The sequence below is a fragment of the Bradyrhizobium sp. Ses1 genome, from assembly GCF_059512365.1.
Genome location: NZ_JCAMOQ010000055.1, coordinates 1 through 55,258, shown reverse-complemented (window position 1 = coordinate 55,258; position 55,258 = coordinate 1). Strand labels below are relative to the sequence as shown.

The 55,258-nt window shown below is 60.8% G+C and carries 55 protein-coding genes, 1 tRNA gene and 5 pseudogenes (1 of these 61 cut by a window edge); 26 read left to right on the top strand and 35 right to left on the bottom strand.

Annotated elements, in window-relative coordinates:
- Both AC5ZG5_RS38350 and AC5ZG5_RS38345 read right to left on the bottom strand, forming a co-directional pair.
- On the bottom strand, positions 1-540 hold the 5' portion of the coding sequence (locus AC5ZG5_RS38350) for a GntR family transcriptional regulator (protein WP_456645973.1). The gene continues 135 nt to the left of window position 1, outside the view; the window shows 540 of its 675 coding nt (coding positions 1-540); it begins with the start codon at positions 538-540; its stop codon lies off the left edge, out of view.
- A 92-nt stretch (positions 541-632) separates the two neighbouring features.
- Positions 633-1,499, bottom strand: coding sequence for a sigma-70 family RNA polymerase sigma factor (locus AC5ZG5_RS38345; RefSeq protein ID WP_456645974.1), 867 nt, complete (start codon positions 1,497-1,499; stop codon positions 633-635).
- A 110-nt stretch (positions 1,500-1,609) separates the two neighbouring features.
- Here AC5ZG5_RS38345 and AC5ZG5_RS38340 point away from each other — a divergent pair, with 110 nt between their 5' ends.
- On the top strand, positions 1,610-2,065 hold the full coding sequence (locus AC5ZG5_RS38340) for a carboxymuconolactone decarboxylase family protein (protein WP_456645975.1): 456 nt from the start codon (positions 1,610-1,612) through the stop codon (positions 2,063-2,065).
- Between the two features lie 299 nt (positions 2,066-2,364).
- Complete coding sequence (locus tag AC5ZG5_RS38335) at positions 2,365-4,098, top strand: adenylate/guanylate cyclase domain-containing protein (protein WP_130227570.1); 1,734 nt, start codon at positions 2,365-2,367, stop codon at positions 4,096-4,098.
- Between the two features lie 119 nt (positions 4,099-4,217).
- Here the strand turns inward: AC5ZG5_RS38335 and AC5ZG5_RS38330 are convergent, their stop codons facing one another.
- Positions 4,218-5,027, bottom strand: a complete 810-nt coding sequence (locus tag AC5ZG5_RS38330) for an alpha/beta fold hydrolase (protein WP_130227569.1) — start codon at positions 5,025-5,027, stop codon at positions 4,218-4,220.
- A 112-nt stretch (positions 5,028-5,139) separates the two neighbouring features.
- Here AC5ZG5_RS38330 and AC5ZG5_RS38325 point away from each other — a divergent pair, with 112 nt between their 5' ends.
- Positions 5,140-5,682, top strand: a complete 543-nt coding sequence (locus AC5ZG5_RS38325) for a methylated-DNA--[protein]-cysteine S-methyltransferase (RefSeq protein WP_456645976.1) — start codon at positions 5,140-5,142, stop codon at positions 5,680-5,682.
- Between the two features lie 178 nt (positions 5,683-5,860).
- On the opposite strand, the gene AC5ZG5_RS38320 is transcribed toward AC5ZG5_RS38325, so the two are convergent.
- The 4 genes from AC5ZG5_RS38320 to AC5ZG5_RS38305 all read right to left on the bottom strand — a co-directional run bounded on the left by AC5ZG5_RS38320 (position 5,861) and on the right by AC5ZG5_RS38305 (position 9,407).
- A complete protein-coding gene (locus AC5ZG5_RS38320) occupies positions 5,861-6,730 on the bottom strand; it encodes an MBL fold metallo-hydrolase (RefSeq protein ID WP_456645977.1) in 870 nt (289 codons plus the stop codon).
- Between the two features lie 13 nt (positions 6,731-6,743).
- Positions 6,744-7,361, bottom strand: coding sequence for a glutathione S-transferase family protein (locus AC5ZG5_RS38315; RefSeq protein WP_028163059.1), 618 nt, complete (start codon positions 7,359-7,361; stop codon positions 6,744-6,746).
- Between the two features lie 140 nt (positions 7,362-7,501).
- Positions 7,502-8,344, bottom strand: coding sequence for a fumarylacetoacetate hydrolase family protein (locus AC5ZG5_RS38310; protein ID WP_208824038.1), 843 nt, complete (start codon positions 8,342-8,344; stop codon positions 7,502-7,504).
- Positions 8,345-8,552: 208 nt separating this feature from the next.
- Entirely contained in the window at positions 8,553-9,407 is an 855-nt protein-coding gene (locus tag AC5ZG5_RS38305; protein WP_456645978.1) for an MBL fold metallo-hydrolase, read from the bottom strand.
- 116 nt (positions 9,408-9,523) lie between these two features.
- Between AC5ZG5_RS38305 and AC5ZG5_RS38300 the strand changes: the two genes are divergently transcribed.
- Positions 9,524-9,979: a DUF3775 domain-containing protein gene (locus AC5ZG5_RS38300; RefSeq protein WP_456645979.1), complete on the top strand. Its 456-nt coding sequence runs from the start codon at positions 9,524-9,526 to the stop codon at positions 9,977-9,979.
- Here AC5ZG5_RS38300 and AC5ZG5_RS38295 read toward each other — a convergent pair.
- Together AC5ZG5_RS38295 and AC5ZG5_RS38290 are read right to left on the bottom strand one after the other, a co-directional pair.
- Entirely contained in the window at positions 9,957-10,946 is a 990-nt protein-coding gene (locus AC5ZG5_RS38295) for an NADPH:quinone reductase (RefSeq protein ID WP_456645980.1), read from the bottom strand. The genes AC5ZG5_RS38300 and AC5ZG5_RS38295 overlap by 23 nt on opposite strands.
- Before the next feature lie 13 nt (positions 10,947-10,959).
- Positions 10,960-11,742, bottom strand: a complete 783-nt coding sequence (locus AC5ZG5_RS38290) for an SDR family oxidoreductase (protein WP_456645981.1) — start codon at positions 11,740-11,742, stop codon at positions 10,960-10,962.
- Positions 11,743-11,892: 150 nt separating this feature from the next.
- Here AC5ZG5_RS38290 and AC5ZG5_RS38285 point away from each other — a divergent pair, with 150 nt between their 5' ends.
- Together AC5ZG5_RS38285 and AC5ZG5_RS38280 are read left to right on the top strand one after the other, a co-directional pair.
- Positions 11,893-12,654, top strand: a complete 762-nt coding sequence (locus AC5ZG5_RS38285) for an SDR family NAD(P)-dependent oxidoreductase (protein WP_456645982.1) — start codon at positions 11,893-11,895, stop codon at positions 12,652-12,654.
- A gap of 399 nt (positions 12,655-13,053) precedes the next feature.
- A tRNA-Met gene (locus AC5ZG5_RS38280) sits at positions 13,054-13,130 on the top strand.
- Here the strand turns inward: AC5ZG5_RS38280 and AC5ZG5_RS38275 are convergent.
- Both AC5ZG5_RS38275 and AC5ZG5_RS38270 read right to left on the bottom strand, forming a co-directional pair.
- The gene (locus AC5ZG5_RS38275) at positions 13,087-13,749 is read right to left on the bottom strand and encodes a recombinase family protein (RefSeq protein WP_456646019.1); all 663 of its coding nucleotides are present in this window, start codon (positions 13,747-13,749) and stop codon (positions 13,087-13,089) included. The genes AC5ZG5_RS38280 and AC5ZG5_RS38275 overlap by 44 nt on opposite strands.
- A gap of 78 nt (positions 13,750-13,827) precedes the next feature.
- A complete protein-coding gene (locus AC5ZG5_RS38270; protein ID WP_130227581.1) occupies positions 13,828-14,568 on the bottom strand; it encodes an SDR family NAD(P)-dependent oxidoreductase in 741 nt (246 codons plus the stop codon).
- A 984-nt stretch (positions 14,569-15,552) separates the two neighbouring features.
- Between AC5ZG5_RS38270 and AC5ZG5_RS38265 the strand changes: the two genes are divergently transcribed.
- Entirely contained in the window at positions 15,553-16,284 is a 732-nt protein-coding gene (locus tag AC5ZG5_RS38265; RefSeq protein ID WP_456645983.1) for an ABC transporter substrate-binding protein, read from the top strand.
- On the top strand, positions 16,262-16,744 hold the full coding sequence (locus tag AC5ZG5_RS38260; protein WP_456645984.1) for a type 1 periplasmic-binding domain-containing protein: 483 nt from the start codon (positions 16,262-16,264) through the stop codon (positions 16,742-16,744). The genes AC5ZG5_RS38265 and AC5ZG5_RS38260 overlap by 23 nt, the downstream gene beginning before the upstream one ends.
- 28 nt (positions 16,745-16,772) lie before the next feature.
- Here AC5ZG5_RS38260 and AC5ZG5_RS38255 read toward each other — a convergent pair whose 3' ends face one another.
- Complete coding sequence (locus AC5ZG5_RS38255; RefSeq protein ID WP_456645985.1) at positions 16,773-17,681, bottom strand: LysR family transcriptional regulator; 909 nt, start codon at positions 17,679-17,681, stop codon at positions 16,773-16,775.
- Positions 17,682-17,829: 148 nt separating this feature from the next.
- Between AC5ZG5_RS38255 and AC5ZG5_RS38250 the strand changes: the two genes are divergently transcribed.
- The 6 genes from AC5ZG5_RS38250 (at position 17,830) to AC5ZG5_RS38225 (ending at position 21,127) form a co-directional block, all read left to right on the top strand.
- Positions 17,830-18,483 carry a hydrolase gene (locus AC5ZG5_RS38250; protein ID WP_456645986.1) on the top strand — a complete coding sequence of 218 codons (654 nt, stop codon included), beginning with the start codon at positions 17,830-17,832 and terminating at the stop codon, positions 18,481-18,483.
- 53 nt (positions 18,484-18,536) lie between these two features.
- Positions 18,537-18,755, top strand: a complete 219-nt coding sequence (locus AC5ZG5_RS38245) for a hypothetical protein (RefSeq protein WP_456645987.1) — start codon at positions 18,537-18,539, stop codon at positions 18,753-18,755.
- A gap of 129 nt (positions 18,756-18,884) precedes the next feature.
- A complete protein-coding gene (locus AC5ZG5_RS38240) occupies positions 18,885-19,751 on the top strand; it encodes an SDR family NAD(P)-dependent oxidoreductase (protein ID WP_456645988.1) in 867 nt (288 codons plus the stop codon).
- Between the two features lie 37 nt (positions 19,752-19,788).
- Positions 19,789-20,631, top strand: a complete 843-nt coding sequence (locus AC5ZG5_RS38235; protein ID WP_456645989.1) for an alpha/beta fold hydrolase — start codon at positions 19,789-19,791, stop codon at positions 20,629-20,631.
- A complete protein-coding gene (locus AC5ZG5_RS38230) occupies positions 20,628-20,933 on the top strand; it encodes a GNAT family N-acetyltransferase (protein WP_456645990.1) in 306 nt (101 codons plus the stop codon). Before AC5ZG5_RS38235 ends, AC5ZG5_RS38230 begins: the two co-directional genes overlap by 4 nt.
- Before the next feature lie 5 nt (positions 20,934-20,938).
- Positions 20,939-21,127: a hypothetical protein gene (locus AC5ZG5_RS38225; RefSeq protein ID WP_456645991.1), complete on the top strand. Its 189-nt coding sequence runs from the start codon at positions 20,939-20,941 to the stop codon at positions 21,125-21,127.
- Positions 21,128-21,336: 209 nt separating this feature from the next.
- Here the strand turns inward: AC5ZG5_RS38225 and AC5ZG5_RS38220 are convergent, their stop codons facing one another.
- From AC5ZG5_RS38220 to AC5ZG5_RS38195, 6 genes and pseudogenes are all read right to left on the bottom strand, one after another.
- Positions 21,337-23,127 carry a monovalent cation:proton antiporter-2 (CPA2) family protein gene (locus AC5ZG5_RS38220; RefSeq protein WP_456645992.1) on the bottom strand — a complete coding sequence of 597 codons (1,791 nt, stop codon included), beginning with the start codon at positions 23,125-23,127 and terminating at the stop codon, positions 21,337-21,339.
- A gap of 8 nt (positions 23,128-23,135) precedes the next feature.
- Positions 23,136-24,047, bottom strand: a complete 912-nt coding sequence (locus AC5ZG5_RS38215; RefSeq protein ID WP_456645993.1) for a pirin family protein — start codon at positions 24,045-24,047, stop codon at positions 23,136-23,138.
- Positions 24,044-24,376: a GNAT family N-acetyltransferase gene (locus tag AC5ZG5_RS38210; protein ID WP_456645994.1), complete on the bottom strand. Its 333-nt coding sequence runs from the start codon at positions 24,374-24,376 to the stop codon at positions 24,044-24,046. Before AC5ZG5_RS38210 ends, AC5ZG5_RS38215 begins: the two co-directional genes overlap by 4 nt.
- 43 nt (positions 24,377-24,419) lie before the next feature.
- Positions 24,420-25,481: an LLM class flavin-dependent oxidoreductase gene (locus tag AC5ZG5_RS38205; protein ID WP_456645995.1), complete on the bottom strand. Its 1,062-nt coding sequence runs from the start codon at positions 25,479-25,481 to the stop codon at positions 24,420-24,422.
- A gap of 67 nt (positions 25,482-25,548) precedes the next feature.
- Complete coding sequence (locus AC5ZG5_RS38200) at positions 25,549-26,907, bottom strand: alginate export family protein (RefSeq protein ID WP_456645996.1); 1,359 nt, start codon at positions 26,905-26,907, stop codon at positions 25,549-25,551.
- Positions 26,908-27,174: 267 nt separating this feature from the next.
- Positions 27,175-27,539: pseudogene (locus AC5ZG5_RS38195) on the bottom strand (isochorismatase family protein); the annotation flags it as partial.
- 226 nt (positions 27,540-27,765) lie between these two features.
- On the opposite strand from AC5ZG5_RS38195, the gene AC5ZG5_RS38190 reads away from it, so the two are divergent.
- The 4 genes and pseudogenes from AC5ZG5_RS38190 to AC5ZG5_RS38175 all read left to right on the top strand — a co-directional run bounded on the left by AC5ZG5_RS38190 (position 27,766) and on the right by AC5ZG5_RS38175 (position 33,042).
- Complete coding sequence (locus AC5ZG5_RS38190; RefSeq protein ID WP_456671263.1) at positions 27,766-28,071, top strand: helix-turn-helix domain-containing protein; 306 nt, start codon at positions 27,766-27,768, stop codon at positions 28,069-28,071.
- Positions 28,072-28,424: 353 nt separating this feature from the next.
- A complete protein-coding gene (locus AC5ZG5_RS38185) occupies positions 28,425-30,230 on the top strand; it encodes an amidohydrolase (RefSeq protein ID WP_130225437.1) in 1,806 nt (601 codons plus the stop codon).
- A gap of 412 nt (positions 30,231-30,642) precedes the next feature.
- Positions 30,643-31,123: pseudogene (locus AC5ZG5_RS38180) on the top strand (hypothetical protein).
- A gap of 911 nt (positions 31,124-32,034) precedes the next feature.
- On the top strand, positions 32,035-33,042 hold the full coding sequence (locus tag AC5ZG5_RS38175) for an alpha/beta hydrolase (protein ID WP_496138719.1): 1,008 nt from the start codon (positions 32,035-32,037) through the stop codon (positions 33,040-33,042).
- Between the two features lie 257 nt (positions 33,043-33,299).
- Here AC5ZG5_RS38175 and AC5ZG5_RS38170 read toward each other — a convergent pair whose 3' ends face one another.
- Positions 33,300-34,244, bottom strand: a complete 945-nt coding sequence (locus AC5ZG5_RS38170) for a quinone oxidoreductase family protein (RefSeq protein ID WP_456645998.1) — start codon at positions 34,242-34,244, stop codon at positions 33,300-33,302.
- Positions 34,245-34,606: 362 nt separating this feature from the next.
- Between AC5ZG5_RS38170 and AC5ZG5_RS38165 the strand changes: the two genes are divergently transcribed.
- The 4 genes from AC5ZG5_RS38165 to AC5ZG5_RS38150 all read left to right on the top strand — a co-directional run bounded on the left by AC5ZG5_RS38165 (position 34,607) and on the right by AC5ZG5_RS38150 (position 39,918).
- The gene (locus tag AC5ZG5_RS38165) at positions 34,607-34,765 is read left to right on the top strand and encodes a hypothetical protein (RefSeq protein ID WP_456645999.1); all 159 of its coding nucleotides are present in this window, start codon (positions 34,607-34,609) and stop codon (positions 34,763-34,765) included.
- 721 nt (positions 34,766-35,486) lie between these two features.
- Entirely contained in the window at positions 35,487-36,698 is a 1,212-nt protein-coding gene (locus AC5ZG5_RS38160) for an ABC transporter substrate-binding protein (RefSeq protein ID WP_456646021.1), read from the top strand.
- A 25-nt stretch (positions 36,699-36,723) separates the two neighbouring features.
- Positions 36,724-38,697, top strand: coding sequence for an AMP-binding protein (locus tag AC5ZG5_RS38155; RefSeq protein WP_456646000.1), 1,974 nt, complete (start codon positions 36,724-36,726; stop codon positions 38,695-38,697).
- A gap of 210 nt (positions 38,698-38,907) precedes the next feature.
- Entirely contained in the window at positions 38,908-39,918 is a 1,011-nt protein-coding gene (locus AC5ZG5_RS38150; protein WP_456646001.1) for an NADP-dependent oxidoreductase, read from the top strand.
- 261 nt (positions 39,919-40,179) lie between these two features.
- Here the strand turns inward: AC5ZG5_RS38150 and AC5ZG5_RS38145 are convergent.
- The 5 genes and pseudogenes from AC5ZG5_RS38145 to AC5ZG5_RS38125 form a co-directional block, all read right to left on the bottom strand.
- Positions 40,180-40,317 (bottom strand): annotated as a pseudogene (locus tag AC5ZG5_RS38145) (enoyl-CoA hydratase/isomerase family protein); the annotation flags it as partial.
- Positions 40,318-40,394: 77 nt separating this feature from the next.
- The gene (locus tag AC5ZG5_RS38140) at positions 40,395-41,558 is read right to left on the bottom strand and encodes an acyl-CoA dehydrogenase family protein (RefSeq protein WP_456646002.1); all 1,164 of its coding nucleotides are present in this window, start codon (positions 41,556-41,558) and stop codon (positions 40,395-40,397) included.
- 21 nt (positions 41,559-41,579) lie between these two features.
- On the bottom strand, positions 41,580-42,644 hold the full coding sequence (locus AC5ZG5_RS38135; RefSeq protein WP_456646003.1) for an acyl-CoA dehydrogenase family protein: 1,065 nt from the start codon (positions 42,642-42,644) through the stop codon (positions 41,580-41,582).
- A gap of 204 nt (positions 42,645-42,848) precedes the next feature.
- Positions 42,849-43,712: an IclR family transcriptional regulator gene (locus AC5ZG5_RS38130; RefSeq protein WP_456646004.1), complete on the bottom strand. Its 864-nt coding sequence runs from the start codon at positions 43,710-43,712 to the stop codon at positions 42,849-42,851.
- Positions 43,713-43,757: 45 nt separating this feature from the next.
- A complete protein-coding gene (locus tag AC5ZG5_RS38125) occupies positions 43,758-44,135 on the bottom strand; it encodes a beta/alpha barrel domain-containing protein (protein ID WP_130225430.1) in 378 nt (125 codons plus the stop codon).
- A gap of 225 nt (positions 44,136-44,360) precedes the next feature.
- On the opposite strand from AC5ZG5_RS38125, the gene AC5ZG5_RS38120 reads away from it, so the two are divergent.
- The 3 genes and pseudogenes from AC5ZG5_RS38120 to AC5ZG5_RS38110 all read left to right on the top strand — a co-directional run bounded on the left by AC5ZG5_RS38120 (position 44,361) and on the right by AC5ZG5_RS38110 (position 46,075).
- Positions 44,361-45,194: an enoyl-CoA hydratase/isomerase family protein gene (locus AC5ZG5_RS38120; RefSeq protein ID WP_456646005.1), complete on the top strand. Its 834-nt coding sequence runs from the start codon at positions 44,361-44,363 to the stop codon at positions 45,192-45,194.
- A gap of 40 nt (positions 45,195-45,234) precedes the next feature.
- A pseudogene (locus AC5ZG5_RS38115) lies at positions 45,235-45,661 on the top strand (glutamine--tRNA ligase); the annotation flags it as partial.
- 27 nt (positions 45,662-45,688) lie between these two features.
- Complete coding sequence (locus AC5ZG5_RS38110) at positions 45,689-46,075, top strand: YybH family protein (RefSeq protein WP_456646006.1); 387 nt, start codon at positions 45,689-45,691, stop codon at positions 46,073-46,075.
- Here AC5ZG5_RS38110 and AC5ZG5_RS38105 read toward each other — a convergent pair.
- The 11 genes from AC5ZG5_RS38105 to groES all read right to left on the bottom strand — a co-directional run bounded on the left by AC5ZG5_RS38105 (position 45,983) and on the right by groES (position 53,789).
- Positions 45,983-46,591, bottom strand: a complete 609-nt coding sequence (locus tag AC5ZG5_RS38105; RefSeq protein ID WP_456646007.1) for an AIPR family protein — start codon at positions 46,589-46,591, stop codon at positions 45,983-45,985. The genes AC5ZG5_RS38110 and AC5ZG5_RS38105 overlap by 93 nt on opposite strands.
- A 503-nt stretch (positions 46,592-47,094) precedes the next feature.
- Positions 47,095-47,370, bottom strand: coding sequence for a hypothetical protein (locus AC5ZG5_RS38100; protein ID WP_456646008.1), 276 nt, complete (start codon positions 47,368-47,370; stop codon positions 47,095-47,097).
- A gap of 3 nt (positions 47,371-47,373) precedes the next feature.
- Positions 47,374-47,565 carry a hypothetical protein gene (locus tag AC5ZG5_RS38095; RefSeq protein WP_456646009.1) on the bottom strand — a complete coding sequence of 64 codons (192 nt, stop codon included), beginning with the start codon at positions 47,563-47,565 and terminating at the stop codon, positions 47,374-47,376.
- Between the two features lie 413 nt (positions 47,566-47,978).
- Entirely contained in the window at positions 47,979-49,118 is a 1,140-nt protein-coding gene (locus tag AC5ZG5_RS38090; protein WP_456646010.1) for a glycosyltransferase family 4 protein, read from the bottom strand.
- Positions 49,119-49,220: 102 nt separating this feature from the next.
- Positions 49,221-49,721: a hypothetical protein gene (locus tag AC5ZG5_RS38085; RefSeq protein ID WP_456646011.1), complete on the bottom strand. Its 501-nt coding sequence runs from the start codon at positions 49,719-49,721 to the stop codon at positions 49,221-49,223.
- A 73-nt stretch (positions 49,722-49,794) separates the two neighbouring features.
- Positions 49,795-50,298 carry an Hsp20/alpha crystallin family protein gene (locus AC5ZG5_RS38080; RefSeq protein ID WP_456646012.1) on the bottom strand — a complete coding sequence of 168 codons (504 nt, stop codon included), beginning with the start codon at positions 50,296-50,298 and terminating at the stop codon, positions 49,795-49,797.
- 80 nt (positions 50,299-50,378) lie between these two features.
- Entirely contained in the window at positions 50,379-50,822 is a 444-nt protein-coding gene (locus AC5ZG5_RS38075) for an Hsp20 family protein (RefSeq protein ID WP_456646013.1), read from the bottom strand.
- 141 nt (positions 50,823-50,963) lie between these two features.
- Positions 50,964-51,212, bottom strand: a complete 249-nt coding sequence (locus AC5ZG5_RS38070) for a hypothetical protein (protein WP_456646014.1) — start codon at positions 51,210-51,212, stop codon at positions 50,964-50,966.
- Between the two features lie 59 nt (positions 51,213-51,271).
- Entirely contained in the window at positions 51,272-51,601 is a 330-nt protein-coding gene (locus AC5ZG5_RS38065; protein WP_456646015.1) for a hypothetical protein, read from the bottom strand.
- 205 nt (positions 51,602-51,806) lie between these two features.
- Positions 51,807-53,429: a chaperonin GroEL gene (groL, locus tag AC5ZG5_RS38060; RefSeq protein ID WP_456646016.1), complete on the bottom strand. Its 1,623-nt coding sequence runs from the start codon at positions 53,427-53,429 to the stop codon at positions 51,807-51,809.
- A gap of 45 nt (positions 53,430-53,474) precedes the next feature.
- Complete coding sequence (groES, locus tag AC5ZG5_RS38055; protein WP_456646017.1) at positions 53,475-53,789, bottom strand: co-chaperone GroES; 315 nt, start codon at positions 53,787-53,789, stop codon at positions 53,475-53,477.
- Between the two features lie 229 nt (positions 53,790-54,018).
- On the opposite strand from groES, the pseudogene AC5ZG5_RS38050 reads away from it, so the two are divergent.
- Positions 54,019-55,117: pseudogene (locus tag AC5ZG5_RS38050) on the top strand (trypsin-like peptidase domain-containing protein).
- Positions 55,118-55,258: the final 141 nt, after the last annotated feature.

The following is a 55,258-nucleotide window of genomic DNA, read 5'->3' as shown; positions in this document are numbered from 1 at the left end:
CCAGGCGCTTTCGCGATAATCGAGCTCGGCGAGCACGGTCGCCATCGAGCGGCGCATATGCGCCCATTGCGGCGCGATCATCTCCTCGATCGCGGGATTGCCTGACAGCAGATAGATCGCGCTGTGGAAGTCGACATCGCGCGCGATCAGTTCGGCGAGGGGCGTCTTCGCATCGATCGCGCGTCCGGCCGTCAGCGCCGCGTTCAGCCGCTCGCGGCCGGAAGCATCGGTCCTGCTGCGCCCGGCGGCAAGCTGTGCCGCCAGCGCGTCGATCGCGCCGCGGACTTCGTAGAGCTGGCGGATGCGCTGCGGATCAAGCTGGGTCACCTCGAAGCCGCGGCGGCCGCTTTCGGCGACCAATCCCTGGCGGTGCAGCAGATGCAGCGCGTGCGACACCGGCTGGCGCGACACGCCAAGCTTCTCGGCAAGCTCGTTCTGGGTGATCCGCTGCCCCGGCGGCAGCGTACGGTCGATGATCGCCTCCAGGATCCGCGCATAGACCTGGTCGATCAGATTGGGTAGCGGCTCGAGCGGGAGCATGCCGGGGTTTCCTTCGGAATACGGAATTCCGTATTCGAAAAGCTAGCCCCGGCTTCAGGTGCCGTCAAGGCGGAACCAGGCTGCCCTTTGCCCTAGTCGCATGGAAGCATCTCGATGTCGAACGTCGCGATCCGCTCCGCGTCGGCAATAGCCTCGAATGCCGCGATCCTGTTGCCGGCAATGGTGAACTGCAGCACGATCCGCAGTTGCTCGTCGAGAATGACCGCCAGCGCCGGGGTGCCATCGACCAGCGCCGGCTTTGCGGCCTGCGCCCGTCCCTTGAAGGTTTCGGCAACCGCCGGGGCGCCGCGGATTTCCGCCAGCGATCCCAATCGCTGCGCCGCCGCATCGGCGCGGAACACGACATCGGGATCGAGCACTGCGAGCAGGCCCTCGAAATCGCCGTCGCGCGAGGCCGCGAGGAATGCCTCGACGATGCGGCGCTGCCGCAGCGCATCGCTATCGGCCGCCTCGCGGGAGCCCTGCACGCGGCGCCGGGCACGGCTTGCAAGCTGGCGCGCCGCTGCCGGCGTGCGACCGACGATCGGTGCGATCTCCTCGAAGGGAACGGCGAACATGTCGTGCAGCACGAAAGCCAACCGTTCGGCCGGTGCGAGCGCATCCAGCACCACCAGCAGCGCCGCGCCGACGGAATCGGCCATCTCGGCCTCACGCTCATGCGTATCGTGCGCGGCCGGCTCGGGCACGTGCGGGCCCATCGGGTCCTCGCGGCGCGCCTTGCGCGCGCGCAGCATGTCGAGGCAGACGCGGGCGATCACCGTGGTCAGCCAGCCTCCCAGATTTTCGACCGTGGAGGCGTCGGTGCGGCTGAGCCGCAGCCAGGTTTCCTGCACCGCGTCGTCGATCTCGCCCGTTGAGCCCAGCATGCGGTAGGCCACGGCACGCAGATGGGCCCGATTGGTCTCGAATTGCGCGGCCAGAAAATTTTTCTCGTCCATCGGTCACACTCTCCATCTCGCGTCCGTCATGGCCATGACGAAGCAAATCCGGCCGGTGTGACAGCAAATCGGCCGGACCGCGTCAAAGCCAACGATATGGAGAACCAACGATGCAAGCCCGCATGAACCACCCGGTGATGGTCATTCCCGAGGCCATGAAGACAATGCAGGCGCTCAGCAACCTGCCGCACGGCAATCTGTCCGAGAAACTGATCGAACTCGTGCAGTTGCGCGCCAGCCAGATCAACGGCTGCAGCGTCTGCGTCGACATGCATCCGAAACTCGCGAAGAGGGCAGGGGAAACCGACGAGCGCCTGTTCTGCGTCGCCGCCTGGCGCGACGCCCCCTATTTCACCGACGCCGAGCGCTCCGCGCTTGCGCTGACGGAATCGCTGACCCGGCTGAGCGACCGCGAGGAGGGGGTGCCGGATGCGATCTGGCGTGAGGCCGACAAACATTTCAACGAAAAGGAGTTGGCGTCCCTGATCCTTGCGATCGCCGTCATCAACGTCTGGAATCGCCTCAACGTTGCCGTCCGCCAGCCGGTCGGTTCGTGGAAGGTGTGATAGAAAAACGCTTGCCGCCCCCTACCTTTGGGGGGCGGTCGCGACACTGTAGCCGGTGAGGAGGCTCCTCACCCGCCGCCTTGCCTTTTCCTGAATTCATTATTGAGCACTTAAGGTCCGCGCAGATAAAGCCCGCCGGTCCCCGCGGCGCTGAAAACGACACGCAATCCTGCCTCTGGAACTGTGCTAAGTTCCCGGCCGCTGATCAGTTGGCCAAGTCTCGATCGGCCCCGCTTCCCATTCTCGTGTCGTCCTGTTCCTCCTTCGAAGATCCGCGTGTCACACCAGAGCGCCCTTTGATGCTGCAACCGACAATCAGAAACCGAATCCTTGGCATCGCCATGGGCCTCATCGTGCTGATGGCCATCATCTCGGTGTTGTCGACGGTGATGGCAAGGAGGATCGCCCACCAGCTCGATGAGCTGACGACGAAATATGTTGAGGCTTACGGTCATCTGGCGCGGATGAACGTCCGTTCGCTGGAGCAGGCATTGGCGCTCCGCAGGATGGTGATCGCAGGCATGCGATCGCCACCGGACCAGGCTGCCGTGGCCGAGCAGCAGAAAGTTTACGAGGCCAAGGGTCTGCAAGTCGATCAGGAAGCGAAGACCGCGCGTGGCCTCATCAACGCGATCATCGCGGATCTTTCCACCGAATCCGACAACGCGAGGCTGGGCCGGATCGACGATCGAATTGAGACGCTGAATAACGACCTCCGCCGCTATCTGGGTGAGGAGCACAAACGGCTGCTGCCGCTGCTCGAAGCCGGCAATCTTGCCGAAGTCAATGCCAGTCTTGCTCGCACCGAAGCCCTGCGCAATGAACTCAACCAGAGAGTGGACGAGGTCCGCGGGGAGATGCTGGCGCAGGTGCGCGCGGACGCCGCGGCGACGATGAGAGATCAGCAAAGCTCGATCTTGATCTCGGTCATTCTGACAGCACTCGCCGCGATACTGGGCCTGCTGTTTTCGTTCTTCGTAAGCACCGGCATCACGCGGCCGGTCAGGCGCTTGCTGGAGGGCACCCGCGCCGTCGAAGCCGGCCGGCTCGATGGCTCGATCGACGTCACCACGCGAGACGAGATCGGCCAACTGACAACGGCGTTCAACAAGATGGTGGAGCAATTGCGCCACAAGGAGCGGATGCGTGAGACCTTCGGAAGATACATCGATCCGCGAGTCGTGGAAGGGCTGATTGAGAGACAATCATTGACCGCGACCGACGGTCAGCGCCGTATCATGACCGTGCTGTTCTGCGACATGAAGGGCTTTACCAGCCTCAGCGAAGGAATGACACCGCAGGGATTGGTCAAGGTGATGAATCACTACCTCTCGACCATGTCCGGCCCGATCCGCAGCCATCACGGCATCATCGACAAATATATCGGTGATGCGATCATGGCCTATTGGGGCCCGCCATTCAACGAGGATGCCGAACAGGCGCGGCTTGCCTGCCTTGCCGCCGTCGACATGGCCGATCGCGGTACGGCATTGCGGACGGAATTGCCCGAGCTGCTCGGCGTGCGGTCGGTACCGAGTGAATGCGACGTTCGCATCGGCGTTGCGACCGGCGAGGTGCTGGTGGGAAGCATCGGCTCGGAATTCATGATGAGCTACACCGTCATGGGCGATGCGGTAAACCTTGCCTCGCGCCTGGAGGGCGTGAACAAGATATACGGCAGCCATGCCCTGGTTTCCGAAGCGACGGTGAAAGCGGCCGCCGATGCGATCGAGTTTCGCGAGGTCGATCGGCTGGTCGTCGTTGGCCAGACGCGGCCGGTCACGGTGTTCGAGATCATCGGGCGCAAGGGCGAGCTCAGCCCGGCACAATCGGCATTGTTGAAGCGATACTCCGAGGGACTGGCCGCTTATCGCGCCCAACGTTGGGACGAGGCGCTTACGGCCTTCAAGGAGGCACTTGAAGCGGTTCCCGCCGACGGACCATCCATGACCTTTGTCAACCGCATCGAAGGCTTCAAGACAAATCCGCCCGCCGATGCCTGGGATGGCTCATGGTATCTCGATCACAAGTGATGCGGCTCTCTCCACCCGTCATTGCGAGCGCAGCGAAGCAATCCATGCCTCAGTGACCCGAGAAATGGATTGCTTCGCTGCGCTCGCAATGACGTGGCTTTGGCTGACGTGACGGACCGTTACTCAGCCAGAAAATCCAGCACGATCTCGCAGTAGCGCTGCGGGGCCTGCTCGAACATCGGATGCGTCGTGCCCGGGATGATCTCGGTGCGCGAATCCTTCACATGGGCCGCCAGCGTGTGCAGCACTTTCGGCAGTGCGCCTCTGGTGTTGGCGCCGCCGATGAACAGTGTCGGTGTCCTGATCGCTTCGGCGTCCGCCTTCGAGAACGGCGGCCGCTTGTCGCGCGTCTGGCCGATCAGCGTCGTTGCGTTGTCGCGCAACGGCTCTTTCACTGCCGCCGGCAGCCGCTTCCAGGCGCCGGGGCCTTCCAGCGCGTCGATGAAGATCTGCAGCCCGCCATCGATGTCGCCCTTGGCGATGATTTCGGCGGAGGCGGCGATCCGCGCCGCCAGCGGGGAGGGGCCCGGCTTGAAGTCGGGATCGAGCGTCTCATCCAGCTCGCCGCCGGGCTCGGCCAGGATCAATTTGCGCAGCAGATCAGGCCGCCGCTGCGCGACGCGGAAGGAGACGTGTCCGCCGCGCGAGTGGCCCATCAGGCCGACCGGTTTCGGTTCGATCTGCTCGATGAAGGCGATGACGTCTTCGACGTGCTGGGCGATCGAATAGGTGTCGCCGACGCCATTCCAGCGGTCGGGGAAGAAGTGCCGGAGGCTGACCGCGATCACGCGGTGCTTGCGCGACAGAAGTCCCAGCGTCGCCGACCAGATGCGGAAATCGCAGAGCGAGCCGTGCACGCACACCAATGGCGGCCCTTCGCCCACCTCGAGATAGGCCATGTCGTATCCGTTGACGCGAAGGGTTTGCATGGGGATGCTCGCAAGTTCCCGCAGGATTCGGGTGGATAGCAACATTCTCCAAGCCTAGATTCCATTGCAAGGACAAAGCTCGAAATCTCGAGCCTGAGATATGGAGCAAGCCATGACCGGCCAGCATTTTGCGATCTTTGACACCGTGATCGGCGCCTGCGGCGTAATGTGGGGCGAACACGGTATCACCGGCGTGCAATTGCCGATGGAGACCGAGGAAAACACCCGCAAACGCATCCGGCAGCGGGGCGGCGAGGTGACGGAAGCCGCACCGCCAGTGGAAGTGAGACGCGCGATCGAAGCCATGATCGAACTGCTCGAGGGCAAACCGAACGATCTTGCCGAGGTCGTGCTCGACCTCGACGACGTGCCGGAGTTCAACCGCGGCGTCTACGATATCGCGCGCAGGATCCCGCCGGGCAAGACCATGACCTATGGCGAGATCGCCAAGCAGCTTGGCGGCGTCGAGCTGTCGCGCGACGTCGGCCAGGCGCTCGGCCGCAACCCGTGCCCGATCGTCGTGCCCTGCCACCGCGTGCTCGCGGCCGGCAACAAGCCCGGCGGCTTCTCGGCGAATGGTGGCGTGGTGACGAAGCTGAAGATGCTCGAGATCGAGGGCGCGATCGTCAACCACACGCCCAGCTTGTTCGATTGAGCTCTGATGGTGCCGCGGCCTCGAACACCTCTCCCATAGGGAGAGGTCGGATCGCGTCAGCGATCCGGGTGAGGGGTTCAGGTCCCTCGATAGGGCGTAACCCCTCACCCGGCGCTACGCGCCGACCTCTCCCTATGGGAGAGGTGAAGAGAATGCGGCCGAGCCGGAGTTCTCTTGCCTACACCGTCTCGCACGTGAACCCGTCGCCGCTCCGCTTGATCTTGCCGACCGAGGGCGAGGGGAAATGCGCGGTGCAGCAGAGCGTATCGGTATCGCAATAGCGCTCCAGGAAACTGCGCCGCGTCCGCGCCGCCTGCGCCTGGTCGACATCGAATTTCGCCGACAGTTCCGGATAATGCGTCTGCAGCGGCGAGTGCATGAGATCGCCGGAGAACACGGCGTCGTCCTTGCCGCGCCCAAGAGTGAAGGCGACATGGCCCGGTGTGTGCCCGGGCGTCGGCAAAATGCGTGCGTGGTCGCCGATGGCGAAATCATTCGTCACGATCGCCTCGCGCTTTGACTCCACGATCGGCAGCACGCTATCGACGAAGGGTGGCACCTCGCTCTTTTCGTTCTGCGCGGTCCAGTAGTCGAACTCGCCCTTGGCAAAGACGTAGCGCGCCTTTGGAAACGTGGGCACCCAGCGGCCGTTTTCCAGTCGCGTGTTCCAGCCGACATGGTCGACATGCAGATGCGTGCACATCACATAGTCGATGTCTTCGACCGAGCACCCGGCCGCGGCGAGGCCGCGCATATAGGTGTCGTCGGTCTTCATGTTCCATTTCGGCCGCTGCGGGCGCGGCTTGTCGTTGCCGATACAGCTATCGATCAGGATGGTATGATGCGGCGTCTTCACGACATAGGACTGGAAGCACAAGAGCAGCACGTCGCTATCGTCGAGCGCCTTGGCCTCGCGCATCCAGGCCCGGTTCTCGGCCAGCATGTCCGGCGTCAGGCCGGGCAGCATGTCCAGCGCCGGCAGGAATGCCGTCTCCTGCTCGATGATGCGGTGGATGGTGAGGTCGCCGATCGAGAAGATGAGGCTCATGGCAGACTCCGCTTCAGGCTGGCGGCGGCACCGAGATCTTGACTGATGGCCGTTCCAGCATCTTCTGGTTGAACGTATCAAGCTTCGGATAGGCCTTGCGCCAGCCGCAGTCGGAGAAGCGGAGGTCGGCATAGCCGAGCACGCAAACCAGTCCGATCTGCGCGACGTTGAACGGCCCGGAAAGCACATCCTCCCGCTGCTCGAACCGCGCCATGCCGGCCCAGGCCCGGTTCCAGTGATCGTCGTACCAGGCCTGCCACTGCAAGCCCTGCGGCCGCACCATCTTCTCGTACCGGCACAACAGCATGGAATCGAGCATGCCCTGCAGCAGCGAGTGGTCGGTTTTCGCCTTCCAACGCGCCGGTCCGGAGGCCGGAATCAATTTGCCGCCGCCGGCGAGATCGTCGAGATATTCGACGATGACGTAGGAATCGAGGATGACGTCGCCGTCATCGAGGATCAGGACCGGCAGTTTCTTCAGCGGGTTGATGTCGCGCGTGTAGGCATCGTTTGCGGTGCCTGGCGCGACCGTGGCGGGCACCAGTTCGATCTTGTCGATCAGCCCGGTCTCGATCGCAGCAATGCGCACTTTGCGGGCAAATGGCGAGGCGGGCGAGAAGGTAAGCTTCATCTGGGTGAATTCCCTCGGGAGTTCTGTTTCGCCGTCATGCCCGGGCTTGTCCCGAGCATCCACGTCCTCGAAGCGACAAGCGTGGATGGCCGGGACAAGCCCGGCCATGACGAGCTAGCGCCCACCGGTGAAGCGCCGCGTTACGCCGCGACAATCTCCTGGCGCTGCTCGCCCAGGCTCTCGATGCCCAGCGTCACGACGTCGCCGACGTTGAGGTACTGCGGCGGCTTCATGCCGGTGCCGACGCCGGGCGGCGTGCCGGTCGTGACGATGTCGCCGGGCAACAGCGTCATGAACTGCGAGACGTAGGAGATGCACTTGGCCATCGAGAAGATCATGGTCGAGGTCGAACCGGTCTGGCGGCGTTGGCCGTTGACGTCGAGCCACATCGAGAGGCTCTGCACGTTCGGAACCTCGTCCTTGGTGACGAGCCAGGGGCCGAGCGGGCCGAAGGTGTCGTGCGACTTGCCCTTTGTCCACTGTCCCAGACGCTCGATCTGGAAATTGCGCTCCGACACGTCATTGCAGACGCAATAGCCGGCGACATGGTTGAGCGCGTCGGCCTCGGAGACATATTTGGCGCGGGTGCCGATGATGGCGGCGATCTCCACTTCCCAATCCAGCTTGGTCGAGCCGCGCGGCTTCTCCACGGCGTCGTTCGGGCCGGAGAGGGCGGTGTTGGCTTTCAGGAAGAAGATCGGCTCGGACGGAATGGGATTGCCGGTTTCCTTGGCATGGTCGGTGTAGTTCAGCCCGATGGCGACGAATTTCGAGATTCCGGTAACCGGCGCGCCGAAGCGCGGGTTACCGGGAACTGAAGGCAGCTTGGACGGATCGAGCGCGGCCAGCTTGGCCAGGGATTCCGGCGAATAAGCCTCGCCGGTGAGGTCCTTCAGATGCGCCGACAGGTCGCGCAACTGGCCGGATTTGTCGATCAGGCCGGGCTTTTCCTCACCCTTCGCGCCGTAACGAACAAGCTTCATTTTTGATCACTCCCTACAGGGGTTTTTGGAATTCACGGACTTAGGACGCTTCATGGAGCAGCGCGGGGCGAAATTCAACTGCCGAAAGCGCGGGGCGGGTAGGTCGGGTGGGCAAAGGCGCACTTACCATCAAACGCCTCGCTCGCAATGGTGAGCACGCTTCCGCCTTCGCTCTTCGAGCTACCGCGGACAAGCCGCTTTGCCGACCCTACGAATTGTCCGGCGCGATGAACTTGAAGGCCTCCCCCTCGCGCTCGATGTGACCGGCGCTGAAATGGCCGCCGATCACCAGCGTCGGCGTATCGGCAAAGCGGGAGAACAATTCGCGGCGCGTCGCCGCCGATTGCTTGTGGTCCGAATCCGCCGTCGAGGACCAGTCCGGATGGGCCATCTGGCAGGGATGGTGGGCGACGTCGCCGGTGAGCAGCGCTTCCTCGCCGTCGGAGCGGATGTGGATGCTCATATGGCCCGGGCTGTGGCCAGGCGTCGGGATCAGCGTGATCTCCTCCGTCAGGCGGTGGTCGGAGGGCACGAGGTCGGCCCTGTCGGCATCCGCGATCGGCTTCACGGAATCGGTGAATACCGCGATTTGGTCAGGCGATTTGCCGTGGTCGCGCCAATGCTCGAATTCGGTCCGGCCGAACACGTAGCGGGCCTTGGGAAAGGTCGGCACCCATTGGCCGTCAACGAGCTTGGTGTTCCAGCCGACATGGTCGACATGCAGGTGCGTGCACAGCACGGTGTCGATGCTATCAGGGGGAAAGCCCGCCGCGGTCAGCGTCTCCAGGAAGGGATGCTTGCGGTTGTTCCAGCTCGGCACGTTGCGACCCTGCTTGTCATTGCCGAGCCCGGTGTCGACGATGATCCGCCGTGTCGGCGTCTCCACCAGCAGCGAATGGATCGACATTTTCAGCCGGCCTTCGTCGGTGGCGAAATGCGGAATGAGCCAGGGCAGCTTCTGGACTTCCTCGTTGGTCGCGAGCGGCAGGATGAAACGGGTATGCCCGACCGTCTCCAATTCGACGACCTTGGTGATCTTGACCCTGCCTACTTTCCACTCCATCGGCGGCTTCCTTATTGAAACGCTTGTTATCGCGAAGATGCTGGTTTCCGCTTGCCCGCGCAATGGATCATCTCGGATGATCCGGCGTTATCGGATCGCGAGAACAGGAGCGCGCAATGGCCGAACTGTCGATATCGACCGATAAAGTCGGTTTTTTGATCGAGAAAGCGCGGGAATTCGATGTCAAGGAAGCGGCATCCGACCCGGATTCCGGCTCGAACGCCACTGACGACGAGATGATCGATGTGCTGGAAGATGATGGCCAGGATCCGGTCGAGCGGGAAATCAGGGGCTTCATCCGCGCTCTTTCCGAAGACGAGCAGATCGACCTCGTCGCCCTGATGCGGCTTGGGCGCGGCGATCGTCCGATCGAGGAATGGGACGATCTACGGCGAGAGGCCGCCGATCAATATAACGGACGCACCGCGCGCTATCTGCTCGGCGAACCCATGCTGGGCGATCTGCTGGCCGAGGGGCTCGAGCAGTTCGATCGTCCTTGGGCCGACGAGCGCACTTCGGCGGACTCATCCAGCGAGAGTGAGCGGTCGGTCAACGAGCGCAATCAACGATAACGGTGCCGAGCTTGTCGCCCTTCTCAACCGCCAGATGAGCCTGCGCCGTTTCCGACAACGCAAACTGGCCGGCGATGTTGTGCAGGCGCGGTCCGGCCGCGAGCCATTTCGTGATGTCGGCCTGCGCCGCGGCGAGCAAGGGCAGTGGTAACGCAAACAGCACCAGCGCGCGCAAGGCGATGCATTTCTCCATCAATTCGCGCATCGGCGCGACGGGGTTGCGATTGCCGTTGGTGGCGTAGACGGCGATCGTGGAATTGACCGCCATCAGCTTCAGCGTAGCAGCGAGATTGCCGCCGAAATCGACATCGACCACGCGATCGACGCCGCGTTGATGGGTGAATGCCATCGCCTTCGCAACGACATCCTCCTCCTTGTAGTTGATCACGAGATCGGCGCCCGCGCGCCACGCCTGCTCGGCCTTGTGCGGTGAGCTGACGGTTGCGATCACCTCGGCGCCGCCCCATTTCGCCAATTGCACGGCGTAGTGGCCGACTGCGCCGGCGCCGCCGGTAACCAGCACGGTTTTGCCCACGATCGGCCCGTCCGCGAACAGGCAGCACCACGCGGTCATGCCGGGGATGCCGAGGGTGGCGCCTTCCGCGAAGGTGAGGTTGTCCGGCAGCGGCGTCACGAGGTGCTCGGCGAGCGTGATATATTCCGCGGCGGTGCCAAAGGCGCGACCGTTGCGCTGGCCGTTGAACAGCCAGACCCGGTCACCGACATTGAACCGCTTCACGCCGTCGCCGACCTGATCGATGATCCCCGCACCATCGCTGTTCGGGATCACGCGCGGATATTCCATCGCTCGATAATTGCCGCCGCGGCGGCCGACATCGGCGGGATTGACGCCGGAAGCTTCCAGGCGGATGCGCACTTCGCCCGCACCCGCCGCCGGCGTCGGTACTTCGCCGAAAGTCAGGACCTCCGCCGCCGGGCCCGTCCGCTCGTACCAGACCGCTCTCACAGCGTGCCCATCCTCACAGCGTGCCCGGGAAGGCGCCGCCGTCGAGCAGGATGTTCTGGCCGGTGATGAAGCCGGCCTTGGCGCCGCACAGGAACGCACAGGCGTAGCCGAACTCTTCGGGATCACCGAAGCGACCGGCGGGATTGAGTTTGGCGCGCTCGGTCAGCACTTGCTGGGGCGTGATGCCGCGCTTCTCGGCTTCCGGTTTCGCAGTGCCGAGCAGGCGATCGGTCTCGAACGGCCCCGGCAGCAGCGCATTGATGGTGACGTTGTTGATGACGGTCTTGCGCGAGAGGCCCGCGACGAAGCCGGTGAGGCCGGCGCGCGCACCGTTGGAAAGTCCCAAAATCTCGATCGGCGCCTTCACCGCGGCGGAGGTGATGTTGACGATGCGCCCGAATTTCCGTGCCATCATGCCGTCGACGGTGGCCTTGATCAGCTCGATCGGGGTCAGCATGTTGGCGTCGATCGCCTTGATCCAGTCGTCGCGGGTCCAGTCTCGGAAATCGCCGGGCGGCGGACCGCCGGCATTGTTGATCAGGATGTCCGGCTCCGGGCAGGCCTTCAGTACGGCCTCGCGGCCCGCGGGCGTCGTGATGTCACCGACGATCTCGGTGATGGTGACGTCGGGATGCGCTTTGCGGATCTCGTCGGCGGTCTTCTTCAGCGCGTCCGCGCCGCGCGCCGTCAAGGTGACATGGACCCCCTCATTGGCAAGCGCGATGGCGCAGGCGCGGCCCAGACCCTTGCTTGAGGCGCAAACGATGGCACGGCGGCCTTTGATCCCAAGATCCACTGTTTCACTCCCGTGATGTCAGGCGGTTTCTAAAATGTTCGATGCTGGCCACTTTAGCCAACGCCGCGCGGCCTGGTAAGTCCTGCGGCGTTGCATGGGCCGAAATCGTAGGTATCAATGCGCGCATATCAGGTTCTAGGAAACGTACCCATGTCCGATCTGTTCGATGTGAGCCAGGAAACCATCTTGATCACCGGCGCGAGCCAGGGGCTGGGGCGGCAATTCGCCCGCGTCCTTTCCGCGCATGGCGCCGCCGTCGTCCTGGCGGCGCGGCAGACCGGCAAGCTGAAGAGCCTGGAGGAGGAGATCAGGGGCAAGGGCGGCCGCGCGAGCGCGGTGCAGATGGACGTCACCGACATCGCCAGCATCGGCAAAGCGCTGGACGCAGCGGAAGCCGCCTTCGGCCCGGTCAGCGTGCTCATCAACAATGCCGGCATCGCCATCGAGAAATTGTCGACCGAGCAGACCGAGGCGGATTGGGACGCCGTGATCAACGCCAATCTCAAGGGCGCCTATTTCCTGGCGACCGAACTGGCGCGGCGCATGATCGCGCGCAAGCAGGAGGGCAACATCGTCAACATCGCTTCCGTGCTCGGCCTTAGCGTGATGAAATTCCTCTCGCCCTACACGGTCTCGAAGGCCGGCATCATCCAGGCCACCAAGGTGATGGCGCTGGAACTCGCCGGCAACAACATCCGCGTCAACGCGCTGGCGCCCGGCTATATCGACACCGAGATGAACCACGATTTCTGGGCGACGCCCGCCGGCGAGAAGCTGACAAAGCGGATTCCGCAGCGCCGGGTCGGGGCCGAATCCGACCTCGACGGCGCGATCCTGCTGCTGGCCTCAAAAGCCTCACGCTACATGACCGGCACTGTGGTGACGGTCGACGGCGGGTTCTTGCTGAACTGAGCCATCATCCGTAGCCCGGGTGAAGCGCAGCGTAACCCGGGAATCTTCGCGGGCCGGGTTTCGCTGCGCTCCACCTGGCCGCCCCCTGTTTCTCTTGGTCCAAGGCTCTGTCCAAGGCTCTGTCCAAGGCCCCACTTTTGCGACCTTTCCGGCAAGGGAGGTTCCAAACGTCCGATTCGCGCACGAATCCCGTCAATCTGGCCGTCACAAAACCTCAAAAAACCTGTGCCTAAGGGCTTTCCAAAGCGGATCAGCATTGATACATACGCCTCGCGCCCGGTCGCCCTCGGCCCCGGGTCGCCTTCTCAGGAAGTTTTCGAACGGATCGAGCGGCGCCCTTCCAAGCGTTGTCCGCCTCACGTTCGGCCTCTCTCCATGCAAGGCGGAAATCCGGTTTAACGCGGGGTGGAGCAGCCCGGTAGCTCGTCAGGCTCATAACCTGAAGGTCATAGGTTCAAATCCTATCCCCGCAACCAACTCAAATTGCGAAACCCCAGCCCCCGTGGCTGGGGTCTTCGTTTTGAGCGCAATTGCCAGGATTACCGCCAGATCGCCTCGGACCTCGATCTTCAGTTCCTTGCCCCCGGGCGTGAGGACGATCTCCTTCACGAGAGGACGCAGGACCTCCCCGGCTTTGAGCCGGGTTGCCTCCGTATCAGCCTGCAGCGCCTCATGCAGCGCCCTGACTTGTTCTCGATAGAAAGTTGCCATCTCGGAGTGTAGCAGCGGTGGCGGCTCATCCGCGTCGGACAATACCTGTTCGAGCTCGGCCTTACGGCTCTCAAGCTGAACCATCTTTGAATTGATCCTATCGGCAGCACTACCTTTGAGGATCAAGTCCAGCAGGGTATCGAGTTCGCGATCTATCCGTTTGATCTCGGACCGAGCAGCCTCGATCGATGCCGAGCCCTCCATCCGTGCCTGACGCTTGCCAGTTTCGGGGTCTTTGACGAATCGTTGTCGATTCCAAACGATCCGGCCGACGTACATTTCGTTGATCAAAATGCCATTGCCGCGCTTGGTGTTACCGTTGATAGTGCTGAAACCCCAATCGCCACCGCCGGGCGCCGCAACGCCATCCTTATTTAGCTCCATAGCGATGCGTTTCGCTGACTTGCCTACGACATAGTCGCGAAGATCCGGCGCACTACCGCTGCCGAAGGTCAATTTTGCTCAGGCGATCGCGCCCCCGTCCGCGGTCAGGATGGCGCCCGTGATCACGCTTGCCGCAGGACTGGCAAGAAAGACCACAGCGTTCGCGACTTCGCGCGGCTCGGCGAACCGCCCCAAAGACGTCAGGGCTCGCTGGAAGTCGGCAGCCGCGCCGTCCGCCGGGTTTGAATCGGTATCGGTCGAGCCGGGTTGCACGAGGTTCACGGTGATCCCGTTTGGCCCTAGTTCGCGCGAAAGCCCGCGGGTGAAGGAGGTAAGGGCCGCCTTGGACATCGCATAGACCGTCACGCCCGGGAACGGGACTCGCTCCCCAAGGCCCGAACCGATCGAGATAATGCGTCCGCCTTTGGCGAGATGCGGAATTGCTGCCTTCGCAAACAGCACTGGCGCTCGCACATTGACATCCATCACGGCCTGGTATTCGCTCACACTAAGGTCGGCAATCGTTCCGTTGTGACCGATGGCGGCGCTGTTGACGAGAATATCGAGCCCTCCCAATGCTGAGACGGCTTCACTCACGGAGCGCGCGATAGCTTCCGGGTCGGCGCTATCGGCCTGGATCGCGATTGCGCGGCGCCGCATGCTCTTGATGGACTTAGCCACCGCTTCAGCTTTCTCGGCCGAATGCTGATAGGTAAACGCGACGTCAGCGCCGGTCTCCGCCAGCGTCAGCGCGATTGCGGCCCCGATGCCTCGCGAGCCGCCAGTGACCAATGCACGTTTCCCGCTCAGATCGATCATGTTTGCCCTGTCTATCATCGCTGTTTCAAGCACTCAGGTCGTTCGTATAACGAAAGGCGTTCGACAGCCTTATCCGCGAACTTAGTATTCGAGGTCTCCCTCTATCAGTGTCGATAAATGCGAAGCTGTGTTGCCAGGGTAGGAACGCCGAAGAAAGCGAATGTTTCGCCGGTGCAAGATCTGGGAATTGTACGGCGTCGGCAGAGGGCCCCGGGTAAAGCTCGCCTGAATGGCCCGCCTCCAATAGCGAGGAGGGCCATTTCCATGTGGGATCGTTCATTCGCTGGTTGCAACCCGAGCTCAGCTGGAAAACCGATGTCAAGTCGACTGAGGAGAGCGTCAGGAAGCTTTTGCTCGGGCCCTTGCGCGCGCGGCCCGGCGGCGGTGCAGACGTTGCATTCGGCCGGCTCTTCTGGCAGCCAGCGGCGGCGCTGAGGCGGGCGCCGCGTAATCTTGTCCGTGTAGACAGCTAGACGCATAGGCGTCGGCGCATAAATGGGCTCTAGCTTCGTCCGAAGTCTCAGGTGATGTCTCTCACCCTGTGGGAGATGAGCGAATTTGGAATCGCACAGTCGCTTTGCCGGACGATTTCGAATGACCGCTCTTGGCGAAAGCAAACTTGTTGGGGTTCCACTTTCCGCGACACAGCTAGTCACTTTGCGACGCTACAGGAGTACCTGCCGCAATGTTACGTCCGTAGTCGTAGCAAAGTGGAGTATTGTGTGCGCCAGAGCCTCGTCATCAATAGTAGCGTCTCGGCCGAAGCGTCTGTACCACGGGTTCTCGTCGAAGACGCCGTACAGCGCTTGTAGAGGGCGAACCCCGACGCCGGCGTCACTTACCGCGACCTCGGCGACGGCCGATCCCGCATCTCACGCGCGCCGCCGTTTCGGGTGTTCGAGCCGTCGCCAAGACTTGGCGCATTTCGAGGGTGGAGTCATCCGGTCCCTCCATGTTTTCTTTGATCAGCCGGGTGCTTAACGAATGACGTCTGACTCGTCGCCGATCAGGATCGGCTACTGCCTATCGCTCACCGGACCGCTGTCGGGGAACAGTAAGTCCGCGCAGCTCGCGCATGATATCTGGCGTGATGATGTAAATAGTGGTGGCGGCCTTCTTGGACGCCCGGTGGAGTTAGTCCGCTACGATGATGAAGGGGACGCGTCTCGCGTGGCGTCGCTATACGCGCGCCTGATGGACGAGGATGGGGTGGATCTCGTCATTGGGGGGTACGGAACAAACACCAACCTTGCCGCCATGTCCGAGATCATCTCACGCCAGCGTTACTTCGTTGGGCTTATGGCGCTCGGCGCTAACAACGAACTGAACTACGAAAACTACTTCGCTATGATTCCGAGGGGGCCGGACCCCAATGTCGCGCTCACAGAGGGCTTCTTCGAAACCGCCGCTCGGCAAACCCCGCGGCCGACGACTGTGGCACTGCTCTCGGCTGACGCTGTATTTTCCCGGAACCCGATTCTTGGTGCCAAAGCCAATGCGGCGAAATACGGGTTTGAGGTCGTTCACGAGGCAACCTATCCGCTCGCAGCCAGCAATTTCGCGCCGCTTCTCGACGACGTGGCACAAAGCGGACCTGATCTTCTGTTCCTGTGCTCCTACCTCCAGGATACGATCGATCTCGTTTCAAGCCCTCGAAAGGCACCCCTTCCGGCCAAAAATGGTCGGCGCAAGCATGATCGGCCCGCAGAATGCTGATGTTAAGAGCAAGCTCGGGCCGCTGCTCAACGGGATAGTGAACTATGAATATTGGGTCCCGGCACCCTCCTTGGCCTTTGAGGGCGTTAGTGCGCTGTTGGAGACCTACAGGTCGCGCGCCGCAGGATCAGGTGTGGATCCACTCGGGCACTATATGGCCCCATTGGCCTACTCGCAGATGCAGGTCGTGGGCCTGGCTATTGAGGGCACGGGAAGTCTGGACGACGCCGCGCTCTCTGAGTTCACGCGACGTGCGGTGTTCTCGACAGTTATGGGCAACATCACCTTCGGGGCGCGCGGCGAGTGGACGCATCCTCGCGTGTTGCAGGTGCAGTTCCAGGGCGTCGTTGGCAATAGTGTCGACCAGTTCAGAGACGGCTCACGGCAAGTCGTCGTGGCTCCGCAGGAGATGGCGTCGGGAGTGTTGATCTATCCGTTCGCGAACGCTCGAGGGACCTAGATCGCGCATATCACTTACCCACCTCGGCTCAGTGCTCCACTCGGACAGGTGCAGTGCCGACAACGTCCGGAGCTTTTCCGAAACACTCGATCAGCATTTCGGTGAGGATTCTTATCTTGCGAGCGGGATGCTGGCCTGGTGGCCGGACGACAAATACACCCGCCGGACGTATCGGGTGCCGGGTCATGACCGGAACAAGCGTGCCAGAGGCCAGATGCTCATGGATCAGGCCCTCGGGGAGATAAGCGATGCCGAGTCCTGCTATGGCGGCAGTGACCAGCGCTGTGCCGTTGTCGGCCTTGAAGCGCCCCTGCGGTCGTACCGTGACGGTTTGTTCACCATCCATGAACTGCCAGGTTTCAGTGCCCTGCATGACAGCCTGATGCGTGAGGAGTTCATCCGGTGTCTCAGGCGATCCGTGCGCTTTGATATACTCCGGACTCGCAACTAACTTCCCATAGATCGGTCCGACGCGCCTTGCGATCAGGTTAGAGTCCGGAAGGTGGCCAAGCCGTACCGCACAATCATAGCCCTCTGCGATGAGATCTACGAAGCGATCAGTGTAGCAGGTGTGGATGCCAAGCTGAGGGTAACGTCGCGCCATTTCGGCGAACACCGGAGCAAGATGTGTCGGGCCAAAGGTAAGTGGTGCAGCAATCCGCAAGCGGCCGCGAAGATCACCTGCGGGTAGGATCGTTTCCTTGGCAACATCGATCTCGGCGCAGACTCTGGCGGCGTGATCTCGGAATGTGGAACCCGCCTCTGTGAGTACGGCGCCGCGAGTGGTTCGTGCGAGCAGCTGGACGCCGAGCTCTGCTTCAAGCCGAGCGAGCTGCCGACTAACGATCGACTTGGAGACCCCGAGCCGACGCGCAGCATGTGATACTCCGCCGGCGTCAGCGACCTCTACGAATGTTCGCAGTTCTTCGATGTCCAATTCTAGCGTTCCTGCTTTTGCGACACAGTGTGGCAAGGGCGAGCGCTACCGTATCGCAAATGGGAATGGCACTGTCCACGCAGACGTCGTCGCAGTCGGCGGATGTCTCCCACAAATCAGCCTCATCTAACGGTAGTAGAGGATATTCATGACCTTTCGCAACGGCCTTGCGTCGCTTCTTCGTCCCGAGGACTCGGTACTCGTTCTGATCGACCATCAGCCCTACCAGCTCGCCAACCTGAACAGCCACGACCCTCAGGCGGTCGTGAACAACACGACGGCGCTTGCGAAAGCCGCAAAGGTCTTCGGTGTTCCCACGATCCTGACCAGTGTGATCGCCGGTCGGGGCGGCGTCATCTTCCCGCAGGTCACCGATGTGTTCCCGGGCCAGGAGGTGATCGACCGGACGTTCATCAACACCTGGGAAGATAAGAAGGTGGTGGATGCGGTCAAGGCGACGGGTCGCAAGCAGCTGATTATCGCCGGCTTGTGGACCGAGATCTGCGTCGCAATGCCTGCGATCCAGGCCGCCGGTGAAGGCTGGGACGTCACGGTGATTACCGACGCGTCGGGCGGCACCTCGGTGGAGGCTCACGAGGTTGCCATCCAGCGCATGATCGCAGCCGGCATCAACATGATGACCTGGCTGGCGCTCGCTGCTGAATGGCAGCGCGACTGGGCACGTGCGAAGACTGCTGCCGGGCTGACGGAGGTCATCATCCAGCACGTCGGTGGCAGTGGCATCGCCTATCTGTGGGAGCAGCAGCTGCTCAACACTCCGGTCCCGCGCGCCGCGGGCTGATTTGAACTGGGTGACGAGAAGCAAGCGCGATGCGTAGCAAAAGAGTTGAATGCTTGTCGATCCTCGTCACCCGCCTTGGACGGGCCGCTAAGAGAAAGCGCGCGGGCCATCGACTGCGCCCGCGCCGTGAAGGCGGCTGGTCGACGCCGACACGGCGGCAGTTCGAAGAAATGGCCGGTCCGGAGGGTGCGTTCCTGATTGGTGATCCGGGGACGGTCGCAGCCAAGATGCTCCACGCCAGCGAGGCGCTCGGCGCGTCACATTCCAGATGAGCACCGCTTCGCTCGAAACCGCTGCGATGAAGCGCTCGATCGAGCTCCTAGGCTCCGAAATCGCGCCGATTGTTCGGGCGGCTGGCGCAAATCCGTGAGGAGTGTTCCGTCTCTGGAAGGAAACACGTGATGATATCCACCTCTCCACGATCCGGCCGTTCCGTTGTAATCACCAGTGCCGGCACCGGCCTTGGCCGCGACATTGCGCTCGGACTCGCCGCCAAGGGCTACATCGTCTTCGGCACGGCGATGTCCGCCGCGGAGGTTCAGGATCTCAGGGACGCTTCCGGCGGACGTGTCAGCCTGACCGTCTGCGACGTCACAAAGGCGATGGGCGTGGAGGCTTGGGCCTCCGGTGTGACTGAAGCACTTGGCGCGGCCGGGCTCAACCTCCTGATCAACAATGCCGACATCCTCACTCACGGTCCGATCGAGATCCTTCTGCCCGACGCCATCCGGCAGGAATTCGAAGTCAACGTGTTCGGCGCCCTGTTAGTGATCAACGCGTTCTTGCCGGCCTTACGGAATGCGCGCGGACGGATCGTGCAGGTCAGCACATGGATGGCGAGCCTGCCATTGCCGTTCAGCGGACCGTCGGGTGCGTCGCATGCGGCGATGGAGGTGTTCTCGGCTGTCTACCGCGCCGAACTGAAACCTTTCGGCATCGAGGTCGTGGTCGTGTCCACCGGCAACATGAAGACCGGTGGTCCAGCGAAGACGGCGGCCCTGGCGCGGATCACAAACGGAATGACGTCAGGTCAACGCAAACTCTACGGCAAGTCGTTCGGCACCTTCGCGGACTGGTTAGACAGCATGCAGGCGACCGGAATCGAGTCGGCTGTAGCCGCAGCGCGCGTGATCGATATCGCCGAGCAACATCCTGCGCCGAGCCGCGCGGTGGTCGGTGCCGACGCCGAGCAGATGCTGAGAGCGGCCCACGAAAAGCCCGACGCCGAGCTGGATGCACTCCGCCTGAATATTATCGGCCTGAGCTGATTTCCATCTTAATCACAAGAAAGGAAAACGATCAAAAATGGCGATGCTGGCAATGCGGGATGGCACCCAGATCTTCTACAAGGACTGGGGTCCGAGAAAGGCCCAGCCCATCATGTTCCATCACGGCTGGCCATTGAGCGCAGACGATTGGGACATTCAGATGCTGTTCTTCCTCAGCAAGGGCTATCGCGTCATTGCGCATGACCGACGCGGGCACGGTCGCTCCGACCAGACCGATACGGGGAATGAGATGGACACCTACGCGGCCGACGTCGCGGCGTTGGTCTCGGAGCTCGACCTGAAAGACGCGATCCACGTCGGACACTCGACCGGCGGCGGGGAGGTGATCCGCTATGTCGCCCGCAGCGAGCCTGGCCGCGTGTCGAAGGCGGTGTTGATCGGTTCGGTGCCGCCGATCATGCTCGCAACACCGCGATATCCTGGCGGCCTGCCGATGGAGGTGTTCGACGGATTTCGCGAGGCGCTCGCTCGCAACCGTGCGCAATTTTTCCTCGATGTTCCTGCCGGGCCATTCTACGGCTTCAACCGTGAGGGCGCCGACGTAAGCGAAGGGCTGATCCGCAACTGGTGGCGGCAGGGGATGATGGGCGGCGCCAAGGCCCACTACGACTGCATCGCCGCCTTCTCGGAGACGGACTTCACCGAGGACCTTCAGGCCGTCTCCCTGCCGGTCCTGCTGATGCATGGCGAGGACGACCAGGTAGTGCCGATCGACGCTTCGGCGCGCAAGGCGATCGACCTGCTGACGAACGGCACGCTGAAGACCTATCCAGGCCTGTCACACGGCCTGTTCGCCACGCATCCCGATCTCATCAACGCCGATCTGCTGGCGTTCATCGCGGACCGGGCCGGGGCATGAGCGCAGTTAGGGACAACCCCGCCGAACATCGTTTCGAACTAGCGATCGATGGCAGCCGCGAGATCGCGGCTGCCTACTATCGCAACGAAAGCGATCGGTTCATCCTCACCCACACTGAAGTTCCGCAGCGATTCTCCGGGCAAGGGATTGCTTCGCGGCTCGCACGCGGCGTCTTCAATGCGATCCGCGCGAGCGAACGCAAGGCAGTCCTGCACTGCCCCTTCATGGCCGCCTATTATGCACGCCGTCCCGAATATTCCGACATCGTCGACGGCACGGGCCGATCAGCAGAGACAACATGATAGAGATGGTCATCGAGCAGCGGCGCCGGAATCTCGGCGGCAGCTTCGACGTCGGCCGCGTGCTGCCGCTCGCGAGGCGGCGCATGGTCGGTCCTTTCATCTTCTTTGACCATATCGGGCCGATCGATCTTGCGCCTGGCATTGATCGTAGTCGAGTGCGCGTTCGCGGATCCGCCCTCGCGCTGCTCATATGATTTCGGCGATTGCGATCGATACCGCCAAGGGGCGGCTGCTGGACGAAGGTCCGGATTATAGATCCGACGATGACGAATTCGAAGAAGCCAAGCATGTGTTTATGAGCGTCCAAGGCATCGTGCGGCAGCCGATCCATGGTCCGAGAGGCGAGACCCCGCGGCGCAGCGCTGGGAGCGTCTCAAGATTTCTGTTCGGAAATGGTAAACCGTTAGATCTGCTCGATAACGCCCCCCGCGGGGCCACGCGTTGGGCGATGTGTCAACGGCTCTGGAACAGGTCGTAAGTGCAGCTTGTTCGTCCCCGACATGGCGTCGCCTTGCACCTGTTCCGACAAGCGCTCGACGTCACGCTGACGAATATCGTCAGCGGCCTCCGTGACATCGACTTCCGCAAAGCCCAGTTCCCGCAGACCCTGCGCTCCCATCGAATACGCCGACTCCACCGTCTCGCGGATTTGATAATCGACACCGGCCCGAAGTAGGTCCACGGAGTGCACGCGGTCGTAACTTCTTACAAGGACCTTCGCTTGCGGGAACGAGTGTTGCGCCAGCTCGACGATCTGCATGGTCTCCTTCGGCGCGCCGATGCAAATCATGATTGCGTCGGCGTCACCCGCGCCGGACGTGCGTAGCGTGTCGAGCCTGGTGCCGTCACCGAAGAATACCTTGAACCCGTATCGATCGGCATCGCGAATGCGGTCGGGATCGCGATCAATCACTGAAAGCTCGACGCCTTTCGACAACAACACCTGGGAAGCAATTTGACCGAAGCGCCCGAAACCAATGAGAAGCACGCGGCCTTTCAGGTCTCGGGCCGCTTCGACGTCCTCCATCGATACCTTACCGCGCAGCAAACCATCGACCACAAGGATCAGCAGCGGGGTCAAAGTCATGGACAGGATGACGACCGTGCCGAATAACGCGTTTTCGCGGGCATTGATCACGCCCCCGGATGCAGCAGCCGTATAGAGCACGAAGGCAAACTCGCCGCCTTGCAGGAACATCGAGGTCCGGTGAATGGCGTGTGTGTTATCCGTGCCGAACAGGCGTGCGACGGCATACACCACGATACCCTTGGCGATGATAAAGGCGGGCAGCAAGCATAGCAGAAGCCGCCATTCTGCTGCGACGGTGGACAGGTCGAGCGACATGCCGACCGCCATGAAGAACAAGCCCATCAGCAGGCCGCGAAACGGCTCAACGTCGCTCTCGATCTGGTGGCGGTAGCTTGAATTCGAAAGCATCACCCCGGCGAGAAAGGTCCCCATCGCCATGGAGAGCCCGACGGCGTCCATTAGCAACGCCGCGCCGCAAACAACGAGCAATGCCCCCGACGTCATCACTTCGCGGGCCCGCGCTTTTGCCAAGAGCGCAAAGAACGGATTGAGCGTCCAGCGCGACACCGCCAACAGCAGGAGCAAGGCGGCAAGCGCGAGCGCGATATCGGTCCATTTTTGTGCGCCGTGCGTTACTGGCGATAGAAACGCGACGACCGCCAGAAGCGGTACGATCATCAAATCTTCAAAAAGCAGGATCGCGACAGACTTCTGGCCCTGAGCGCCCGACAATTCGCCGCGCTCCTGCAACAGGGACATGATTACGGCGGTCGAAGAAAGAACGAAGCCAGCTGCAGCAATAAAGGCAGCAGGACCCGGAAGATCGAAGATCAGCCGGCCCGTCAGCGTGAGCGCTGCAACCGCCGCGAAGACCTGAATCAATCCCAGACCGAATATCTGGCCGCGCATCGCCCATAGCTTCTGCGGCCGCAACTCCAGTCCGATCACGAACAGGAACATGACCACCCCGAGTTCTGAGAAATGCAAGATGGCGTTGGGATCGCTGAATACGCTCATCGCAGACGGGCCGACTAGGAGCCCAGCGGCGAAATAGCCAAGAACCGAACCAAGCCCGAGCCGCCGGAATAGCGGGACCGCAACAACAGCCGCGCCCATAAGGACGACGGCAGGTCCGATCGTCGCGCCGAGATTTGCGTCAGCCATGAGGTCGCTCATACCGTAAGTTTGGAGGGTGCTTTCAGCGAGGTACCGGGTATCGGGCCGTCAGGAAGCGGAATGAACTCTTTATCGTCCGCATCCGGAAGCTTCATCTTTCCGGCTTTCCAGTCCTCCGCCGCTTGCACCAGCCGCTCGCGCGACGAGGATACAAAGTTCCAGTAGAGAAGCCGCTCGCCAACCGGTTCGCCGCCGAGAACCATGAGTGTGGATTGTTTCAACGCCTTGACGCGCGAAGCAGTCGGATCGAGTACGAGCATTTTTCCCGCCTCGTATTGGACGCCATCCATTTCCACCGCGCCTGTCGCTATATAGAACGCACGCTCCTTGTGACCGTTCGGAATTTCTGCGGTTGCACCGGGCTCCATCGCAAGATGCGCGTAGAACAACGGCGAATGCGTCTGTGCGGAAGCCGTCAGGCCGTATGCGCTGCCAGCAATGAGCTGGCCGACAACTCCTTTGTCATCCCATTGAGGCAGGGCGCTTCCAGAATAGTGGTTGAAGGATGGAGCAACTTCTTCCATGCCTGTTGGCAACGCCACCCAGGCCTGTATGCCGTGAAGCCGGTCACCATGTGCCCGCGCATGCTCCAAGCGTTCGCTATGCGTGATGCCTTGGCCAGCAACCATCCAGTTTACCTCTTGGGGGCGGATCGCTTGCTCATAGCCAAGGCTGTCCCGGTGCATAATCTCGCCGGAAAACAAATAAGTCACCGTCGAAAGACCGATATGCGGATGAGCCCGCACGTCTGCGCTGCGATCAATACCCGCCGGAATATCCATTGGGCCAATGTGATCGAAGAAGATGAAGGGGCCGACCATGCGTCGTTTTGCAAAGGGCAGAACGCGGCCGACTTCAAAGCTGCCACCGAGGTTGCGACGCCGCTCTTCAATAATCAATTCCATCATCTTGTTTCTCCTGATCGGGTTGCGCCGAATACGATGTCCGAATACTCGGAATGGCGTTCGCAGTAGGCGGTCATGGATGGCCAATCGAGGACGACCTCGCGACGGCTCGCACCGAAGTCGCCGCGTGCTAAACGAGAGCCGATGCCTCGTCCCTCGAACTGCTGCGGGACAATCGTGTGCGTGAGGACGATTTTATCTCCTGTAAAGCTGCAATACGCTGCCGCTATCCCGCTCTCATCCATGGGTAGCTCAAAGCGATGTTCGGCGTCTCGCGGACCCCAGTCCTTGTAGAAAATGCTGGTGCCATCTCTCGTGGTGAACGTTGACATTCTTCCTCTCGTTGTGAGCTTTCCGGAAGCGCATTCGGCCGCATTACGCTGGCCCCGGCATGCGCCGCAGTATCCCGGGAGCCGCGCGAACGATCGGCGCTACTTCAGTACCGAGGAGCTCGATCGACCGTTTCATCGCGGACGTCTCAAGAGATGCAGTGCTCATCTGGAACGTGATGCGCGAAAGCCCACCAAGCACCTCGCTTGCGTGAAGCATCTTCGCGGCAACCGTCGCCGGACTGCCGACCAGGAAGGCTCCTTCAGAACCCGCCATGTAGTCGAATTGCTGACGTGTCGGCGGCGACCAGCCACGCTCGCGGCCGATCTTCCCCGTAAGATGCGCCCAGCCCGGGAAAAAGGAATCGGCAGCAGCGGCGTCGGAGTCGCCGACGAAGCCCATGGCATGGATGCCGACCGGCAGTTTTTCGGGATCATGCCCGGCCCTGGCACCGGCTTCGCGATACAAATCGACGAGCGGGCGAAAGCGTTCGAACGTGCCGCCGATAATCGCGATCATGAGCGGAAGTCCGAGCTTACCTGCACGAACGAACGAGTCCGGCGTTCCTCCGACGCCGACCCAGATCGGCAGCCGCGCTTGATGCGCTCGCGGATAGATTCCCTGAAGATCGAGCGCAGGTCGGAAACGGCCTTGCCATTTCACATGGGTCGCCTCTCGAAGCTTGAGCAGCAGATCGAGCTTCTCGGCAAATAGATCATCGTAGTCCCGCGCAGCCAGACCGAACAGCGGGTACGCCTCGGCGAATGACCCTCGACCGACGACGATTTCGGCGCGGCCCTTGGCGATGAGATCAAGGGTCGCGAACTCCTGAAACACACGCACGGGATCGGCAGCGCTGATGACAGTGACAGCGCTTGTCAGTCGAATTTTCGACGTTCTCGCCGCTGCTGCCGCCAGAATGATCGTAGGAGCAGAATCGAGAAATTCCGCGCGGTGGTGCTCTCCGATCCCGAACACGTCCAGCCCGGCCCGGTCCGCAACTTCGACCTCTTCGATGAGATTGGCCATTCGCTCAATTGCCGACGGAAGTTTTCCGTTCTGCGGGTCAGGGAGAATGGCTGCAAAACTGTCTATTCCGATTTCCATCAATAGCCTTTCGTTTCATTGGTTGATGCAGGTACGTGTGCGGATGAGCGAGGCGGGTGCTTTATGGTCAGAACCTGTAGGTCGCCATGACGCCAAGCATCTTTATGGTCTGCGCCGGTCCGGTTTCCCGAATGAACGACCCCGCCTGGAACGCGCTCAGGGATGCTGTCAGATTGAGTTCCGGCGTTGCCTGCCAGGCGACGGCAAGTTCGAGCTGTGTGCCGATGAAACGCGCTGTGCTGTCCTTGCCGCTTCGCACGACATTGCCTGCAATGCCGTAAACGCCGTCAGCCAGGCTCTGCCGCCAGTAAGCGGCTCCCGTGAGCGTCACTGCAACATCCTTATAGGGCTCAATCGCTACGCTGGGCCGCGCACGAATCAGATTCCGGGGTCCGATTGGAGATAACGCGCCGAAGTACTTGCCGCGTGGGAAGAGAGGATTGAACGTCCCAAGTTGCTGATCACGCGGGTTGTCATCACCCGATATGACTTCAGCCGTAAAGCTCGCATCCGGCTTCATGGGAGCGTCCAGGAAACGGTAGCCGACTTCGCCGCCGACTCCCCAGCCGGTCCGGCGGTAACCTGCGAATTGACCACCCTGAAGTGCGCCTTCGATATTCCAGTGCCAGGAGCCGGTATCTCCAAAAACCCTGCTTCCAAAGGTGTGAACGACCTCTTTGCCGGTGCCTTGGTCATAGACCGCAGCGTTGTCACGCAAACCCAGATAAAAGGCATCGACGCCATTCGCATGCGTCGCGTTCAGCCATTGGGTCGCGTAGACGCCCCAAACGGCTTTCTGCCGCGAACTGCGATCGTCGAAATCGTCCGGCCTGTTGTCGACAGGGCGATAATACAGAGCGGTGACCTGGCGGAATTGACCCGTTAGCGTCGCGTCTGCGCCCTCAAAAGCCTGAGGAATATTGACGCCATAACGCGTGTCGATAAAGCGGCCTGCGCCCAGCGATACCAGTTTACGTCCCGCCGACAAACTCAGCGACGTACGATCCGCGACGTCCAGCCGGACCTCACCAAACGCCTGAAGCATATCGGTGCCAGTCGTATCGACGGGCCGCGTTGGACGGTCGACGCCTGAGATTGCAGAAACGATGGGTTGCGCAAAAAATCGGACACCGTTCGCGTGAAGGTCGACATACGGCATGAAACGATGCCAGATGTAACTCTCGTTCGGCGCCGATCCCCAGTTTACATTCGCATAGCCCTCGTAGCGAGAGCGGGCTTCCATGCCCGTCACGAGATACGTAGATCGGTCATCACCAAGCGGAAAGTACTTGAATGGCTCTGTCCAGTAACCCGTGCGCGACGCGGGATTCGCGAGATATGTCCAATTCTCGTTATAACGCTCGTTGGTCAGTGTCGGTGCGCGCTCGACATCGGTCCTAACCTGCGCCTGCGCAACAAGCGGCATAGCGGCGAGTGCCGTCGCGAACGTGACGCTCCGCCTTACTGTCCGCAATCGCGCTCGCCTGGCGCGATGACCGGGGCGGCTGCAGACGCTTTTGAAGATGAGAGTCAGTCTTGTCGGAATGACGAAGTCCAATACACATAGAGCGATTACGTAGTGCATTCTGCACGCACCTCGTCACCCCGCTGAAGTTAAGCCGGGGACGGCACAGGCGCATTCAAAAGCTGCTGCTCCCACTCAAACGCAATGCCGGTGCCGCCGAGATGCGGTCAATGCGAGGCAGACTTCGGTCCGCAGGCCTGCGACGACCAGTTGCTTGCGGCCGGTCGCCTTGACCAGATCGACCACCCTCTTGTGCTCGCAAGCGTTCCCCAGGTGCGGTCGATCACTTCCTGATCCGGGAACACGTCAGTGATTTGCTTGAAGAGAACGCCGCCACGAGCCGCCAGCACACTGGTGAGGATCGTCGGAACATTGAAGGCTTTTGCAAGCTTCGCCAGAGCGGTGAAATTGTTCACCGCCGCCTGAGAGTCATGGCTATTCACGTTCGTAAGCTGGAAAGGCTTATGATCGATCAGAACGAGAGCCGAGTCCTCGGGACGAAGAAGTGAAGAAAGGCCGTTGCGGAATTTCATGAAAACCTTATGCGCTTAAGTTTTGAATGCGGATTCCCGCCCCGTGCGACGACACCGGTGTGGAGTTTGCCAGTATCGCTAACGGTCCGGTAGGATCGTTGTTTGTCACACTGTGTCGCGAAACTAGGAACGCAGTTATGCGTGGCCTTGGGGTTGTCTTGAGACATACTGTGTCGCGAAATCAGAAACGGACTATTGTAGCGGAAATGAAGACTTACGTGCGTTTATTGAGATTGCCGACGGGGAAGGGATAACGCCAACTGCGCACCGGCTTGGCGTTTCCAAATCTATTGTCAGCAGGCGCCTCGCTCGACTGGAAGAAGAGCTTGGCGTCCATCAAAGCCCTTTGACCTTTCGCAGCGGCAACGGCATTCGCTCGGGTCGGATCTTCCCGCGCCTCCGGTTCAATGCCTTGCCGCTTTCTCGGAGGATATTTGGCTGCCGACTACCGACAATTCTGCTATCACGCGATCGCCTGACGTTCCTGAAGCCGGCGCTCGGTTGGCGCATTCGACTATGCGCTATCGTCTAGTGCAAGTTCACCGGCTCGTTCCCGATTCTGCGACACAGTGTATCGCTGCGACTAACTACCGTCCGAATAAACGTCAATGGTACTAGCCGTTTAGGCATCGTCATAGGGGCGTGTGTCGTCCAACCAGCCAACTTTGACAACGGCATGCAAGGACTTGGATCGCGCTTTCTAGCGCATGGGAACGGGGCTGGTGCGCACGGAGCACGTTGACGTGCTGGCTGATCGCGGTGAATTGCGAGTTGGCAAACGGTAGATGTCGATGCTCGCCATCCTGCCTCCTGCGATGAGGAACGTGCCATGACGGCTACCCTCTAGCGAGGCCGATCGACCTTAAAATTGCCGACGAGGGTAAAATGATAAAAAAAATATTCATCGCGTTTGTGACGATTGCTTCGTTCTCCGCGGCTCAGGCACAAACGACGCAGGAACAGCCTGGCGCTGATCTAATCGTTATCAACGCAAAGATCTTCACCGGCAATCCTGGGCAGCCCGAAGCTACGGCTTTGGCCGTCAAAAAAGGCCGCATCTATTCCGTCGGCTCTGATGTGGACATTCTTGGTCTGAAGAATTCCACGACCAAGGTGATTGATGCGCGCAGCCGAAGGCTCATCCCCGGCATAATCGATGCTCATACGCACGTACTCAACGACATGGCTTATAACTACAATGTACGGTGGGATGGCGTACCGACGCTGCGTGAGGCGTTGACGATGCTGAGCGAGCAGGCCGAACGCACGCCGGAGGGGCAATGGGTCAAAGTAATCGGAGGCTGGTCCCCATACCAATTCGAGGAGAACCGCTTTCCCACTTTGGACGAACTGCGCAAGGCCGTGCCCAATCGCCCGTTGATCGTGCAATATGCCTATAACCGCGCTTTCTTGAACACGCGGGCGATGGAGGCGCTTGGCATGGGCACCGATCGGTTCCCAAAGGTGCCGGACACAGAATTCGAAAAGGACAGCCGCGGCAACCCCACCGGTGTGGTCTTCGGCTACACTTGGTTGTTTCTCACCCTCGAGACCATGGTGCCGCAGCCCAAGTTCGACGAAGAAGTGAGTTCGTTGATCTATATCATTCGCGGTCTGAACCGGTTCGGCGTGACCTCGATCATCGATAACGGCGGCAGGTGGGCATACCCGACAGCCCAGGCAAGGGTAGACATGCTTGCACGGGACAACCGTCTTAACGTGCGCATGCCCTTTGTGGATTTGCAACTCGGCGACGGCGGGCCGGTAAACATGGTGGATCTGCAACTCGAAGCGATCACGAAAACAGCGCCGATAAGCACCGGGCAAAACCTGCACCCCACCCTGGCACATGGCCATGAATATCGAGGGGCTGGGGAAGTTCTGAACGGGGAAGTGCACGATCACGAAAACTTTGATCGTCCGGCGGTCATCATCGAGCCGGAGAAGATGCGGCGCTTCGTCGAGCAGGACGTGATGAAGCTGGTCCGGCGACGCATCCCGTTCCGCATGCACATCAGCTACAATGAGAACATCTCCCCCTTTCTCGACGCTCTGGAGAAAATAAACGAAGAGATTCCGTTCGATGGTCTGCGATGGAGCCTTGAACATGCTGAGACCATTAGCCCCGAGAACATCGAGCGGGTGAAAAAGCTGGGTGGCGGCATTGCCTTGGATCACAAGATGGCGCTGCACGGCGATGCTTTCATCAAAACCCATGGTCGCGAGAAGGCTTTGCAGACCCCGCGTCTGCGCAAGCTCGTGGACAGTGGCATTCCGCTGGCCATGAGCACCGACGCGTTCCGTGCAGCCACGTTCAACCCTTGGGTCGGGATTAGCTGGATGGTATCTGGAAAGTCTGTGTCCGGATCCGAAGTCCTTGCTAAGGACAACCGCCTTTCCCGCGCCGAGGCGCTTAAATTGTTCACCAGCGGCCCGGCGTGGTTCATGAATACAGAATCCGAAATGGGCTTAATAGCGCCGGGCAATCTCGCGGATTTCGTTATTCTCGACAGGGATTACTTTTCCGTACCGGAGGATCAGATCAAATCCGTCTCTTCTGTTCTAACTATCATGGACGGCAAGGTTGTGTTTGGTGCACAGGACTACAGCACTCTATCTCCAAAACTTCCTGCGATTCTTCCGAATTGGTCACCCGTTAAATACTTCGGTAGCTATTACGGGGACAAATGAATCCCGCGGGACTTCATCAGGCTGCGTGGCACTTCGGCCGAGATCAACTAGCATCTGCCGGTGCCCCGCAAGCTCGAAAGAGCGGAGATCATAGCGACTAAGGAGCGGCATCAGGCTTGGACGGCGTCACTGCATACCGGCGGTTTTATGTTCCGGTTGATTGACCGTGAAGACGACGTCGCCGATCTGAAGGGTCGGCACCCGTGTTTTTTCGATGTAAGGCGGCATGGCGCTTTGGTTTTCGAGACGAGGGATGTGAGCTTGGTCTGGTTCAGACGTCGCTTGGTTATAGTGTGAGTGCGCCACGTGTTCTGAGCCCGATCGCTAATCGACCTCGACCGGCCGATCGGGATTCAAAGGGTAAAAGAAAACGAGAGCCATAACGAATTTGATTTCATCGATAGGATCTAAAATGTCCCTCCAAAGACAATGTCGACATGTTGCAGCTGCATCTTTCCTCGTATTTGTGACTGCGCCGGCGAACGCGCAGTCGGCTCCGTTCTCCGGATTCGCGGGCTCGTGGTCCGGAAATGGGAGTATTTCCATGTCCGATGGTTCGAAGGAGCGGCTGCGCTGCTGTGCGACGTACCGTGTATCTCTCGACGGAGCGACACTACGGCAGACGCTTCGTTGCGCGAGCGACAGCTACAAGTTCGAGCTGAGCAGCGATGTAATTAGCGAGGGGGCGCCTGTCCGGCTCTTGGAGTGAGGCATCTCGTGGCATCAGCGGAAGCCTGCAAGGCAGTGCTCAAGGAAGCCGAATGACTGCAACCGTCGATGCGCCCGGGTTCAATGCTAACTTAGCGCTCACGACATCCGGAAACAGGCAGTCAATATCGATAACCTCCCAAGGCGACATCAGGAACGTTTCGGTTTCGATGACAAAGGGCTGATGCCGCTCGGAAAGAACTGCGTTCAGGGTCGAAAGACATCATTGACCGGAAAGGCCTGCACTGTGAACCGCGCTACAACCGATGTCCCTGTCTGCTGAGCGTGTCGTCGGATGCGCGGCGTCTCCGAAGGTGCATGTGTTCCTCCTTGCTTTCGAGAATTCTTTTCGGCACTGCTGAAGTAATACACGGCTTAGAATGTTGACAGCCGGCCTTGGAAGCGACGACGCATTCGAGTGGAATCATCGTGTCGCATTTCAGGTATTTAGAGCATGAACTTGCTGAGGAAATCGGCTTCCTCTTATGGCTGTATTGAACCTATTCGTTTTATAAGCCACATACCATCGGCTCGGGTCGAAGGGTCGGAAACGCCGCGTTGCCCCGAGCGGGATAGGCCCAGCGTCGTGCGAATTCGCACGCGCGAAGCTGGCCGTGCCGCCGTGGATTGAAGTGACGTTGCCATATTCGGAACGCAGCGTTCCTAAACGGCAGACTATCGGCCAGGATGCGACCTCGTTAGCTTATTTCAACTCTACGAGTGTTTGCCTTGGCTGCTGCTCATGTACGCACTTCGGACTCCGACAATAGAGTCGAATCGATTTAACGATCGTCCCCGTTCAGGCGCTCGGGCTACTGCCGTGGTGTGGTGACCGTTGCGTTTGGCCGACTTCGGTTCGGCGCAAACCTGCGACGGTAACGGGTTAGACTTTATTGGTGGCTTAGCTGACGCGCTGACGAACCGCGGGCATCACGACTATATGGGGGGAGCGGAATCGATGAGGTTCCGACGACGGTCGGCTCGCTATAACATGACAGCTTTGATCGTAATTTGCGCCATCACGCTTAGTGGCTGCGCGCGTCGGCCCGGGCCGTGGGTGCTCGCGCCCGTTCCGAGCGTCGGCGCTGCGAAACTTGTGAAAGTCTTTGTCGCGAGCACTCGTGCTGCGCAGCCTGAAGCGTCGGTACCTCTCGCCGAAGGTGGCGCTGCAACGCCGGCGTACTTCCGCTATGTGATCTCCATCCCTCCCACTCATAGGCCGACCGAGATTGAGTGGCCAACACACGCTCCTGACCCAGCTAGGCATTTTTCAGTCGTTTCGGCAGAGCGTCTCGATGAAGAGAGGTTCCTGGTCGAAATCGGGCAGGCTGCTGCTCGCGGTGATTCACTTGGCCGCGACGTCGGCATCTTCGTTCACGGTTACAACAATAGTTTTCAAGAGTCGCTGTTTCGGACGGCTCAGCTCGTTGCTGACTCGGATGCGGGTCGGTCCGCGGTTCTATTCTCCTGGCCGTCAAGGGCAGAACTCACCGGCTATATCGCCGACAAGGATGCGGTGACCCTCTCGCGTGACGCGCTCGCCCATCTTGTCACGCGGCTTGCGGCCGAGCGCGGGGTGAGGGGTGTCAAGCTCGTCGCGCATAGCATGGGGTCTTGGCTAACCATGGAAGTCGTTCGGCAAATTCGCATCGCGTCGGACGTTCGAACTATCGAGAAGCTCAACGATGTAACGCTCGCGGCGCCGGACATTGACACCGAGGTGTTCCTTCAGCAATTACGCGTCATTGGCCGCCTGCGCTCGCCCATCACAGTGCTTGTTTCCAAAGAAGACCAGGCTCTGTCGTTTTCCAGGTTTCTTGCGGGAGGGCAACTCCGGGCTGGGGCGGCGGACATCGACGACCCCCGCGTCATCTCAGGGGCAAGGACCGCGAATGTCCGCGTCGTCGATATATCCGGCCTTGCCACGTCGGCGGGAGCCGGCCATGACGGCTTCACGGCGTACTCTGCGATCTACGGCCGGCTTCAAACAAGCCGTGACGGGCTGATCGCTTCGGAGGTAGGTGCAGGGGTGTACGCCCTCGACGTAGCCGACAGGCTAAGGCCTTTGGACGCCCGGCTCGAGCATAGAGCCGCGGTCCCGTAGCGCTTCGAGCATGCACAGTCCGGAAACTTTGTCGGCGAAGCGGAAGCAGCGATCGTGGATCTTTAGTTCTTTAAGGCGCCGCGAGCGTGAACCCCGGCGCCATCCTGACCGCCGACGGTGGCGCAATCGCCTGGGACGCACTCAGCCCGTCCCTCCAAGGCTCGGCCTAACAGGGTCGGGCCTTAATACGGCGTCTCGCCGTCATAAACACCTTCTGCAATGTGACCGAACGCCATGCAGCGTTGGGTCCACAGTCGTCAGGGGATTAGAAGGACGCGGCCGAGGATCTTGTTGTCCTCGGCATGACGGTGAGCGGCGGCAGCCTGAGCTAATGGAAATCGCTTATCGATCGGCACGGTGAGCCTGCCTTGCGAGAGGTCAGCAAGCATCGTGTCGACAGTTCGACGTACTTCTGGACGTGACAGCACGGTTCCCATAAACACGCCAAGGATCGATTGATTGCGCTGCAGTGCTTGCCAGAGGTCAACCGTCAATGACCCCCCGCCCGCATTTCCTACGGACACCAGACTTCCTTCATCGCGGAGCGCTGCGAGAGAAGTCGCCAAGGTGGCGCCGACCGGATCGACCACCAGGTCGACGCCGCGATTGTTGGTGAGATCACGAACCACATCGGCGACGGATTCGCGGTTGTGGTCGATGACACTCGAGGCGCCGAGCTCGATCAGCCCCCTGGCACGATTCTCGCCGCTTGCGACGGCAATCACAGTCGCTCCGGCTTGATGGGCAAGCTGCACCGCTGCGATCCCGACGCCCCCTGCTGCACCTTGAACCAAGACAGTGCTTCCGCTTGAAAGCCGTCCTCGTGCAAACAGGCAATGGTGGGCCGTCCCAAAGCCAATCGGGATTGCTGCGGCTTCCGCAATGTCTGCGCGTGCAGGTAAAATCCAGGTCTGTTGCGCCGACACCGCGCGGAGTTGCGCGTGAGAACCACTCAGCCCCCAGGATGTGACCCGATCGCCAATCTTGCGATTCGTGACTTCGTTGCCGATCGCTACCACGGTCCCGGCTGCGGCATAACCGACAATGTATGCAGGATGCGCCGGCAGGGAACTGCGACGGTTGATCACGTCGCCGCCCTCAAGGGAAATAGCTTCCACGTGAATCAGGATGTCTCCAGAGCCAATCTCTGGATCCGGGGCGTCGGAATAACGAAGAACTTCTGGCGGCCCATTTTCGATCATACACTGCAGCTTTCATCGCTACTCCTTCTGCTTGAGGCGGATCGGGACAATTGCTGCTGCTTCGGAGCCTGATGGGCCGTGCAGCGCCTATACCACAACAACTGCCACCGCACATTTTGCTACGCTAGTGTTGACGGGCGCCCGTCTGTGTCGCAGAAGGTGGAACGCAACTGACTTTCGTGTATTGCCGGGAGGCATATCCATCTCCGATGACTCTCGTTCACGCTCAGCGCTGATCCGCCAGTAATGCTCGTGCTGACCGTGCTTCGTGAGCCGCGCCGCTTCAACGCGATCAAGCGCCGCTGGACGGCATTACCCAGCGCGTACTGACCCAGACGCTGCGGAAACTCGAGCGCAACGGTATGGTGAAACGCACGGTTATCGACGGTCCTGGCCTCGGCGTCGAGTGTGCACTCACCCCACTCGGCCGCTCGCTCCAGAGACCGTTCGCGCACCATTGGACGGTCGATCACATGGATGACAAAGTTGACCAACAACGGATGTATGATCTGATGGAGTGAGGCCTAAAATACATATGAGTTTTATAGAACTCTTTAATTGTTTGACATTGGTTCGGAACGCCCGCCTATTGGCCAACCACGCGGAATTGGTTTCTGCGCGCGTGATTTTATCTCACGTTCCGGCGTTTGGCTCGCATGCACATGCTCCACAGCATCTTCTTATCGACAGCTGGCGCCTCGCCTTTCAGCTCGTCTGTCTGTGTCCCTCCGCGCACCGACCGAAAATATACGTCTGACCGCGCCCGCTTTGGTTGCGCGGCAATCGTGGCAGCGCTACAGGCGCACTGTTGCGCCGCCGGTTACGTCCGGGGCCACCACATCGGAAGACTGATCGAGAACCACTCGGACTTTTTGGTTCACTGGTTGGCGCTGAACGGCATCGGCGCATCGATCATGCCGATCAATCCCGCGTACCGCGCCTCGAGCACATGATCCGCTGCGCCGACATAAACATATCGGCTGCGGAAGTCGAAAGCGTCGACAACCTGGCTCTTTCGGCAGTTGCGGCCAAGCCGTATTTAGTTTCTGCGCGAGCGCATTGGCCTACGGCAAACTGCCGGCGTGGATCGCCTATATCGATGCGCCGCCGATGACACTAACACAAGATCCAGAAGCACGCGCTCCGAGCAGCCAGGATCCGGCCTCATGGCCGAAAATTTTCGATTTGCGCTCCACAACAAAAAAAAGCCAAACAGGCCTGAACGACACCTGGGAGGAAACCATGAAGAACATCCTGAACTTATTTACCCTCGTCTGCGTCGCAACGCTGATCACGACATCGGCGCATGCACAAATATCGGACGACAGCGTCAAGATCGGCGTGCTGACTGATCTGAGTGGCGTTTACGCCGATGCCGCCGGTCCGTTGTCGGTAGAAGCCGTTCGGATGGCGATCGCGGATTTCGGCGACAAGGTCGCCGGCAAGCCGATCGTCATGGTGGATGCCGACCACCAGAACAAGGCGGACGTCGGTGCTGCCATCGCGCGGCGCTGGTACGAAAATGAAAAGGTTGACGTCATCGTCGACCTCGTCAACTCGGCCGTGGCCTTTGCCGTGCTGGAACTAGCCAAGCAGAAAAACAAGGCTATTTTGGTTGCTTCCGCAGGTTCGTCGGATCTTACCGGCAAAGCCTGTTCGCCAAATTCGGTACAATGGATCTATAACACCTACGCACTCGCCAATAGCACGGCGCGGGCGCTCGTCATGGAGGGCGCCAAGAGTTGGTATTTCTTGACCGTCGATTACGCTTTCGGACATGCGTTGCGCAATGATGCGGCCAGGACGGTGGAAAGACTCGGCGGCGCTATCGCCGGTGAAGTTCGCTATCCCCTCAACAGTATGGACTTCTCGTCCTATATCCTGCAGGCGCAAAACTCCAAGGCCGACGTCGTCGCGTTCGCCAACACTGGCGGCGACCTCGCAAACTCGATCCGGCAGGCTCAGGAATTCGGACTCACCAAAGGCAAGCAGCGCCTGGCGGTGTTCTTGATGCAGAGCAGCGATATCCACGCTATTGGATTGCAGGCAGCGCAAGGGCTGCTGGTGACAACCGGCTTCTATTGGGATCTCGACGACCAAACGCGGGCCTTCGCCAAGAAGTTCATGGACAAGACCGGCAAGCGACCGAATATGGTTCATGCCGGGCTTTACTCAGCGGTGACCAATTATCTCAAGGCCATCGAAAAGTCCGGCACTGACGACGGCCCGAAGGTGATCGCGCAATTGAAGTCGATGCCTATCGAGGATTTCTTCGCCCGCAACGCGTCGCTGCGCGAAGACGGCCAGTTGATCCATGACATGTATCTGGTGCAGGCCAAGTCGCCCGCCGAATCGAAGGGGGCATGGGACTACGAAAAGCTGGTTCAGGTGATCCCCGGCAAAGATGCTTTTGTGACGCCGGAAGAAAGCGCCTGCCCGCTGTTCAAGAAGTAACGCACTTGCGCGTGAGATAGCCCAGATGACAGATATGAACGACGCCACGCCGTATATCTGGACGCCGCCATCGGAACTGGCGGCGGCAAGCAATTTGACGGCGTTTCTGCGTGCCACCGGACAAAGCGATTATGACGAACTCGCGTTACGAGCCGAAGCCGATCCCGCATGGCTGATGCAGGAAGTCTTCAAGTTCTGCGATGTGAGATTTTACCGCAACTACGACCAGATGCTGGATGTTTCCAGCGGTCAGGCGTGGGCGCGCTGGTGCGTCGGCGGCACCACCAATATCGTGCTAAATTGCCTCGACAAGCATCGCGACACCGCGGTGTGGGACCAGACTTTCCTCGTCTGGGAAGGCGAAGACAAGCGTGAACGCCGCTCGCTGAGCTACCGTGAATTCGACCGCGAAGTCGGGCGGTTGGCGCAGGGGCTCCACGATATCGGAATCGGACGCGGCGACGTGGTCGCAATCTACATGCCGAACCTGCCGGAGACGTTCGTCGCGTTCTTTGCCATCCTGAAACTCGGCGCGATCGTCATGCCGCTGTTCTCCGGGTTCGGCCATGCGCCGATTCAAACCCGCTTGAATCATGGAGAAGCAAAGGCCGTCATCACCGCTGACGGCACATGGCGGCGCGGCGCTCCGGGGCCGCTCAAATCTGTGCTCGACATCGCCCTGGAGGCCTCGCCGACCGTAAAAAACGTGATCGTCGCGCGTCGCAGCAGTCTTGCGATCGACACGCCAATGCGGAAGGACCGGGACCTCTGGTGGGATGATGCCGTCGCCGGCAAGGGCGCCATGATTGAAACTGCCGAGATGCAGGCGGAAGACCCGGCGATCCTGCTCTACACCTCAGGTACGTCAGGCGAACCGAAGGGATGCGTTTGGAACCATATCGGGTTCATCGGCTCGATGGTGACCCGCGATATGATCATCTGCAGCGACTTCAAATCGACGGATCGGTTTTTCTTTTTCAGCGATATAGGCTGGATGGTCGGCTCGATGTGCGCCTGCGTCCCGAGTTTCGCCGGTGGCAGCTTGCTGGTAGTCGAAGGTACTCCGGACTATCCGGATGCGGGACGGTTCTGGCGATTGATCGCCGAGCATCGGGTGACCTACCTTGGTGTGTCGCCGACGATCGTGCGCAGTTTGATGCGTTACGGGCTCGAAGTCGAATCCTACGATCTTTCCAGCCTGCGGATGACGGCCTCCGGCGGCGAAGCGTGGACCACAGCGCCTTGGCTGTGGTTCTTCGAGCACGTTTGCAAGAAGAAGATCCCGATCATCAACATGTCAGGCGGCACCGAAGTCGGTGGCTGCATCTTCACGGGAACACCCAATCACCCGATGAACCCGGGCTCTTTCGCGCGACCCGCGCTAGGCGTGGGCGCCGACATCGTCGATTTGACGGGGCGGCGCGTTCCCGATGGGACGGTCGGCGAACTGGTTCTGCGGCATTCCTCGATTGGACTGACCAAGAGCCTGTGGAGGGCCGATGCGCGCTATATCGAAAGCTACTGGAGCACACTGCCCGGATTGTGGGTTCACGGCGATTTCGCGATGCGTGGCCGGGACGGACTCTACTACATTCTCGGCCGCTCCGACGACACCATCAAGGTCGCCGGCAAGCGCACCGGGCCGTCGGAACTCGAAGGCATTCTGATCGCGACCGGCAAGCTTGCGGAAGCCGCCGTGTTCGGCATTCCGCATCCGGTCAAGGGCTCGGCCATCGTGTGTGCCTGCGTGCCGATGCTGGGCGTCGTGGGCGATCGCAGCCTCGAAAACCAACTGTCGTCGGCCATCGTCGCAGAAATGGGCGCATCTTATCGCCCCGAAATGATTCTGTTCGTCGATGATCTGCCACGCACCCGCAATTTGAAGATCATGCGCCGCGTGTTGCGTGCCGTGTTCGAGGACAAGGATCCCGGCGACCTCTCAGCGTTGGCTAATCCCGAGGCTGTCGACCGGCTGCGCGAAAAATTGGCCGCCATGTGAACCGCCGCGGACTGTTTCGAACAGATGTTGGGATTGGGATTTGATCGCATACTGCAAGCGTTCAGTCACACGCCATATCAAGCGGCGCAAACGACAAGAAATCGCCTTTGGGAATCGACCAAGGGTGACTGACGAACTCGCACGGTCTTCCTCTATTGAAGATTGGGCGGCATCGCCTTCCGAAATCGACCTCAATAGGAACCGTTGGCCATGAAGAACAATCGCAATCGTCAGGTCATTCTGAAATCCCGGCCGGCCGATATTCCGCAGGCCGACGATTTCGAGATCATCGAGACTGACGTTCCCGATCTGCTCGACGGACAGATCCTGATACAAAACGTTTTTCTTTCAGTCGAACCCGCTATGCGCGGCTGGGTCAGTAACGTCGCCAATTATTCGGAGCCCGTGCGCATCGGCGAAGTGATGCGCTCATTCGCCGCCGGCGAAGTGCTACAGTCAGGACATCCCGACTTCAAGCCGGGCGACAAGGTGATGGGCATGTTCGGGTGGCAGGAATTCGCGGTCGTCGGACCTGCCGCTGTCACGCGAAAGATCCGGGAAGACGACCTGCCGCTTTCGCTCTCGCTCGGCGTCACCGGTCTCAACGGGATAACCGCCTATTTCGGGCTGCTGGACATCGGCCAGCCGCGCCCTGGCGATACGGTAGTGGTGTCGACCGCGGCCGGAGCGGTGGGGTCGGCGGTTGGCCAAATCGCGAAGCTTTCGGGTTGCCAAACGGTCGGCATCGCCGGCGGACCGGCGAAGGTCGCCCAGTGCCGTGAGCTGTTCGGCTATGACGAGGCGTACGATTACAAGAGCGACGATCTGGACTCCGCGCTCGGCAAGGCTTGCCCGCGGGGGATCGATCTCTATTTCGACAATACCGGTGGCGTCATCAGCGACATCGTACTTGGGCGTCTTGCCGTCGGCGCGCGCGTGGTGATTTGCGGAACTGCTTCGTTCTCGACTTGGGATCCTTGGCCAAACGGTCCGCGCGTCGAGCGTCACTTGCTGGTCAAGCGCGCACGCATGCAGGGTTTCGTCATCTTCGACTACGCACCTCGGTACGAAGAGGCCGTTTCTCGTCTAGCACAATGGGTTCGCGATGGACGGTTGCGCTATTCCGAAGACATACAGAACGGCATCGAACACGCGCCGGGCGCGATCGCCGGACTCTACCGAGGCGAGAATACCGGCAAGCGGCTCATCAAGATCCGCTGAAGACGGTTTCGCAACTCTTCAAGAGCTTCGACTGCAAGCCGGCTTCACGCTCATGCGAAATTCGCAGGGCGACGTTCTGCCGTTGTCCTGACGCCCTCCTTGAAATCCTCGGTCTGCCGAAGCACGATTGCTCCGTCAACTCATAGTCGGTCGCCGTGGCCACCCGTTCGGCAAGGCCGGTGCGCATGGTGGTCCCGCGTCGAGATAAGCGCGACCGCGCGCATTCAGCGATCTGGTCGGCCAGATCGCGGCCGACCTTACGGCGCACAACGCTTTGCCGTGCGCTGCGAGAACGACGGCACGACCATTGTCATCGGCATCCAGCCGCTCCAGAGCGTCGGCGATCTGCTGGATCAACGATAAGTCGAAGAAATTCAGCGGCGGCCGGCGAACTTCGATGAGCGCGACGTGTCCTGCGAGGGATTCAACATGGTATTACTCGCAGCGGCCATGAGCGGCTCCTCAGAATTCTGATGTCAGCGTAGCCCGAGCCCGCGCGCGATGATTCCGCGCAGAACCTCAGTGGTGCCGCCCTGAATCGTGAGCTTGGGGGCAATCTTGAGGTTGAAGGCGAGGCACTCATCAAGGGTAGCGAGGTTGCTGGCTTCGGGATCGACGAAGGCGGCGAGATCGCGCACCGTGTGTGGCAACCGCTGCTCCCAAATCGTTCCCATGTCCTTGACGATGGCTGCTTCGACCACCGGCTCCCTACCGGCTTCGAGCATTCCGGCGACAGAGACCGACATGCGCCGTAGCGTGTGGAGTTGCGCCACCAGTCGCCCCAGACCTTCCGCCGCGCGGATATCAGGATCCGGTCCGAGCGAGCGAACCAGTTCGGTCAGAACCGCGTAGGTTTCGAGAAAGCGTTCAGGCCCGCTGCGCTCGTAGGCGAGTTCGCTGGTTGCCTGCTTCCAGGCGCCGTCGATCTCACCAAGCAGGTTGCCTTCAGGAACGAACGCATTCTGAAACACCACTTCGTTGAACTCGCGCTGCCCAGACATCTGGCGAATGACGTTGCAGGTAATGCCTGGCGTTTTCATATCCACCAGGAACGACGTCAGGCCATGCCGCCTGTTTTCCTTGGTGGGCGCCGAGGTCCGGAATAGGCCGATCATGTAGTCGGACACGTTGGCGTTGCTGGTCCAGATCTTGGTGCCGTTGATCAGCCAGCCGCCATCGGTCTTGGTGGCCTTGGATTTGGCCGCAAACAGGTCCGATCCCGAACCGGGCTCGCTCATGCCGATACAGAAGCTGGCCTCGCCGCGGATGATCCGGGGCAGGATGGACTGCTTGATTTGCTCTGATGCGTAGCGGATCAGCGTCGGGCCGCTCTGCCGGTCAGCGACGAAGAACGGACGAACCGGCGCGTTGGCTACGCACATCTCTTCGGTCACCACGTAGCGCTCCAGAAAGCTGCGTTCCTGACCGCCGTATCTCTTCGGCCAGGTCATCCCGATCCAGCCGCGCTGGCCGACGCGCCGGCTAAACGCCTTGGCGCCTTCTCCTTCGGCGCTTCCCGATCTCAGGGGATCAAAGGTCCCGGCCGAAACCTCGTCTGCAAGGAATGCGCGGACTTCGCGACGCAACTCCTGGCAATGCTCCGGCAGCCGGATGGGATCGAATCGCAATGCTGTTGTCATGGTCTTGGCGCCTAAATCCGGTCAACGCGATGCGATCAGCGGCCACAGTTCATCGGCGCCGCGCCTGCCGATCCACCAGCCGAGTTCGGAGGACCAGTAGCTCTCGCTTCCAAAATCATCCCGCCACGCCAGAGCGCGCAATGTCAGGCGATGCAGTACATGCTCGGCCGTGAAGCCGATGGCGCCGTGTACCTGATGCGCGATCGACGCGCCCTTGTCGGCGGCCTCGCCGCAGCGAATCTTTGCCGATGCCACCTCAAGCAAGATGCCGTCCGTATCGCGCGGATCCGCGCTCATCGCATCGGCCGCAGAAGTCGCCGCAGTGACCGCGGCGGCGACCTCGCCACCTAGTCGCGCGAGATTATGCTGCACCGCTTGATATTTTGAGATGGTTCGCTCGAAGGCAACGCGTTCCGTCGAATAACGCACGGACAACTCCAGCATCGCCTCCAGCGCCCCGCTGATCTGTTGGCTGCGCACGGCGCTGCCCATCAAGAAAAGGGAGGTCGGATCGAACCCGTTTGGCGCAGTCGCAATAGCGACCGGCAGCACGCCAGCAACAGAAACAGTATCCGCCGCGTCGCCTGCAAGGTTCTCGAAGCGATCAATGCGGCACAGCGAGGCATCCACCAAAGCGATCCTGACTCCTGCAGCGCTCTTGGCGAGAACGGCAAAATGAGCGGCATCGCGCGCGAACGGGATGCGCCTCGCCTGTCCGGTCAATCGTCCCTCGGCGTCCAGTCCGATCAGTTCACGCGGGCCGCCGGGCAACACCGTCATCATTCCCTCCGGCGCGACGATTCCGCCCTGCGACAACAGCCACCCCGCAAGCATGGTCTCCGCCAGCGGCACCGCAAGAGCTGACCTTCCGGCTGCGCGCAGCACGGCAAAGCCGTCGATCAGGCTCGCGCCTGAACCGCCGTGCTGCTCTAACACCCACGCCAACGGCAGACCGGCCTCGGCAAGGGCGCGCCACAACGGCGCCTTCCACGCATCGCCCTGAGCGTGCGCAACTTCTTGCAGATCCGCCAGGTCGGCGAAGATCCGCTCGGCGGTGGAAACGACGATATTGTCTTCATCTGACATGGAGGCTCCTGACTTGGACGGAACGTAACTCGAGCGGGACAACGGCCTATTCGGTTTGGGCATTCCGATCGTCCGCTCGATTCTAGGCTTGCGATCTCCTCTGGCGACAGCTTGAGCATGCCGGCAAGATCGATCGAGAAATCCACCGAAAGCAGAATGGCGAATACCTTTGCACACCCGCGAAAATCGCCGATTGCGACACAATCAATCGCTCAAGTGAAACTTGATCGCATCACGCATCACGGCCGCAAATGCCTTCTCTTGCGAGACAAGCGCGTCGGTCAGGCCAGCAACGCAAATGGCGAGAGGCTCGCTGGATTCAGCTACTCGCGGGAGAGCCATAGCCACCACGCCGGCGCCTGGCGTCACCAGACTAAGCGACAATGCATGGCCCTGCTTTCGCACCTTGCCGAGCTCGACCAGCAACGCCTTGATATCGACCTGCTTCTCGGGATGCATTTCATAGGAGTTGAGCAGCTTGACCAGACGGCGGACCTCCTTGTTGGAATACTTAGACAGCAGCGCATAGCCCAATCCGGACTTTGCCAGCGGGCGAAGCGTTCCGGAGCGCACATGCAAGCGCATGGGAACCTTGGACTGGATGACGTGGATATATTGCGCGGCCAGACCGTTGCGCAGGCCGACCATGACGGTCTCCCCGGTCTTTGCCGACAAATCCTCCATCAGGTTGATCAAGCGCCCACGGCGGAACAGAACGGGGCTGAGCCAGTGGCCCAGCATCGAGATCCGCGCCGTCGGGACGTAGGTTCGGCGGCCGGCGTCATAATGCAGATAGCCAAGCGCGGTCATCGTCCGCATCAGAGCGGACGTGCTCGACTGCGGAAAATGCAACGCGGCAGCCACGTCAATAACCGATGCGGCGGACTGATGCTCCTCGAAAAACTCAAGAACCTCGAACACGCGCTTCGCTGACTTGACCGTGCTGTCGATCTTCTGATCTGGCGGCACTAGACTCTGCGTAACCTTGGGAATGTCGCGACGCAATTCAGGTGTCAAACCGCGCGTGGGCGCCCGTGTGGCAGGCTCATTCCTTTTCACGATCGCCATCTCCGTTACTTGCCCTGCTGTCAAACCCGACTCTTGAGCCACCAGCTACCATACTGGTCGGGGCGGCCGGCCCACTCGGGATCGCAACCCAGTTGAAAGCGCCGCCTGCACCGGCCAGCGACCTTCTCGGCCAAGCGCAATCATGGTCGCCTTTCCGTCTCGCAGTGTGGATTCGACGTATTCGGGTTCACGAATGAGGCCTACGGCAATCGATGGACTTTCCTCCTCGCACAGGATGCGTGCGGCGTTGGCCACATTGAAGCCCGACGCTCGCCAGACCATAGAGCGGCCCCGCAGCAGCTTCATGTCGCCGGACGAGCAATCGATCCGATCGATGCCGATTTTCTCAAGCTCGATTGCGAATGCTAAGGAGTCCTGGATCCGCCAGCCAATATCGACGCCATCGACCGACGATATCCGCACCAGCGCTGGGAGATGATATGGCCAAGACATTCCACACGATACCCGTTCGCAAATAATGGCGTCAAATTAGAAAAGCGTTCTCAAGAAACTCATATGCAGTTTGAGGCGACATTTTGGGTGAATACCCATTGACGCCGTCAGAAATTCGCAGCATCGGTGCGTTCCCTGACGTGATGAGACGCTCGGCGTTAGCGGTGGTTGTTCAAAGCAAACGGAGAGAGCCAGATGAACGACGAGACGTTGGCGGCCGGCCTCGAGAATCGATACGCCAAGTACGCGCGGCTTCAGTTCGACTGGCCGCAGCCGCGCGTCCTACGGGTTACCATGTCGAACGGCAAGGTGAACTCCGCCGATGAGAAAATGCACGGCGAGCTCGGCATGATCTGGCGGGATATCGACAGCGATCCGGGCGTCTCGGCCGTTATCCTGACCGGTGCGGGCAATGCCTTCTCGGCGGGCGGCGATTTCGCGATGATGGAGCGCATCATCGAAGATCATGACACGCGGATCCGTAACTGGAAGGAAGCCCGAGACATCGTCTACAACGTCATCAACTGCTCCAAGCCCATCGTGAGTGCAATCAGGGGGCCGGCGGTCGGTGCCGGCCTCGCTTGCGGCTTGCTGGCAGACGTCTCCATCGCCACCAAGACGGCGCGCATCATTGACGGGCATACGAAGCTAGGCTTGGCAGCGGGTGATCATGCGGCGATTGTGTGGCCGCTGTTGTGCGGAATGGCGAAGGCAAAATACTATCTGTTGCTGTGCGATCAGCTTTTAGGCGAAGAGGCGGAGCGGATCGGTGTCGTATCGATGTGCTGCGAGGACGCTGAACTGGACGCAAAAGCGATCGAAGTTGCCGGCCGTCTTGCTGCAGGACCGCCGAGTGCCATTCGCTGGACGAAATACGCGCTCAACAATTGGCTCCGGCAGGCCGGGCCGACATTCGATGCTTCGTTGGCGCTTGAATTCATGGGATTTACAGGACCGGAAGTGAAGGAAGGCCTTGCGGCTCTCGTGGAAAAGAGACCGCCGGCATTTCAACCGGACTGTCCGCTCTAAGAAGACAAGGACTATCGCGTTCTGTCGCTCCCCCTGAGCCTATGCCCATTTCATTAAATGCACCGGCGTCATCAAGAACGACGTCGGCGCGGTGGTCGAGCTGCGCTGTACCTAGGATTGCGCGACCCGCGGCGGCAACGCGCCGGGCGGACGCAAGGTCAAGGCCACCATGCATTGGCTGCTGGCGGCCCAGTCGCACCTGGCCGAAATCCGCGTTTACAATCGGTGTTCGCCAAGCCGAGCCCCGAGCCGGCAATTTTGCCCCCGACATCAATCCGCAGTCAATGGAAGTGCTGTCCGACGCGCGGATCGAGGCCAGCGTGGTCGAAAGCAATTCGAACGAGGTGATGAAGTTCGAGCGGAAGGGCTATTTCGTGCGCAACAGGCAATCGACATCGCAAAAGCTGGTGTTCAACCGTACTGTCGGCCTACGCGACACCTTTGCCAAGGAATACGCCAGGGGCTGAAGCCCGTTCAAAACGATTGGATATTCGATGCCACATGCTGCCGACGACATCGCATCCGACATCATCGCGAAATGGGCCGCGGCTTTCAGCAGACTGGACGCCGACGCGCTTTCCTCGCTTTATTCGAAGCACGCGCTGTTCTTCGGCTCGAACCCGAAACTGTATCGCGGGAGAGACGGTGTTGCGGCCTACTTCAAGGGATTGCCGCGGTGGCGGACATCTACCGTTCAATTCAGCGACGTCGTCTTCGAACAGGTCGGCCCCGATCTGGTCAATGTCGCCGGCACGGCGTCGTTTGACGTTGATCAAGGTGCGATAAAACTATCGCTCAAGATCACCTGGGTGATCGCCCGCGAGGACGGCGACTGGAAAATCGTCAGCCATCACGTCTCGTCGAAGGCGCCCTTGATTTAACAAGTGCAGGGCCATCATGGAGGGAGCGCTTGACAGAAATGCTGCGCTCGCACGTGAATCGCGCGATATCCCAATTGCCCTTGCCCCCGTGGAGTCGCCCGCCGAAGAGCAGGTGAGGAGTTTAGGGCGGGCCCTGCTGAATTTCGTGCTGGCTGTGGTCTGACCGCCATTGACGATTTGCAGCCCTCTCACCGACTTGATGCCGAACTGACCGTTCCCATGATCCTCTACTTCCATCGCATCAACAGTTGCAACGATGCCGTTGTTATGGGCGAGGAAGCGATGAGGGAGTTCGCGGATGGTGGTCCTGAGGCCGGCGTTGACGCTCTTGCGACCGCGAAGCCCGAGAAACGCTCGCACATTCAATTCAAGCAGCCGGGTACCATATTTCTCGTAGACATCAGCGAGCAGCGCGCCCGGAATAGAAGCGAGATATGCCTCATAGTCCGCACTTCCCGAGGATGCTTTAAGACAAGGGAGGGGGCCGCCGAAGCCAAGTCCACCCCGGCCCGTCATCGCCGGACTCGGCAGTAGGAAAGGCGACAGGCTTCGCCGAAGGCGCAGAGGCGACAACGACGTCACCGGTAGCCGGGGCGGCCGCGCAAGCACAGCAAGCGGCGGACACCACGGCCAAGACGGTGTCGCGCGGTGCCTCTTCGGTGCTCTGGCTCTTCTGCTTGGTGCTCTGGCAGCGTTTTTTGCAGGCCAGGTCAGTGCGGTAACGCCGACGGTGACGCGTGGACCAGTACGGTCATTCACTTGAAATATGTGGAGAAGACTGTCTAGCCCACATTGGAAGGCGGCCACCGGTCAGGCCGGAAGTACCCACCAGTCCTAGCCGGGCGGGAAATCAGGGCTGCTGCTCGCCCCGCCAATTGCGGTCCTTGAGTTCCGGAACAAGTCCGCGCCTTGCGAGACTGCTTTCTCTTGACCAGCTTCTAGTTCATTTGCCGACCGCAAGGCCCAGCGGCTTGCCGCACGGGCCTGTCGGGTGCACTTTCGCGCTCATGGGCACCAAGTCACGAGAAGCATCTTCGGCCAACAGTCGCGCCGCAAGCACCGGGGGGCTCATTTCCGGCGATGGCTTTGGGCAGGACGTCGCACTGCTCGTCCAAATCCGAATGCGGTTTTTGGCTTTTCACGACCTGTTCCAGCTCAAGCGCCGCGATAGCAAGCTCATCACCTAAATGCTTAAACAGCTCGCGTTGACGTGGATCGGTCGCCGACATGCCGAGGTCGGCACAGTGCTTCGCATCAGCTCGAAGTTGGTGCCACTTTCCGGTGAGGTCCTTCATGGCTCATGTCCTCGGTTTGGCGTCGTTCTTGGCGATTGAGCGCGATGGCGCACTGCAGAGCCTTCGCCCAGCGGCCGTGTCCGACACCTTTTTTCGAAGAGCAAGCAGCTGAGCCCTTTCCTGTTCCAGCCTATCCACCACGATAATCACGATTTGAAAGTCCTCTTTAGAACCGCCTTCGATCGAAAAACCCATGCACGCCTCCACTCGGGAAAAAGTAGCATCACCTCATCCGAGCAGCGAGTCCACTTACCTGTGTTAAGCCGAAGCGAGATTTATTCTCCTTTCGGACATAGACAGTCTTTCTGAGCAAAATCCGATGAGTCGGTTCCCTCGGCTTGAATGCCCGCAAATCGAGCCGGCGAGATTGATAGATCGTCGTACCAGCGACGCGGCGGACCGCTACCGCCATCCAGTCCCGCAACAGTCCCTTGTCCTTTTTGGAAAACGCCCCCGGCGTCTAAGATAGTCGAGCCTGTCATCGGGATGGCAACGCTCAAAATCCTCTCGGATCAGCGACTCCACGTAAATCCGTTCCTCCTCATTGATTGGGGAAGACCGGAATAGAAACCGGTTGGCATCGCTGACCTCCGATATTCGATTTCGGCTTAATTTGCTGTTTCAATTATCCTTCCGTGCTGTGGATGGTATTTCTGATCCGTATCCGCTGGTGGGGCCGAACGGGCGGCGAGCGTCGACAGCCGTCCGTTGGACGCGGCGTGCTCTCGGAGCATCTTTTGGTAGAGCCTCACGTAATCCGTTGACATACGGGCGGCGGAGAAGCGCTCCTCGAAGCGCGCACGGATCGCCTTGCGATCGAGGGCCAGCAGGCCCGGAATGGCGCGCACCGCCTCCTCCACGTCAGACACGATCCGGCCGGTCAGTCCGTCCTCGACGATCTCAGGGACCGACCCATGGCGGAAGGCAAGCACCGGAGTACCACATGCCATGGCTTCGATCATCACCAGACCGAACGGTTCGGGCCAGTCGATCGGGAACAGCAATGCGGCAGCCTGGCCGAGAAAGTCGTTCTTTGTGTTTTCGTTGATCTCGCCGACAAATCCCACTCCGCCTCCTTGCAGCATCGGTGCGATAACGTCGCGGAAATAGCTGTCGTCTGCTTTATCAACCTTTGCCGCGATTTTGAGTGGAAGGCCGATCGCTCGGGCAATCGCGATAGCACGATCGGGCCGTTTCTCCGGTGAGATGCGCCCAAGAAATGCGAGATAGCCGCCTTTCGGTTCGAAATTAGGCGTCAGTAGATCGAGCGGCAGGCCATGATGAACTGTCGCGACAAAGTTTGCGTTTGGCAGCGGCATGCGCTGCGCATTTGAAATCGATACCAGCGGCATGTCCGCGAACCGCCGGTAGAAAGGCATATGGTCGGCGAGGTCCTGCCTGCCGTGAAGGGTGGTTAGCGTGCGAGCACGCTCCGGGCGAAACTGCGGAAAGTGCAGGTAGTCGATATGGAAGTGGAGGAGGTCGAAGTCGTCGGCGCGCTCTCTCACCTTGTCGAGCATGATCATGTGGTGGGGTACAGCGTCGCGGACGCCCGGCTCGAGGCGTAGGGCGCGCGGCGTGCAGGGTACAAGTTCGGCAGAGGTGATGGAATCTTCGCTGGCGAACAGTGTCACCTGGTGTCCCTGCCGAACCAACTCCTCCGTCAGGTATGAGACGACCCGCTCCGTTCCTCCATAGAGCCGCGGCGGCACGCTCTCGTACAGCGGGGCAATCTGAGCAATCCTCATTTTTCAGTCCGTCCTTCGTTACTCTGAGCCGGCGTTGCCTGAGGCCCTCATGTGTTCACGAGCTTGGCCGCACATCGCCAGAGGTGCAGCGGCCGCGGATGTCTACTGAGACTCCGATGATTCAGTGACATTGCTTTGACTTCTGAGTTGAGCAAGCTCCTCCGCCAGTCTGTGCTCGACCAACCGCCGCTCGTTTTCCGTCAAATGCGTTGCGAGCAATCGGCGATACCGCCGCACATTGGCCGCACTGCTCCACCGTGACTTCGCCGAGATAGCGATGCGGGGCTGGCGATTTCTCGCTGCTTGCTGCGCTTGTGCGGTGAATCTTACCGCAGCGGCGCCGCCCCTTTTCTCCTCTTCGTCGAGCTGCCGCAACGCAGCGAGGATATCCTCAAGATGCATGGGAGCAGCAAGCCCGGGGATCTTGCGAAGGGCTGGGCAGGAATCGACGGTGTACAGGTCCGAAGCCCAGGAGGAGAGAATGACCCGTTTCTCAGGAGGCGACAGCACCTCATCATTCAGGACATCGGCTGGCGAACTATAGTGAGATACAGGATGAAATGGGGCATCTACACTGCCCGTCAAACGATCAGGCCTGCTCATGTCTTGCTCTCCTCTTGCTCCTTTCTGCAGGTTGGTGGCGGACGGCGGCGCGGGCGCCGCCGTCCTGGGCACGTCAGTTGCTGGTGTTGATGGCGATCCGTTTGACGCCCTGGCTGGCTTGCTCGGTTTTCGGCAGGCTCACCGTGAGGACGCCATTGCGGAAGTTGGCTTCGGCCTTGTCTTCCTGGACGCCATCGAGCGGGATACGACGCGCAAACGAGCCATAGTAGCGTTCGCTGTAGCGCCCGCCATTGTCGTGTTCGGCCTTTTTCTCGCCGCGGATCGACAGGACGCCGTTTGCGATTTCGACCTGGACGTCCTTTTCGCTCAGTCCCGGAAGCTCGGCGGAAATCGTCACGGCCTTGTCGGTTTCGCTGAGCTCGATGCGCGGCCAGCCAAACTGGCCTTCGATCAGCGGGGACCCGGGCCGGCCGACGCTGCCGATGCTGCCAAACCCGCGGAAGACGTCGTCGAAAAGTCGATTCATCTCACGGTGAAACGTCAGAAACGGATCGTAAGCCTCGCCCGTCGTGAGCTGCTGGTTCTTGTTCCACGGAATTAGATCGCGCATTGTCATGTTGGACTCCTCTCTGTCAAATACGCCGGGTGGCGCGGATGCCGCACCATGCGCACCAATGTCGTTGGACACGGATGGCGTCAGGCCGCCTGCTTGTGGGTGATCTGCTCGGTGCCGCCGATCGGAATGCGGCGGGGCTTCATCGTCTCGGGCAGCTCGCGGACGAGCTCGATCCGCAGCAGTCCGTTGTCGAACGCTGCCGTCTTCACCCGCACATAATCGGCAAGATTGAACTGCCGCTTGAAACCCTTGGTCGGGATGCCGCGATAGAAATAATCGCGTTTCGCCTCGTCGGCCTTGCGGCCCTCGACGGTGAGCACGTTCTGCTCGGCCGTGATCGCGATCTCGTCCGGGCTGAAACCGGCGAGCGCAAGCGTGATCTGATAGTGATCTTCGCCCAGCCGTTCGATGTTGTAGGGTGGATAGTGTTCCTCGACGGTCCGTTGCGTCTCGTCGAGCAGGTCGAAGATGCGATCGAACCCGACGGTCGACCGCCACAGGGGAGTGAAATCGACGTTCCTCATAGCCAAGTCCTCCTAAGAGCAAGATGGATACGAAGGAGCGCAGGACACCGGTCCGGCGCCGAGTTCAGTCCGCCGGACCCGATCTGGCATCCGGCGCCGCAGCCTTGCGGCAAAACAGAACTACGAAAAACAACTATGGTTTCAAGGGCGCCTCCCGAAATTTTTGCTGCTCCCAGCTTGGGCGGCCAGATGCTCCAGCTCAGCCTCGGCCTCGCTGGCGAGACGAATCAACCGGCGGCGCTCCTCAGCGGATAGGCCGCTTCCCTTCAGCAAGCTATGGCAATGCGCGATCACCCGCCGGTCGCTCTCGATCAGGAACGCGCGCGCGGCGTCGGGCAGGTGTGAATCGGAGCGCTCGGAAATCTGCTGACGGTGTGCCAATTCGAACATGGTTGCCCTCAGTAGCAGCAGGCGCGACCCATGCAGCGCGGATCGCGCCACGTGCGGACTCAGCTCACTCTCGGCAAGCTGCGCTCATGTTCGGATGGAAGTTGAAAGGAGCCTGGCTGAATATTGTCCGGCAACAGCAGGATATCGGTCTTGAAAAGCGGGGACCGCGGTTTCCAGCTCATCCAGCGGACCGACTCCAGATAGGAAATGGCTGGCAGCGGCAGAAGGTGGCCCGCGCTGTCGAGCGCCAACCTTGGCGTACTATCCATCCCCCAGGCGCTAACGGGCACGAGCATCATCGCCATGGCAAAAGCGGCTGCGACGGTTCTGCGGACGCCGCGTCCTGATGTCTTGGGCCAAGCCGAGCTGGATGCGTAGTTTCGGGTCATCTCATCCTCCTGTCGTTGGAAAACTGATCCATGCGATCGTGAGAAGGCTGAGGGCGAACATGAGCCAATGCATTGCCGTCGCCCCAACCTTGCGCGATCGATCCTGAATGCGAGTGCTCATCTGAGGCTCCCTGGCGCTTGTGAGCTTCCTTTCTCGTCGCGGTTGGCGGAGAGCCCGGCCGTTTCCGGCCGGGCGCGTGCTTGATTAGAAATCCGTCGGCGGCGTTGCCGCGGCCGGTTCGGACTTCTTGGGCTTATCGGCGACCAGTGCTTCCGTGGTGATCAGCAGAGCCGCGACGGAGGCCGCGTCCTGTAAGGCGGTGCGAACGACCTTGGCGGGATCGATCACGCCGGCCTTCACCATGTCCTGGTACTCGCCAGTGGCCGCGTTGAATCCCCAATTGTAGTCGGAGTTCTCGAGCAGCTTGCCGACGACGAGCGAGCCGTCCTCGCCGGCGTTCTGGACGATCTGCCGCGCCGGCACCTGGATGGCGCGGCGCACGATATCGACGCCGGCCTTCTGGTCGGCATTGGCGGTCTTTAAGCCATCGAGCGCTTTCAGCGCACGCAGCAGCGCCACGCCGCCGCCCGGCAGAATGCCTTCCTCGACCGCAGCGCGAGTCGCATGCATGGCATCGTCGACCCGGTCCTTCTTCTCCTTGACCTCGACTTCGGTCGCACCACCAACACGGATTACGGCGACGCCGCCGGCGAGCTTGGCCAGCCGCTCCTGCAGCTTCTCGCGATCGTAATCGGAGGTGGTCTCCTCGATCTGCGACTTGATCTGGGTGACACGAGCTTCGATGTCCTTCTTGGGCCCGGCGCCGTCGACCACGGTCGTATTCTCCTTGTCGATCACGACCTTCTTGGCGCGCCCGAGCATCTTCAGCGTGACATTCTCGAGCTTGATGCCGAGATCTTCCGAAATCACGGTGCCGCCGGTGAGGATTGCAATATCCTCCAGCATGGCCTTGCGGCGATCGCCGAAGCCTGGCGCCTTCACCGCCGCGACCTTGAGGCCGCCGCGCAGTCGATTGACCACGAGCGCGGCAAGCGCTTCGCCCTCGACATCCTCGGCCACGATCAGCAGCGGCTTGCCAGACTGCACCACCGCTTCGAGCAGCGGCAGCATGGTCTGTAGACCGGACAGCTTCTTCTCATGGATCAGAATGTAGGGATCCTCGAGTTCGACCCGCATCTTTTCGGTGTTGGTGACGAAGTAGGGCGAGACAAAGCCGCGGTCGAACTGCATGCCCTCGACCACCTCCAGCTCGGTGTGGAGGCTCTTGGCTTCCTCGACGGTGATGACGCCCTCATTGCCGACCTTCTGCATCGCATCGGCAAGGAAGCGGCCGATCTCCGTATCGCCATTGGCCGAAATGGTGCCGATCTGGGCAATCTCCTCGTTGGAGGTGACCTTCTTGGCGTGGGACTTGAGGTCATTGACAATGGCGTCGACCGCAAGATCGATGCCGCGCTTGAGGTCCATCGGGTTCATGCCAGCGGCAACGGATTTCGCGCCTTCCTTGACGATGGCCTGGGCCAGCACGGTCGCAGTCGTGGTGCCGTCGCCGGCGAGGTCGTTGGTCTTGGAGGCGACTTCGCGCACCATCTGTGCGCCCATGTTCTCGAACTTGTCTTCCAGTTCGATTTCCTTGGCGACGGTGACGCCGTCCTTGGTGATGCGCGGTGCGCCGAAGGATTTCTCGATCACGACGTTGCGTCCCTTGGGACCGAGGGTGACCTTCACGGCGTTGGCCAGCGTGTCCACGCCCCGCAGCATCCGCTCGCGGGCTTCCGTGGAGAATTTCACGTCCTTGGCAGCCATTTGCCTGCTCCTTTCTCCTAATGACTGTCAGCTCTTGCAATTTGCTCAGGCGGCCTTCTTGAGCGAGCCGGTCTTGTCGACCACGCCCAGAAGATCGCTCTCCTTCATGATCAGGTAGTCCTCGCCGTCGATCTTCACCTCTGTGCCGGACCACTTGCCGAACAGCACGCGGTCTCCCGGCCTGACGTCGATCGGGGTCAACTGGCCCTGCTCATTCCTCGCGCCAGGCCCCGCGGCGACGATCTCGCCCTCCTGCGGCTTTTCCTTCGCGGTGTCGGGAATGATGATGCCGCCAGCGGTCTTCTCTTCGGCATCGATGCGGCGCACGAGCACGCGGTCGTGCAATGGACGGAAATGCATGCACATCCTCCTTGTCAGGTCAGCGATGTCATAAAGCCGGGTCCGGGACCGGCCCCGGGCGGAAAACGACCTAGGAAGCGGAAAAAAGTCCGTCAAGGGTCCCTAAATAAATTTTTGTCACTCCGGGCGGCCGAGTGCCAGGCCGCCTCTTGAACGGCCATTTTCACTCAACCAGCTAACCGACGCGGCGGCCGCTAGAGGCCGAAAGACAGATTCTGGGGGAGATTTCATGCGAGTTTTGCGTTTGCTCGGATGGCTGGGCGTCATCTCCGGGTTGTGGTGGGCGCTGTCGGCAGCGCCGGCCACCGCCCAGATTCCGGACCTCAATACAGGCCGCGTGCCGACGCTTGCGCCGCTCGTGCGGGAAGTGACGCCGGCGGTCGTCAACATTTCGGTACAGGGGCGGGTGCGCGAGGACAATCCGCTTTACCAGGATCCGCTGTTCCGCGAGTTCTTCAACGTCCCGAAGCAACTGGAGAAGGAAGTCAGCGCGACCGGTTCGGGCGTGATCGTCGACGCCCAGCGCGGTTATGTGCTGACGGCGAACCATGTCGTCGCCAATGCCACCGCAGTGCAGATCAGGACCAAGGACGGCCGCAAGTTCGCCGGTCGGGTTGTGGGCCGCGATCCGCCCACCGATATCGCACTGCTGCAGATCAGGGAGCCTGCCGGGCTCAAGGCTATTGCACTCGGCGACAGCGACGCGCTTCAGGTCGGTGACTTCGTGATCGCGGTCGGCAATCCGTTCGGCCTCGGCCAGACCGTCACCTCGGGCCTCGTCAGCGCGCTCGGGCGCACCGGGCTCGGCAAGCACGGCTATGAGGATTTCATCCAGACCGATGCGGCAATCAATCCCGGCAATTCTGGAGGGCGGGCTGATCAACTTGCGAGGTCAGCTGGTCGGCATCAATACGGCGATTATCTCGCCGGGCGGCGGCAATGTTGGCATTGGCTTTGCGGTGCCGATCAACATGGCGCGCGAGGTAATGAACCAGCTTGCGGCGACCGGACGAGTCGAGCGCGGGCGCATCGGCATTGCGCTGGAGGACATGGAAGCGCCGGCCACGGGCGCGACGCAGGGCGCCCGCATCAAGGAAGTCAGTCCCGGCTCTCCGGCGGAGCGCGCGGGGCTGCGCCGCGGCGACGTCGTCCTCAAGGCCAACGACATTCCCGTCCGCAGCGCGACGCAGATGCGCAACCTGATCGGGCTGACGCCGGTCGGCCGGCAGGTGCGGCTGACGATCGAGCGCGACCGCATGACCGAAAGTGCCACGGTGGAGGTTGTTCCGCTGAGCGATCAAAGGGCGCGGGTGCGAGGGCCCGGGTGAGCGATGTCCGCTTGTGGCCATAGCTGAAGACCGCATTAGGGATTGTTACGTCGGCATCGTAATGCCGCTTGTGTGAAGGGTTTCGGATGCCGGCCGCATGAGGGAGGTCGCCGCGTGCTCGGCGGCCGGCGTCCGAAAGCC

Excerpts from the sequence above, each read along its gene's own strand:
- AC5ZG5_RS38345 (WP_456645974.1), bottom strand. The coding sequence starts at position 1,499 with ATGGACGAGAAAAATTTTCTGGCCGCGCAATTCGAGACCAATCGGGCC.
- AC5ZG5_RS38340 (WP_456645975.1), top strand. The coding sequence starts at position 1,610 with ATGCAAGCCCGCATGAACCACCCGGTGATGGTCATTCCCGAGGCCATG.
- AC5ZG5_RS38335 (WP_130227570.1), top strand. The coding sequence starts at position 2,365 with ATGCTGCAACCGACAATCAGAAACCGAATCCTTGGCATCGCCATGGGC.
- AC5ZG5_RS38330 (WP_130227569.1), bottom strand. The coding sequence starts at position 5,027 with ATGCAAACCCTTCGCGTCAACGGATACGACATGGCCTATCTCGAGGTG.
- AC5ZG5_RS38325 (WP_456645976.1), top strand. The coding sequence starts at position 5,140 with ATGACCGGCCAGCATTTTGCGATCTTTGACACCGTGATCGGCGCCTGC.
- AC5ZG5_RS38320 (WP_456645977.1), bottom strand. The coding sequence starts at position 6,730 with ATGAGCCTCATCTTCTCGATCGGCGACCTCACCATCCACCGCATCATC.
- AC5ZG5_RS38315 (WP_028163059.1), bottom strand. The coding sequence starts at position 7,361 with ATGAAGCTTACCTTCTCGCCCGCCTCGCCATTTGCCCGCAAAGTGCGC.
- AC5ZG5_RS38310 (WP_208824038.1), bottom strand. The coding sequence starts at position 8,344 with ATGAAGCTTGTTCGTTACGGCGCGAAGGGTGAGGAAAAGCCCGGCCTG.
- AC5ZG5_RS38305 (WP_456645978.1), bottom strand. The coding sequence starts at position 9,407 with ATGGAGTGGAAAGTAGGCAGGGTCAAGATCACCAAGGTCGTCGAATTG.
- AC5ZG5_RS38300 (WP_456645979.1), top strand. The coding sequence starts at position 9,524 with ATGGCCGAACTGTCGATATCGACCGATAAAGTCGGTTTTTTGATCGAG.
- AC5ZG5_RS38285 (WP_456645982.1), top strand. The coding sequence starts at position 11,893 with ATGTCCGATCTGTTCGATGTGAGCCAGGAAACCATCTTGATCACCGGC.
- AC5ZG5_RS38275 (WP_456646019.1), bottom strand. The coding sequence starts at position 13,749 with ATGGAGCTAAATAAGGATGGCGTTGCGGCGCCCGGCGGTGGCGATTGG.
- AC5ZG5_RS38270 (WP_130227581.1), bottom strand. The coding sequence starts at position 14,568 with ATGATCGATCTGAGCGGGAAACGTGCATTGGTCACTGGCGGCTCGCGA.
- AC5ZG5_RS38265 (WP_456645983.1), top strand. The coding sequence starts at position 15,553 with ATGACGTCTGACTCGTCGCCGATCAGGATCGGCTACTGCCTATCGCTC.
- AC5ZG5_RS38260 (WP_456645984.1), top strand. The coding sequence starts at position 16,262 with ATGATCGGCCCGCAGAATGCTGATGTTAAGAGCAAGCTCGGGCCGCTG.
- AC5ZG5_RS38250 (WP_456645986.1), top strand. The coding sequence starts at position 17,830 with ATGACCTTTCGCAACGGCCTTGCGTCGCTTCTTCGTCCCGAGGACTCG.
- AC5ZG5_RS38240 (WP_456645988.1), top strand. The coding sequence starts at position 18,885 with ATGATATCCACCTCTCCACGATCCGGCCGTTCCGTTGTAATCACCAGT.
- AC5ZG5_RS38235 (WP_456645989.1), top strand. The coding sequence starts at position 19,789 with ATGGCGATGCTGGCAATGCGGGATGGCACCCAGATCTTCTACAAGGAC.
- AC5ZG5_RS38230 (WP_456645990.1), top strand. The coding sequence starts at position 20,628 with ATGAGCGCAGTTAGGGACAACCCCGCCGAACATCGTTTCGAACTAGCG.
- AC5ZG5_RS38225 (WP_456645991.1), top strand. The coding sequence starts at position 20,939 with ATGGTCATCGAGCAGCGGCGCCGGAATCTCGGCGGCAGCTTCGACGTC.
- AC5ZG5_RS38220 (WP_456645992.1), bottom strand. The coding sequence starts at position 23,127 with ATGGCTGACGCAAATCTCGGCGCGACGATCGGACCTGCCGTCGTCCTT.
- AC5ZG5_RS38215 (WP_456645993.1), bottom strand. The coding sequence starts at position 24,047 with ATGATGGAATTGATTATTGAAGAGCGGCGTCGCAACCTCGGTGGCAGC.
- AC5ZG5_RS38210 (WP_456645994.1), bottom strand. The coding sequence starts at position 24,376 with ATGTCAACGTTCACCACGAGAGATGGCACCAGCATTTTCTACAAGGAC.
- AC5ZG5_RS38205 (WP_456645995.1), bottom strand. The coding sequence starts at position 25,481 with ATGGAAATCGGAATAGACAGTTTTGCAGCCATTCTCCCTGACCCGCAG.
- AC5ZG5_RS38200 (WP_456645996.1), bottom strand. The coding sequence starts at position 26,907 with ATGCCGCTTGTTGCGCAGGCGCAGGTTAGGACCGATGTCGAGCGCGCA.
- AC5ZG5_RS38185 (WP_130225437.1), top strand. The coding sequence starts at position 28,425 with ATGATAAAAAAAATATTCATCGCGTTTGTGACGATTGCTTCGTTCTCC.
- AC5ZG5_RS38170 (WP_456645998.1), bottom strand. The coding sequence starts at position 34,244 with ATGATCGAAAATGGGCCGCCAGAAGTTCTTCGTTATTCCGACGCCCCG.
- AC5ZG5_RS38165 (WP_456645999.1), top strand. The coding sequence starts at position 34,607 with ATGGTGAAACGCACGGTTATCGACGGTCCTGGCCTCGGCGTCGAGTGT.
- AC5ZG5_RS38160 (WP_456646021.1), top strand. The coding sequence starts at position 35,487 with ATGAAGAACATCCTGAACTTATTTACCCTCGTCTGCGTCGCAACGCTG.
- AC5ZG5_RS38155 (WP_456646000.1), top strand. The coding sequence starts at position 36,724 with ATGACAGATATGAACGACGCCACGCCGTATATCTGGACGCCGCCATCG.
- AC5ZG5_RS38150 (WP_456646001.1), top strand. The coding sequence starts at position 38,908 with ATGAAGAACAATCGCAATCGTCAGGTCATTCTGAAATCCCGGCCGGCC.
- AC5ZG5_RS38140 (WP_456646002.1), bottom strand. The coding sequence starts at position 41,558 with ATGACAACAGCATTGCGATTCGATCCCATCCGGCTGCCGGAGCATTGC.
- AC5ZG5_RS38135 (WP_456646003.1), bottom strand. The coding sequence starts at position 42,644 with ATGTCAGATGAAGACAATATCGTCGTTTCCACCGCCGAGCGGATCTTC.
- AC5ZG5_RS38130 (WP_456646004.1), bottom strand. The coding sequence starts at position 43,712 with ATGGCGATCGTGAAAAGGAATGAGCCTGCCACACGGGCGCCCACGCGC.
- AC5ZG5_RS38120 (WP_456646005.1), top strand. The coding sequence starts at position 44,361 with ATGAACGACGAGACGTTGGCGGCCGGCCTCGAGAATCGATACGCCAAG.
- AC5ZG5_RS38110 (WP_456646006.1), top strand. The coding sequence starts at position 45,689 with ATGCCACATGCTGCCGACGACATCGCATCCGACATCATCGCGAAATGG.
- AC5ZG5_RS38105 (WP_456646007.1), bottom strand. The coding sequence starts at position 46,591 with ATGACGGGCCGGGGTGGACTTGGCTTCGGCGGCCCCCTCCCTTGTCTT.
- AC5ZG5_RS38100 (WP_456646008.1), bottom strand. The coding sequence starts at position 47,370 with ATGAAGGACCTCACCGGAAAGTGGCACCAACTTCGAGCTGATGCGAAG.
- AC5ZG5_RS38095 (WP_456646009.1), bottom strand. The coding sequence starts at position 47,565 with ATGGGTTTTTCGATCGAAGGCGGTTCTAAAGAGGACTTTCAAATCGTG.
- AC5ZG5_RS38090 (WP_456646010.1), bottom strand. The coding sequence starts at position 49,118 with ATGAGGATTGCTCAGATTGCCCCGCTGTACGAGAGCGTGCCGCCGCGG.
- AC5ZG5_RS38085 (WP_456646011.1), bottom strand. The coding sequence starts at position 49,721 with ATGAGCAGGCCTGATCGTTTGACGGGCAGTGTAGATGCCCCATTTCAT.
- AC5ZG5_RS38080 (WP_456646012.1), bottom strand. The coding sequence starts at position 50,298 with ATGACAATGCGCGATCTAATTCCGTGGAACAAGAACCAGCAGCTCACG.
- AC5ZG5_RS38075 (WP_456646013.1), bottom strand. The coding sequence starts at position 50,822 with ATGAGGAACGTCGATTTCACTCCCCTGTGGCGGTCGACCGTCGGGTTC.
- AC5ZG5_RS38070 (WP_456646014.1), bottom strand. The coding sequence starts at position 51,212 with ATGTTCGAATTGGCACACCGTCAGCAGATTTCCGAGCGCTCCGATTCA.
- AC5ZG5_RS38065 (WP_456646015.1), bottom strand. The coding sequence starts at position 51,601 with ATGACCCGAAACTACGCATCCAGCTCGGCTTGGCCCAAGACATCAGGA.
- groL (WP_456646016.1), bottom strand. The coding sequence starts at position 53,429 with ATGGCTGCCAAGGACGTGAAATTCTCCACGGAAGCCCGCGAGCGGATG.
- groES (WP_456646017.1), bottom strand. The coding sequence starts at position 53,789 with ATGCATTTCCGTCCATTGCACGACCGCGTGCTCGTGCGCCGCATCGAT.